Raw genomic sequence first — 57671 nt, forward strand, 5'->3', positions numbered from 1 at the left:
GTGGCCACGCGCGAAGACGTTGAAGCGATCATCCGACCCACGGGGTTCTTCCGGTCTAAAGCGGCCAACATCATCGCATTGGCCGTACAACTGGTGGATCTGTATGACGGTGAGGTGCCGCGCACACAAAAGGAGCTGGTCAAGCTTCCCGGAGTGGGTGTGAAGACTGCGAATGTGGTGTTGGGCAACGCGTTTGACACCCCGGGGCTCACCGTTGACACGCACGTGGGTCGCTTGGCGCGGCGCATGGGTTTCACCAAACACACCGACCCGCTCAAAGTCGAAGTTGATCTGCAAGACCTCTACGACCCGCGGGATCTCACCTTGGTGTCGCACAGGCTGATTTTCATGGGGCGTCGGATCTGTCATGCGCGCAGGCCCGCGTGTGGCGCGTGCCCAATAGCCCGCCTGTGCCCTAGTTACGGTGAGGGTGAGCTTGACGAGCAGACGGCCGCGTCGCTGTTTGCTTACGGGCTGGAGTACCCCGAAGGCGGGTGGAACTTTGACTGACGACACGCATTTGCGTTCGCTGCTGAGTGCGTTGCCCACCACCATTACTGAACCGCACTGGTTGGGCGCCCGCCTGGCCCGAGGTGGGTCCGAGTTGCGCGACGCCGCGGTCCTCATGCTGTTCGCACGCGGGCAGAAACCCAGAACGCTGGCAGGCAAGCGGGAGGTCGCCAGGTTGGACGACCTCAGCGTGGGGGATGTGGACGTGCTGATCTTGCAACGCGCGGCGACCTTGCGTCAGCACGCGGGACAGCCGGCGTTTCCCGGCGGACGGAAGGATCCCGAGGATGTGTCAGCTGTCGCTGCCGCTCTGCGGGAGGCGCAGGAAGAAGTGGGTGTGGAACCTGGGTCGGTGGATGTGCTGACGCAGATCGACCCGATTGCGGTGCCTGTGAGTCGTCACAACGTCACGCCTGTGGTGGGTGTGTGGACTGAGCCGGGGCCGGTCAAGGTAGTTGATACGGCGGAGTCGACGCGGGTGTACAGGGTGTCGGTCGCGGATCTGGTGGCGCCTGCCAACCGTGGGGTTTTTTATCCAGAAAACCGGGCGTACACCTCGCCGGTATTCGATGTGGGCGTGCTGAAGGTCTGGGGTTTCACGGCCGGGTTACTGGACTTTGCGTTTACGGAGCTGGGTTGGGCTACCGACTGGGACGACCGCACCTACATGCACATCGACGTGTAAAACGGCAAAAGCGAGCGTGACGACGCGATTTAACGCGCCGTCACGCTCGCTTTGCGCTGTTTGATGATCAGTAACGCGGGCCGGTGGGGTTCTTCAAGGCGCGCACAATGGCGTCCTTGACAGACTTTCCACGGTCAATTGCGGCGGTAGGCGTGGGGTTGCCCTTCTTGAAGAGCGGGATTGCCACGCCCACCAGGATTCCGGCAATGACCACCAGGATCCCGAACACGATCAGGAAGCTAGCCCACCAAGGCAGGTTAGCGACCTCGTGGAAAACAGCGGACAGAGCAAAAATTGCCATGAAGCTCGACAGGAACAGAAGGAACAGGGCCGCAACGGCCAGCCCACCACCGATTCCCAGGTTCTTGGCACCGGCCTGTGCTTCGGTCTTCGCTAGAGCGATTTCCTCTTGCGCCAGGGCTTGACTGTCATCCTTGATGTCCTGGATGAGCTGAGACAGGGACCGTTCGGTCATGGAGCGTCCTCCTGCAGACGGCTTCTAGAGAGTTTCTTTTTCAAGGATAGGCGCTATTTACGCCTGAGGTGAAACCGCGCTTGATTTTGTGTTGAAACCAACGTGAATGGTCGGTTTACTTTCTGCCACGGTTAACCGAGGCTGCGATCGCGTCCATGACCGAGGCGTCGGCCAGGGTGGAAGCGTCTCCGGCCTCGCGGTTTTCGGCGAGGTTCTTCAGGAGTCGGCGCACGATCTTACCCGAACGGGTCTTGGGGAGTTCGTCCACAATGTACACGCGCTTGGGTTTGGCGATAGGGCCGATTTCCTGGCCTACATGCGCGCGGAGTTCCTGTTCGATCGAGTCGGTGTCCTGAACGTTTCCACGCAGAATCACGAATCCAATGACAGCCTGACCGGTGGTTTCGTCGGTTGCCCCCACAACTGCGGCTTCGGCAACTGACGGGTGGCTGACGAGTGCTGATTCGATTTCTGTGGTGGACAAGCGGTGTCCGGATACGTTCATGACATCGTCGACGCGGCCCAGGAACCAGATGTCGCCGTCGTCGTCATAGCGGGCGCCGTCGCCGGCGAAGTACATGCCTTCGAAACGGGACCAGTAGGTTTCCTTGAACCGTTCAGGATCGCCGTAGACGGTGCGCGCCATGGAAGGCCACGGTTCTTTGATGACCAGCAGACCCACCTGGTTGGGGCCGATCTTCTGGCCGTTGTCATCCACGACTTCCACGGTGATTCCGGGAAGCGGGGTTTGTGCGGAACCGGGCTTAAGTGAGGTCACACCTGGCAGAGGCGCGATCATGTGCGCACCGGTTTCGGTCTGCCACCACGTGTCCATGATGGGCAGTTCGTCGCGGCCAATCACGCGGCGGTACCACATCCACGCTTCTGGGTTGATGGGTTCGCCCACGGAGCCCAGCAAACGCAGGCTGGACAGGTCGTACTTCTTCGGGATCTCTTCGCCCCACTTCATGAACGTGCGGATGGCGGTAGGCGCGGCGTACAGGATTGTGGCCTTGTACTTCTCCACGATTTCCCACCAACGGCCCTGGTGTGGGGTGTCCGGGGTGCCTTCGTAGATCACCTGTGTGGCACCTGCGGCCAGAGGACCGTAGGTGACGTAGGTGTGGCCCGTGATCCACCCAATGTCGGCGGTACACCAGTAGACGTCGGTTTCAGGTTTGATGTCGAACACGGCGCGCATGGTGTACACGGCCTGCGTGAGGTATCCACCTGACGTGTGCAGGATTCCCTTGGGCTTGCCGGTGGTGCCCGAGGTGTAAAGGACAAACAGCGGATTTTCAGCTTCGAAAAATTCGGGGGTGTGCGTGGTGGGCTGGTCGCCCACGACGTCGTGGAACCACTGGTCGCGGCCGTCGACCATGTTGGTGTCTTCGCCTGTGCGCTTGACGACCAGGACGTGCTTGACGGAAGTTTCCGACTTGCTCAAAGCGGCATCGACCGTGCCTTTGAGGTCCGAAGGCTTTCCGCGACGGAACCCGCCGTCAGCGGTGACAACCACCTCGGCCTGGGCATCCTCAATGCGGGAGTGCAGAGCGTCAGCCGAGAACCCACCAAACACCACAGAGTGTGCGGCACCCAGGCGGGCACAGGCAAGCATGGTGATGACAGCCTCGGGAATCATGGGAAGGTAAACCGCAACCCGGTCACCTTTTTTGACACCCAGGGAGGCGAGCGCGTTGGCGGTCTTGCAGACTTCCTCTGTGAGCTGGGCGTAGGTGTAGGAGCGGGAGTCGCCGGGCTCGCCCTCAAAGTGGATGGCCACCCGGTCGCCGTTGCCGGCCTCGACGTGACGGTCAAGGCAGTTGTATGCGACATTCAGGGTGCCGTCGGCAAACCACTTGGCAAAAGGCGGGTTGGACCAGTCGAGGACTTCTGTGAATGGCTTATCCCACGACACGAGTTCGCGCGCGTTGTCCTCCCAGAACTTGAGGCGGTCATCAGCTGCGCGTTGGTATTCGTCTTGGGTGACATTCGCGACCGAGGTGGTCTGTTGCGAGGGCGGGAAGGTTCGGGTTTCGTCCATCAAGCTGGAGGTGTTCTGCTTAACGTCGTCGTTCGCTGCCACTGGTTTCTCCTTCGTCATTGAGGTGAATGGGGGCTTCGTAGTTACCCTACACGCGGACAAATGCGGGTGTCCGTAGTCACCATATAACGAAACTTTTGAAACATTTCTTAGTGCGACCGCTGAAATTCTGACAGTATGAGACTGAAGTCCGATTAAGGAGTATCCCTGTATGAGTCATCCAAACTCTCCATCCCCGTGGGGCGCACCCGGTCAAGGACAGCAGCCGGGCGTACCACAGCCAGGCGGGCAACCTGGTGGTCCGCAGCCAGGTGGGCCACAGTATCCCGGCGCAGGACAGCCGAACGGGCAGTACGGTCAGCCTGGCGGGCAGCCTCCAGGTGCGGGGCAATACGGTCAGCACGGTCAGCCGGGTGGGCAGGTGCCGGGTCAGGTTCCTCATCAGCACGGGCAGTACGGTCAGTCGGCGCCGGGTCAGGGCCAGCCGGTTCCTGGGCAGCAGGTGCCAGGGCAGAGCCAGCAGGACGGCGGAAGTCCGTGGGGCGCCTCGGGATCAGGGCCACAGCACGGTGGGGCATGGCAGGCCCAAGGGTCAGCTCCCCAGCAGCCGGGTTACGGCAGTGCGCCTACACACCCGGGTCAGCAAAACCAGGGCCCCGGTGGTCAGGGGCAGTTCAACCAGGGGGCCGGCGGTCAACCATGGTACGGCTCAGCGCCCGGGCAGCCTAGCTACGGGAGCGCGACACAGCAACCTGGCTATGGGAGCGCACCACAACAGGCCGGTGGCTTCGGCGGTGCGAATGCAGGCGTGCCCATGCCGGAAAATGTGGGCAAGAAAGCTAAGAAACCAAAACAGCCAAAGGCTCCGGGTGCGGGACTGATCGGTCCGCTGACCCTGCGAGACATCTTGCTTTTGGTGGCCGGTTTGTTTGCGCTTGTAGCGCTGGCCACGCCGGGGTACGCCATTCGTGTGCAGGGAGTTTCGGCTGGTGCCGAATGGTTCGTGCAACGGTGGTCGGCCGCCACGATTGGTTATGTGGTGCTGGGTGTCCTGCCTATTTTGGCGGCCGCTGTACTCACTTTGGTTAACAAGCTCACGGGAAGCATTCGGTTGATCGGATCGCTGAGTGTGGATCAGCTGATTTCGGTGCTGTGCGCGGTAGCGCTCGCGATGAACATGGTGTGGCTGGCCACAATGGTGACGTATTTCCATGTGGGTGCCGTGTTTGGTGTTCTGGCCTCGATCATTGGTTTCCTTGTAGGAACGCTGACCGTCATTCCTGTGTTTGGCGAAGAGTTTGCGCACCGCCCAGCCGCTGATGCACACCCCAAGGCTCGCCCGTACACCAAGGGCGGTGTTGTGCCGGCCGCACAGTTGGCACAGGGAGCCCAGGCGCCCGTTGTTGAGATTCACGGTGGGCAGGGCTCGCAGCCGGGTTCACAGTTTGCGCCGGGACAGGGTTCGCAGCCTGGTTCGCAGTTCGCACCGGGACAGGGGTCGCAACCTTGGGCCCCTGGTCAAGCGCAGGCAGGATCGCAGCCTGCTGGTAGATACGGCTCGCAGCCAGGGGCACACGCGGGGCCCGGTTCACAGCCTGGTTCTGCACAGGGTCAGCCGTGGGCTACACCTAGTGGTCAGTCGATGACCGCGGGCGGCAACGCGGGGCACGGCGCGAGTGCGCCGCAGAATGAGCAGCAGGGCCAGCATGGCAAACATGGTGCTCAGGACCACCAGGACCCGGGTCAGCAGGGACCGACCGGTGGAAGCCAGCATGGTGAGGCCCAGAAGAACGACGACACCTTCCACACGTCTGATGACGAACAGACGTACCTGGGACGTCACAGCGCACAGGAACCTCGCTACGCCCAGAACCAGCCCACCCAGGCGTTCGTGACTGGTGGTAAGGAAAACCAGGCAAGCGAACAACCAGGCGGGCCGTGGGCGCAGAACTCTTCCGCGTCAGGTAGCACAGCGGGAGAACCGCAGAACGCCGGTACGTCGCAGAAATCTGACGAGACGAAGAAATCTGACGAACTACAGACGGCTGAATCTGCACCGGAACCCAACTGGGCGCACGGCGCTGGTGATGTGAATGGTTCGGGGCAGACGACCTCGGCGGCGGGCCCCAACCGGGCGGACGAAAGCCACGGTAACAGCGGCGTTGGTGCGACCGGAGTAGCGGCAGGCGCCGGTGTAGCTGCAGGAGCAGCTGGGGCAGGCGCGGCCAACGATGCGGGAACAACTGGCGCGGGAACAGCGCAGTCGCAGAACCCGTGGGCAAAGCCAGACGCGTCGGCCGATGCCGGCAGTGGGAGCGTGGTGAAGGACACCTCGGAGGCGGGTTCGAGCGCCCAGGGTGACTCGCGCCGTGAGCCCGATGCGCGTGGTGACGCGGAAACCGGAGTGGTCGATGACAACGAGCCCACGCAGTACTTCCGGCCGTACGAATACTCGGAACAGGGCTTCGAACCGGTGAATGAGTCAGCAAACGGGGCGGCAGGTGAGCAGGTGGCGTCCGCGGACCAGGAGACGCAACTGTCACCGGCCGTGCAGCCACAGCAGGAAGCCGAAGAGCAGGCTCAGCCGCCGGCGCCTGAAGCGTTCTGGTTCGCGGTGCCGGATCCTCGCCCGGCGGTGGATGAGGTCACGGGGAATACCGTATTTATGGTCACGCCAGGTGAATGGTTCCTGGCGGTTCAGAACCGTGGCACGTCTTTTGTTGTGCACAACAGTGAACAAGAGGAAGGCGTTTTGCACAATGTGTCCGATGTGATCCTCCCGTAGACACGCACTAATAGCACCCGCACTGTGGATAACTCCCTGTGCGGGTGCTTTTGTGTGTGCGCGTGTGAGGGGGTGACCCGCTACGGGGCGGGGCACGCGTAACTCTGCGACACAGATTGACCACCTTTGTACACAGCCGGGGAAGCCGCCTCGGTTTTCCACAGATGCGTGACCGGCTCTGGAACGCGGGTGTGTGGCGCTACACAGTGAAGCTATGCAAATAGTTTTATTCACGCACGTGCAAAGTCTGATCGAACACTGTTCCGCGCTGGCCGACGGGGTGGGGGTGACTCTGGAAGTCCGCAGCCCCGACAGTGGCGGCTGGCAAAACGCCGTCCTCATTCTGGTAGGCGAGGACGTCACCCACGCGTCCGCAACCCCCGGGATACCCAGTGTGCTGGTGGGAGCCGAAGGGGCCGGTGACGACGTGTGGCGGGCAGCTGCCAAGCTGGGAGTGGACAACGTGGTGGTGTTGCCTGCCGGTGCCGAATGGTTATCACAGAGGATGATTCAGGCGGTCGAACCACCTCGGGCGCCTGCGTTGACCCACGGGGTGATTGGGGGAACGGGAGGGGCCGGCGCCTCGGTGCTCGCGTGCGCGGTGGCCCGGCAGAGCGCGGAGTCCGGGGTGTCCACGGTGCTGGTCGACGCCGACGCGTTGGGTGGCGGGCTCGATGTGGTGCTGGGGTGCGAAAACATCGAGGGACTGCGGTGGCCCGCGTTGGCGAGTTCACGTGGGCGTTTGCGGCCGTCGACGCTGCAGGACGCGTTGCCCAGACAGGGGAACTTGTCGGTGCTGTCGTGGGATCGCACGTTGGATGAGGACACGTCGAAGATCACGGAGGGCGTGTTCGATGCGGTGATCGCGGCGTCGCAGCAGGCGTTCGACTTCGTGGTGATTGACCTGCCCCGGCACGCGCCGATCGAGTGGGCGGCCACGTGTCACAGCATGACTGTGGTGACGCCGGGCCGGGTGCGGGCCGCGGTAGCCACGGCCGCGGTGGCAAACAGACTCACGCAGGTGCACTCCTCGATCCGGGTGGCGGTGCGGGAAAGCGGGCGCGGCGGGGTGGACGCGGACCTGCTGGCCAAAGCGGTGGGCGTGGACTTGGCGGGCACCTTCCGGGATGATGCGGCGCTGGGGGAGAAGCTGGACCGAGGTGAAGGGCTGCCCCGCGGGCGCACGAACCTGGCGAAGTTCGCGAGTTACCTGTTTGATGACGTGTTCGCGGAGGAACGGTGAGTGGTCATGAAGGAGTGGCTTGATGACGATCTCGTAGCCGAGGTCCGCGACTACTTGCTGGAAAATCCGGGGCCGGTAACGACCTCGGCGGTGGCGAGCGCGCTTGCGCGATCCGGGAGGGTTTTGGGGTCCGCGGCGGTGCTGGAACTGGTGGCGAAGATTTCCGCACAGTTGGCGGGGGCGGGGCCGTTGCAGCCGTTGTTGGACGACGCGTCGACGACGGACGTGTTTGTGAACGGGCCGCGCGACGTGTGGGCGGACCACGGTGACGGGTTGTGCCGGGTGCCGGTGTCGTTGGGGACTGAGGCGGATGTGCGGGCGTTGGCGGTGCGGTTGGCGGCGTTGGGCGGGCGGCGGTTGGATGACTCGCAGCCGCTGGTGGACGTGCGGTTGCCCGATGGGGTGCGGTTGAACGCGGTGATCCCGCCGTTGTCGGGGGATGTGACGGTGTTGTCGTTTAGGATTCCGCGGCATCGGGGGTTCACGTTGAGTGAGTTGGTGGAGGCGGGGACGGTGGTGCCGGATGTGGCTGATTTGTTGTTGCACGTGTTGGAGCGGCGGAAGAATTTCTTGATTTCTGGTGGGACGGGGTCGGGGAAGACGGCGTTGTTGGGGGCGTTGTTGGCCGAGGTGGATCCGGGCCAGAGGTTGTTGGTTGTGGAGGATTCGCGGGAGTTGAGTGTGGCGCATCCGCATGTGGTGCAGTTGTCGGCGCGGCAGGCGAATGTGGAGGGCATGGGTGAGGTGTCCATGGCTGATTTGGTGAAGAACGCGTTGCGGATGCGGCCGGACAGGTTGGTGGTGGGGGAGTGTCGTGGGGCCGAGGTGCGCGACATGCTCACCGCGCTGAACACGGGGCACGAGGGTGGGTGCGCCACGATTCACGCGAATGCGGCCAGTGCGGTGCCTGCCCGGTTGGAGGCGCTTGGGGCGCTGGCTGGGATGACGCCGGAGTCGGTGACGTCGCAGGTGAGCACGGCGTTGGACGTGATTGTGCACGTGACGCGAGGGCCCAGGGGTCGGGTGGTGTCGCAGGTAGCGGTGCCGGTGTTGGACAGTGGTGTGATTTCGACGGTTCCGGCGTGGGAATTGGGCAGTGGCCGAGGTCCCGGCTGGTCGGATTTGGCCGCGCGGTTGCGGAGATAGTGGGTTCTGGCGGTAGGGGCTTGTTGTGTTTGTTTTAGTGGCGTTTGGTGCGGGGCTGTGCGCGGCGGCTGCAGTGTGGCTGTTTATGGGGCCCGGCGCGGGTGCGCGGGTGCGCAAGATTTTTGGTGGGAGTGTTGATGGGGCTCTGAGCGGGGGCTTCGGTGGGAGCGGGGCCGGCCGGGGCGGTGGGGCTCTGAGCGGTGCTGGCCGGGGCGGTGGGGATCTTGAAGGAGGCCGAGGTCGTTTCCGGGACCGCGTGCGCGCGTTCGTGATGCGGGTGCGTGGTAGGGGCGATGGTGCGGTTGCGGTCGATGGGAGCGAGGATTCGCCCATGATCGCGGTGATTGACTGGGCGGTGCAGTTGTTGAAGGTGGGGATTGAGCCGGCACGGGCGATGACGCTGGTGGCGGACCTGCCGGATAACGAGGTGGTGGAGCGGGTGCTACGCAAGGTGGCGCGGGCCATGGAGTTGGGTGAGAAGCCGGATCAGGCGTTGCGCATGTACGCCGGTGAGCTGGGCGATGAGGACGCGCGGATTCTTACTGGAATGGCGTCGGTGTGGTTTGTGTCGGAACAGGCGGGTGCGCCGGCGGCCGAGATGCTGGCGTCGTATGCGTCGACGTGTAGGGACCGGGCGGATGCGATGCGGGAGCGCGATGTGGCGTTGGCAGGGCCGATTTCGACGGTAATGGTGTTGAGCTGGTTACCGATCATGTCGTTGGGGTTGGCGGTGCTGGTGGGGGCTGACTTGGTGGAGTTGGTGACGTCGGTACCGGGTGCGCTGAGTATTTGTGGTGGTTTGGTGCTTTTAGTGGCGGGGCGGATTTGGATGCGTTCCATGCTGGCGAGTGCGAGGTAGAGGTGAGCACTGTGGCTGTGCTGATTGTGGGGGTCTGCGCGGGGTGCGTGGTGTGGCTGTTGTGGCCCAGGTCGTCTGGGAGGTTGAGCCAGCTGTCGCAGCCGAGGCGGGTACGCCGGGGCAGTGTGCTTAAGCGGGTGTGGAAGTGGGCGTTTGGGCAGCTCACGCTGGGTGAGAGCCAGGTGGAGCAGTTGGCGTTCGACTTGGACTTGGTGGCGATTTGTCTGCGGGCGGGGTTGCCGATTCCGCGGGCGTTCGAGTTGGCGGCGAGGGCTACGCAAGACCGGTCGGGGTTGGGGCGGTTAGGTCGTTCTTTGGCACTTGGATCTGTGGATAACGCGTTTGCGGGAGTGCAGGATCCGGTTGGTGAGCACCGCACGGTGGTTTCGCTGGTGGAATTTTCGAGGTCCACGGGTGTGGCGTTGGCGCCGCTGTTGTCTGGGCTGGCGTCCGATATGCGTAGGGCGGAGCGTAGGCGTCGACAGATGGCGGCGGCAAAACTAGGCGTTCACCTGGTGATTCCTTTAGGCGTGTGTGTTTTGCCGTCGGTGATTCTCACGGGTGTGGTGCCGGTGGTGATCACGTTGGTGGGCGACATGTCGGCGATTTTTGTGCGGTGAGGTTTGGGTTGTTGCTGAGGCGCGGAGCCTGTGGACAGTGAATGTGTTGGAGTGGCCCGTGGCATGTGGAAGAAATGGCGTTTTCCACAGTTGCGATTGGGGCTCTTTCGGTGGGTGCGTGCGGTGCGAGACGCTCAAAGTCCATCGCACACAAAGAGAAAGGAAAGACGATGGAGTCGAAAGAAATTACTCGTATTGATCTGCGTGATGAGACCGGGGCGACCACGGCAGAGTACGCGATTACAACTCTGGCGGCGTGCGGTTTTGCTGCGCTGTTGGTGGTGTTGCTTAAGAGCGATCCGATCAACGCCATTCTGCTGGATCTCATGCAAGTCGCTTTGAGAATGGGGCAGTAATGCGTTGGCTCGCTCCACTGCGGGGATCGGTGAAGGATTGGGTTAAGCATACTGGGTGCTGTGCTGGGTTCGGCGGGCATGGGACTGTGACGTCGGGCAGTATGCTTGGCGATCGCAGGGGTGTGTCGGGTGAGCGCCGAACAGGCTCTGGCCAACGCAGGGTAAGGGGGCGGAGCAGTGAACGTGGCACGGTGACTGCTGAGTTTGCTGTGGTGCTTCCTGCATTGGTGTTGGTGCTGATCCTCGTGGTGGGTGCGGGCGTTATTGGGATTGCGCAGGTGCGAGTGTATGAAGCGGCCAGGGCAGGTGCCAGGGAAGCTGCCCGAGGCGAGCCCGTGCATGACATTGAGAAGGCGGCTAAGCGTAAAGCGGGGCCTGGCTCGACCGTGACGGTGTCGCAGGGTGGAGCGTTTGCGAAGGTGCATGTGAAGACGACGTTGCCAAAAGCGTTGCATCCGATCATGAAGGATGTGGAGGCGTCGGCGGAAGCGCGGACGGAGGGTCAAAGTGATGGTTCGATCGTTGGGCGCTGAGGCCGAGGTGTGTAGCGCGGGCTCTGTGACGCGAGTGTGTGGGGTTTGCGAACAGGGGCGTGGCGCAGGTGAGCGGGACTATGGCATGCGTGAGCGGGGGACTGCGACGGTGATGGCGGTTGCGTTGACGGCGGTTGCGTTGGTGCTGATGGGCGCGGTGGGGTTCGCTGGGCGAAGTGCGTTGATCAAGGCACATGCCGAGGGGACTGCGGACTTGGCGGCGTTGGGTGCGGCTGATGCGGTGCGCGGCAAGGTGCCTGGTGAACCGTGCAAGGTGGCCAAGGAGATGGTGGAGCGTGAGGGGCTCGACCTGGCCGACTGTGTTGCGCGCACGGATCTGGGCACGGTGAAGGTGGAAGTGAAAGCCAAGATGCCCAAACCTCTGAAAGCGATCAAAGTGACCGCGGTGGCCGGTAACCCGCAAGGGTATTGAGGGTGTGGGCGCGATGTAAAGTGCGGTGGCCTACTTCGTGTAGGGGAGCGGTGAAGGCGGTTCGGCCTCCGACTGTGAAGCGCGAGTGCGCGCCCATGTGAGCGCAGACTCGACGAGGTGGCTATGTAAGTGCAGGATTGATTCGCGAGCAGCTTGGGCGTCTCGTTTAACAACCGCTTCGAGCGACGGGACGTAGAGGACGCGCGCTTGACTGAAATCTTCGTCCAAGTCACGCGTGCTGATCAGCCAGAAGCGTCGAGAGAGGCCCTGTAGAGGTACGAGTGCGCTAGCTAGGTACGTGTTGTTGGAAAGTTGACCGATGAGCTCGTGGCATTGCCTCAACGCAATTTGGTACGCACTCTGATCGGGCACCTGCTTGAGTGTGGAAACGAGAAGAGATACTTCCGCGAGCTGGTCGTCGCTGGCGCGTACTGTTGCAAGCTCAACTGCCAACGTTTCTAAGTTTCGCCGAACTTCCAAGCGCGCTAGTTGATCATCAACTGAAATGTCTGGGACGCGCACGCCACGGCTACGACCTGTTTCGAGCCAGCAATCACGAGTGAGGCGAAGTACGGCTTCGCGCATTGGCGTGCGACCGGTTCCTGCGATTTCGATGAGGGTAGATTCGGTCAGCTCAGCACCGGGCTGCAATTTACAGCTTTCAATGTGTTCAGAGATCCTTGCGTATGCGTCATTCGCCATGCTCATGGCAATAGGTTATGCAACTTTTACGGAAGAAAACTCCATGCACCCTCTTGATATATTGCAAATATACGAACTAGTATGACGTAGATCACGGACTCAAGTCATATGGAGGAAATCATGAAGTGGCGCCCGCAAGTTGAAAAGAACCCTCTTCCGTACTCACCATTTAAGAGCTCGACCGTTCCTAGGCCAATCGGCTGGCTGTCCTCAGTGAGTTCTGAAGGGGGCGAGAATATCGCTCCTTACAGTCAGTGGCAGAACCTCACGTTTGACCCGCCGATGGTGATGTTTTCTGCTAACCGTTACCCCGACGGGCGACGCAAAGACACAGTGAAGAACGCTGAAGAAACGGGTTGGTTTGTGTGGAACATGGCGACCTACGAACTGCGCGAGGCGGTGAACACTTCCGCGATGGCATTGGCAGAGCATGAATCCGAGTGGGACCACTTAGCCGAGTTTGGGGTCACCAAGGTTTACGCAGATAACCATCCAATCCCGATGGTTGCTGAGTCGCCGGTGCGTTTTGAGTGCAAGTATCACTCAACCCACAGCATCCCTGGCAATTCGAACGTGGGAACGATTGACGTGGTGTTTGCTCATGTAGACACAATTCACATTGACGACTCGATTATTACGCCTGAAGGCCGCTTGGACATACCGAAAATTCAGCCGATAGCACGCCTGGGATACTTCGACTACACCGTGGTGAAAGAAGTGTTTGAAATGCGAGTGCCGGGTTCAGACAGTGATGCTCAGGCGGGGCTCGAAGGTAGATCATGAGTTTCACGGCGAGCGGTTCGACGCGGCACTCCCGTCGCAAGATCAAGGACATGATTGCAGTCAACTTTGGCAATGCGCTTGAGTGGTACGACTGGAACATATACACGATCTTCGCCGTGGTATTTGCGTCGCAAATATTTAAGGCGGGCAATCCAACTTCGGCACTGCTGTCTACCCTGGCTGTCTTTGCTGTTGGCTTTATCGCGAGGCCGATTGGCGGTTTCATTTTTGGCGCTGTCGCCGACAAGGTTGGTCGTAAACGGAGCCTGTTTATTGCCATGGTGGTTACCGCTGTGGGTAGCTTGATCATTGCGGTAACTCCAACGTATGCCGCGGCGGGTATCCTGGCTCCCATTGTCTTGACCGTGGCGCGGTTGCTTCAGGGGCTCGCACATGGTGGCGAAATGGGCACTTCTGTCACGTATCTTGTCGAGCGCGCGCCGGATAACCGGCGTGGTTTTTTCGGGGCTACCTCTTGGATTTCGGTAGTCATCGGAACCATTCTCGCGACGCTCGTTGGACTGGGAATCAATACTTTTCTTAGCCCGGACCAAGTTGCCACATGGGGCTGGCGCATGGCTTTTGCCTTGGGTGGGATCTTGGGCTTGTATGCGCTTGTGTTGCGTCGGACTATTGAAGAGTCGGAACACTACACAGCGACTCAGGAAATAAATGAAGTAACTCAGTCGCCAGCGGGGCAGGGTGATGCGTCTGAGTCGTCTGCGTCGTCGATTATGCGCGGACTGTGGATTATTTTCGTGGTGTCAGCAAGCGGTTCACTCATGTTCTACACTTGGCTGATCTACCTGCCAACGCATGCGCAGCAAGTGCATCAGTTACCACCAACTCAGACCCTTTCCGCTTCACTCATAGCGCAAGTGATTTTCATGGCTGCAATTTTTGGAGCCGGCATGCTTGGGGATCGGGTTGGGCGCAAGCCAATGGTTATCGTCTTTAGTCTGTTGTTCGTGATTCTGCCTTACCCGCTTTTTGGTATTTTGGGAAGCTCTTTCGTCTCGTTCCTGGCAGTGCAGACGGTTGCACTTTTGGGTGTCGCAGTACTTTTCGGTGTGAATGGAGCCCTGTGGTCTGAAGTGCTGCCGACCGAGGTGCGGGCAAAGGGGGTGGCCACCGTGCTATCACTTGCAACGGCAATATTCGGTGGGACGGCCCCGTATGTCATTACCTGGTTGAACGCGAACAACCTCCCGAATGTCTTTCCGGGATACCTCATGGTTATGGCTGCGCTGACAGGGATTACGGCCCTATTCATGAAGGAAACTAAAGGCATCAGTCTTTCAAGGTGACTGAGGCTATCGGCAGAGCTCAATGACTGTGTCAACGAAAGAGGTCCGAACTTCCAGTTCGGGCCTCTTTCGTTGTTTGTTCAAGTGGTGGGTCAGAACGTGCGCGGCTCAGGCGAGAGGGGGACGGTGTGGGGTTTGCCCTGAGCGCTACGGCGGCCCAGTGGAGCGCGGGAGTTTGATGTGGCTCAGTGACCTTCCTCCACGCTGAAAGATCGAACATATATCGAAGGTAAGCAAATAAAAACTTCAAGTGATATTGAATGTGTGTTCGAATGATGGTAGGCTAGAACCACAAAGGAGGTGAGCAACGATGCTTAATCCAGGCTTAGAAGAAGACGTGGACCTTTACCGCGAACCCAGTGACGCGGTGTTTGAGGCTTTCGGGACAGTTGAGCGTGAGGTCAATGATGTGACGATTAAGCGTGCGGAAGCCTTGGCTTCTGTGGTCGTTGCTCATCTCGACCCAATGACGGATGACTCATCGGAGCTGCGCACAGTTTTCAACGCCGAGGCGGGAGCAGCGCCGACTGTTGTCGGGCAAGTCCCCAGTTTCGCTGGTGAAACTCGGGTTGATGCGTTTGGTCAAGTGCGCGAACAAGCGCCCAAAGTGTCGATTGATGACACTGTCGTATGCGTGCTCACGCCAAACGGTGGTGTGGTTTCAGTAAAAGACGTAGAACGGTTGCTGGACTCTTTGCCTTCCCCAACGGTGGGGATGCTTTCGCAGTTCATGGACTGCACCGGACCGCAGGTGATTACTGAGACCCGTCGGGTGGTGACGGGGGCGCTGTTCATGCCCAAGCTGTGGGCGTTAGCGAAAACCGGTGTCGTTGGATATGACCGGGTGGCATATGTCTCCCGAAGGCTGTCGCACTTGGGGATCTGTGTTCCACTATTCGATGAACTTCTTACGTCGCGACGACTGGACGTGACCTTCAAAACGTTCAGAAAACACGTCAATGAGATCATTGCGATGCTGACCACCCCAAAGAGCCGAAACGAAGACGCGGTGCGAAACCGGTGCGTGCGGTACTGGGACAACGGCGACGGTACGTCCACGGTAGCGATGACCGGCCCAACCTTGGTTATGCACGCGTACTTCGCGCGTTTAAGTGGTTGCGCGCGGGCGGTTAAGAAAAACGATATCGACCCGTTCATCGCCACGCTTTCGGATAAAGACCGCGAAATTCTTGTCCCCGGCGAATCTGGTGAAAAGGTTAAACTCCGGGTCGGTGACCTGGGTGACGTGGAAATCGACGACGACCGGTTGATGGACCAACTCTTATTCGACATGGCTGTCGGCGCTATTCCCAGTACTGAAGTACACGCAAAAGTCGTACCCACAGGGCAACGGAAACCGGGCAGTGTGGAGTATGGAGAAAGCGTTGACTCTGCAGGTGAAGGTGCCAATGAGCTGAGCAGCGTTCCCGTGTTTAATGACAAGTGGGAAGCCAATAACGCGCAGCGCGTGTATGAAATGGAACTGTGCATCTCCATGCCAATCAACGAGGAATGGTTAAAAGCTCAGACCAACATTAACGTCACGGTCCCCGTGCTTCACTTCCTCAAGGACCAAATGCCGGGACTCATTGAGCTGGATCTGGCAGCAAACGGTGTGAACGTGCCTAGTGGTGACGGTCAGGCAACGGAAGATCGGCCCCCGGGAGGAACGGATCCGGGTGGTGAACCGCCGGGCGTGCAGCAATCAGCCGGAATGAATGCAGACGGTAAACCACAAGGCGAAGATCCTCCGGATAGAAGCGGTTTAAGTGGAGTCACTCAAGTTGGAGATCCGCCACGTGAAGGTGCGCGAACTGAAGGTGCGCAAGGTGACGAGGCGCTTAATGAAAGTGAGCAAGGTGCGGGACTGCCAGAAGAAGATGGCTCGCACGAGACCGCGACGCGCGAAAACGACGGGAATACGGCTCGCCCAGTTTTGGTGCGGGAACGCCTGAACGTGCCCGCGATGTTGAATAACCGGACTCCGATTGATGACCAGACTGCTGATGAACTGATCTCCCGAGCAACGTGGGTGTATCGGATGTTTACTGACCCAGACACTGGTGTCGTGGTTCAATCAACCCCCACAAAGTACCGCGTGACAGCGCCACTCAAGCGCGTGATTGAAGCTCGGTCAGTGATGTGCTCGGTGCCATGGTGTCCGGTGCCGGCTCGGGTATGTGAAAAAGACCATATAGAGCCGTTCAACCACGCGGACCCTAAGCGTGGCGGGCAAACCGTGCTGGAGAACCTGCACTCGTTGTGTAAGAAGCACCACCAGGAGAAAACCAACAGACGCATCAGCATCACCACACGTGACGACGGAGGACTGGCGGTTGGGTTCCCGCGCATCGGCACGACGCTGGTGTATCCGCCGGAGTCCAGAATTAATCAGGAGCAGTTCGAGCAGTTGGTCCAGTTCTTCGACGCGGGGAAGTTGGATGTGAGTCGCTCGGTGGGTGGCTTTCTGGACGCTGAACATGCAAAAGCGGGGGTTGCGGCTTCGAGGCAGTTCGTGACGCAGAAAGAAATCACCAAGCCAGTTGCGGCAGAAGAGGCAGAAGAGGCAGAAGAGTCGGCTGACGCTGGGTCAAACCCTGGGGTAGGAAGATCTGCTGAGGGTGAAACTGCGCGCGGCGGGCGGTCCGTCTGGGAGTATGCGCCGGCGCCGGGAGAGTTGGTCGGCGATGCGCCACCGTTCTGAGAAGACAGTTTTCCTTAGGAAAGTGTTTGCCTTGGTGGGGCGTAGCTAGCTGTACTGACCGGGGACGTTGGTCAATCGGGAGATGGGCGGCTGGTAGTCGCAGGCCGTGTGCGGCCGGTGGTGGTTGTAGTGGTGGAGCCAGTCAGCGAGTGCGTCGCGACGCTCCTGCTCGCTGGTGTAGCAGCGAGCGTAAGCCCATCCGTCGGCCATTGTGCGATGGAAGCGTTCGACCTTGCCGTTGGTTTGCGGCCGGTAGGGGCGGGTCCGCTTTGGGGTGATGGACAGCTCCTCGCAGGTGCCGCGCCACAGGTGCGAGCGGTAGGCACCGCCATTGTCTGATAAGACTCGTTCGACAGTGACGCCACGATCGGTGAACCACTCGACCGCACGGTGCAGCACAGCGACCGCAGTGGTGGCGGTCTCGTCGTGGGCCTCGGAGTACGCCACTCGTGAGTGATCGTCGATCACGGTGTGGATGAAGGCGTACCCGAGCTTGGGATCGCGCCACTTGTTCTTCGGCTTGTCGGGGGTGGCGGAACGGTTCTTCTCTCCTTGGCGGCGGCCCACGTAGCGCCAGCCACCGCCATCGGGGATGTTCCCGAACTTCTTCACGTCTACATGGACGAGGGAGCCAAGGTAGCGGTGTTCGTACCGGCGAACTAGCTCGCCAGTGGCGCGGTCGAGGTAAGCAAGTCGGTTCAATCGAGCCGAGCGCAGGATGCGGTGCACGGTCGATGGAGCGACACCGACGCGCACGGCGAGCTGAACCGGTCCTTCTCGCAGCCTCATTCGCAGGCTGATACAGCGCTTCGTGACCGCGAGCGATGTCTTGGTCGGTGAGTTCTTCGGGCGCGAGGACCTGTCCTGCATGGACTCGCCGGACAGATAGCGGTCGACCCAACGCTTCACGGTGGGCCACGACACCTGGAACCGGGCTGCGATCTCGCTGATCGGCCATCCTTCGTCGACGACGAGGCGGGCGACCTTGAGTCGGTGGCGAGGTGTGAGAGCGGCGTTCGCGTGCGTCGTCATCGGACCGGCTCCCACTGGAAGCGCCACCGGCCAACGAGAGCAGCGACGGCGAGTACAACGCACAGAAGAAACACCGGCATGATCATGGCGGCTAGTGGGTCGCCGTCCCACGCTTGTTGAGCGGCTTCGACGAACCAACGGACGGGTGAATACTTAACGATCTGCTGAATCGCCGACGGCATCGCCGCCAATGGCGTAAAGGCTCCGGATGTGAGCATGAGCAGGATCATGAGCACGTTCCCTATGCCCGTAGCGGCAGTGGCGGACGGATAGAGCGCAGCAAGCGCGCAACCCACTGCGAGGAAGGTGCTGAGTCCGATGAGGCACACGGCCAGGACACCTGGGACGTGGCTAGGCATGGGCACCCCGAAAACCCCGATCCCAATCGCCAAAGCGGTGAGCATGCCCGCAATACCTACGACGAAGTGCACGGTGAGGCTCGCTGCGATGAAGGTGGAACGACGCAGGGGCGTAAGACTCAGGCGTCGGAGTGCGCCCGTGTCACGAAGGGTCAGCATCGCCACGGGCACCTGGAGGACCCCGGTCATGGCGAGAACAAGAGAGGCGAAGGCGGGAAGGGTCGCATCAAGGAATCCCCGTCCACCGAACTCCGGTCGCGGATCGTTACCGAAGATCACACCCAAGGCCAGCACCAAAACCGGCGCGAAACCGAAAGAGAAGAACAGGCCCACAGGGTCGCGGCGCTGGGAGCGCCATAGGGCTTTGAGAAGGGCTCGATATGCGTTCATGCCGCCTGCTCCTCGGTGGTGATGTGTCGACCGGTGAGGGCCAGGAAGACGTCTTCAAGGCCGGGGGTCGTCGTGCTCATGCTCGTTACGGTGATGCGGTGTGCCGCCAGTGCAGCAAGGACGCCCTGCAGCCCGTCCGCAGTGCCGCGGATGGTCAGTTCCCGTCCCTCTGTTCGAGCGCTGGTCACGCCAGGAACTCCGTTGAGGTCGAACTCTGCGCTAGGCGACGCCGACAGGATGAGCTTCGCCGTGGTTTCGCCGGCGTGTTGCTGGATGAGGGAAGCCACTGTGTCCAAAGCAACCAACCGGCCGTGGTCGATGATGGCTACACGGTCGCATAGCCGTTCGGCCTCCTCCATGTAGTGGGTTGTGAGAACGACCGTTGCACCGCTATCGCGGACGTGCTCGACGGTGTCCCACATGTTTCGACGTGACTGAGGATCGAGAGCGGTGGTGAGCTCGTCCAAAAAGGCGAGCTTGGGACGGTTGATCAAGGCGAGGGCGACGAACACTCGTTGACGCTCCCCACCCGAGAGCCTGTCAACGCGGGCGTTGGCCTTGTCCTTGATCCCCAGATCCTTCAGCAGTTCGCGCCAAGGCCGCGGACGCTCGTAGAGGGCGGAGTAGAGCTCGAGGGCGTCCTGCACAGTGAGGCGAGGTGGCAGGGCCGCGCTTTGCAGCTGGACCCCAATTTGCTGAGCCAACGAGTGCTGGTCCTTGATGGGGTCGCAGCCGAGCACCTCGACGTGCCCAGACGAGGGGCGGTCCAGTCCTTCCAGACAGTTCAACAGGGTCGTCTTACCAGCACCATTCGGGCCCACGACCCCGAAGATCTCTCCTTCGCGGACCTTGAAGGAGACGTCTTCGAGGGCAGTGAAGCTGCCGAAGTTGCGGCTGACAGCCGCACAGCTCACGACATTCTTCATCCCTCATCACCCTCGGAGTCCACGGGGGCCCGATGGCTAGGCATCGCCTGCATGACGATCTGATCGAGCGTTTCCTGGCGCATCAAAGCGATCCCTTGGTTCGCGTCAGCGAGCAGGAGCAGGGTGTCGCCCGGGTGAATATCGAAGAGCTCCCGCGCACCCTTGGGGATGACGACCTGTCCCTTGGGGCCGACCTTGACCGTCGCGACGTACTTGCCCGGTGGGGACGTTTGATCCATGTCCATGCTGACCTCCTGGTTGGTGCCACAAGTATAACAAGTGGCACCAATCGGGGGGTGACCTCACGTCATGTAGTCGATCAACGTGTCCGGTCAGTACAGCTAGCTGGGGGACTTGAAGGACCTGGGTAGGGGAATCCGAGGTCGGGAGAACTGGTTGGTGACGCGCCACCGTTCAGACGTTCTGACCGTAGTAAAAGCCGGGCTGGTGGCCTCCCGTCGTTCTGAGAAAAGGCCAGCTGGCAACTCGAAGAACTGGGCTAGGGGAACCTAAGGCCAGGTTAGGGAACCGGCTGATGTTGCGAAGACTCGTCTGGTCTCAAAACTTACCGCAGCACCTCACGCAACAACCGCAGCGCCGCGTCCTTATCAAGAGGCTCGTTGCCGTTGCCGCACTTGGGGCTCTGCACACAGGACGGACAACCAGCAGCACATTCGCACGCGTCAATCGCATCAAGCGTCGCCTGCTGCCACTCCGCAAAAACCTCGAACCCACGCTCGGCAAACCCGGCGCCACCTGACTGCCCGTCATACACAAACACGGTCGCCTGCCCGGTGTCGACGTGCCGGGCGGTAGAAACCCCGCCAATGTCCCACCGGTCACAACCAGCAAACAATGGCAACAGCCCAATTGACGCATGCTCGGCCGCGTGGACAGCGCCGGGCAGATCACCGGGAACCACCTCGGCGTCCTCCACCACCGAATCCGGCGCCGTCCACCACACCGCATGCGTGCGCAACGTCTGCGTCGGCAAATCCAACGGCCGCTCACCCAACACCACGCCCGTGCCGTTCTGCCGCATGATGTACCCCGTCACCTGGGTCGTCACCTCAACAGCCCCATGAAACACCCGGCACCCGCTGGGCAACCCACGCGACCCCTCGGTGCCCACCACGCGAATCTCCGTCACCGACCTCGCCTGTGTCGTGTAATCCACCGTCGCGGGCGCCACCAACGCCACCCGCTCGGCCAAATCCAACTCCAACACCGAAAACGTCTCACCCTGATGCACATACACCGCACCCGGGAAACTCTGCCGGGGCGCGGCCGCATCATCCACCGTGCCCAACAACATGCCCGTCGCCTGATCCACCAACCGCACCTGCGCGCCACCAGACCCGCGAATATCCGTCAACGCCGCCGCAGACTCCGCCTTCGCCCAAAACCACCCCGTGGGCCGCGCACGCAAATACTTCGCCTCGGCCAACTCGCGCGCCACCTCAACGGCCCGCTCACCAAACCACAACCGGCCGTCATCCTCCGTCAACGGCTCCTCAGCAGCCGCCGCCAACAAATGCCCCGCCACCACATACGGGTTCTCCGGGTGAATGACTCCCGCCTCAACCGGGGCGTCAAACACATGCTCCGGGTTGTGCACCACATACGTGTCCAACGGGTCATCCCTGGCGATCAACACCGCCAACCATTCCTGCCCCGCCCGGCCCGCACGCCCGGCCTGCTGCCACAACGACGCCAACGTGCCCGGCCAGCCTGCGATCACCACCACGTCCAACCCGCTGATGTCGATCCCCAACTCCAACGCGTTCGTTGAGGCCACCGTCCGCAACTTGCCCCCGCGCAAGCCTGTCTCCAAGGCCCGGCGCTCCTCGGGCAAGTACCCGCCCCGGTAGGCCGCGACCGAGGTGGTCAACTCCGGCGCTATCCGCCCCACCTGGCTACGTACCGAGTCCGCCAACGCCTCAGCTCCCGCACGAGACGCAATGAACGCAATCGACCGCACCCCCGCGCACGTCGTATCCACCAACATGCTCGTGGCCTCACTGATCGTCGACCGGCGCTGCGCCTCCTCGCCAGCTACCAATGGCGGCTCCCACAAAAGAAACGTGCCCGCAGCCTTAGGTGACGTATCCTCCGTCACCGCATACGCCTCCCGGCCAGTAAACCGGCCAAACGCTCCCGCCGGGTCAGCCATCGTCGCAGATGCCCCCACAACGACAGGCCGCGCTCCATACAACGCCGCCACCCGCAACAACCGGCGCAACACCAACGCCACATGCGACCCAAACACACCTCGGTACCTGTGCGCCTCGTCAACAACCACAAACCGCAAGTTTTTAAACCACCGGCGAAACCGCTCATGACCAGGCAAAATGCTGCGGTGCAACATATCGGGGTTGGTGAAAATGATGTTGCCGTGCTGCCGGACCCACTGCCGGTCCGCCTCCGAGGTGTCCCCATCGAAACTGCCCGCACGCACCCCCTGTAACGGCAACGACACGAGCTTCGACAACTGATCATGCCCCAACGCCTTCGTGGGAGAAATATATAGAGTCGTCGCCACCTTGGTAGGCAACGCACCCCGACTCTCAAACGCCGCCTGCGTGACCGGCAACCAAAACCCCAGGCTCTTCCCGCTAGCGGTACCGGTGGCGATGACGACATCATCGTTCTTCCACACCCTCTGCGCCGCCTCCACCTGGTGCCGCCACGGGCGCTCAATACCCGTGACCTGCCACGCGTGAACGACCTCGGGACTTACCCACTCCGGCCAATCCGCAAACTGCGCCTCCCGCGCGGGAAAACTGCGCGCATGCGTCACACGGTCAGCCCGCTCGCCAAACGCAGTCACCAGATCAATCAGCACACCCCAACCTTAGCGGTCACGCTCAACACAACCCCGTAGAGTAGTGCCCGTGCTCACGATTGATCAGACCACCGTCAACACCCTGCGCCACGCCCTGCACCACCAGCGGTTCACCCCCGCTGGCCTGCGCGAACTGTGGGGCGCAGACATCGACGACGCCCTCACCCGCAACAACGCCGCCCCCGCCCGCTGGTTCCTGACAGGCCGCACGGACCCGCTTTCGGTAATGGCAAACCTTTTCGTGTGCGCGGCCACCATGGACGCCGAGGTCGTCCGCACCTCCCTTGGCACCCACCTTTTCGACGCGGCAACCGCAACCGGTGCTCTTCTCGAACGCGCCGGAACAGTACATGCCCCCTTCGCCCTGCGCGCCGTCGAAGTGCCTCCAGGGCTAAGCGGCCACACAGACGAACCCGCCCCTGACCCCACCCCCGACCACATTTGGCTCTTCTCCGACCACGGCACCCTGGTCCGCGACGAACCCGTCGCCGGTGACTTCGTATTAGGCGTGGGCGGTGCCGGGCGCACCCTCCTCAACATCACCCCACGCACACCCGTGCACACCGCGCTTGACCTGGGTACCGGGTGCGGCATCCAAGCCATCGCGCTAGCCCGCCACTGCGACCACGTCATCGCCACCGACATCTCAGCCCGGGCACTCGCCTTCACCCGCGCCAACGCCACCCTCAACGGGGCACACAACATCGAAACCCGCGAAGGCTCCCTCTTCGAACCCACCCCAGAACAGTTCGACCTCATCGTCTCCAACCCGCCCTTCGTCATCACCCCACAGGGCCACACGGCCACACTGGAATACCGCGATGGCGGCCACACCGGCGACCAACTCATGCGCACCCTGCTCGCCCAGCTGCCCAACCATTTGACCACCTCGGGCACGGCATGCCTGCTGGGCAACTGGGAAATCACGCACGCCACTAGCGAAGACCCCACCCAAGACCCCGAAACCCCCACAGACCCCACCCACTGGGTCCCCCACACCGTCGACATCAGCGTCATTGAACGCGAACAGCTCACCCCCGCCCACTACGCTGAAACGTGGATCCGCGACGGGGGAGTGGTGCCCGGCAGCTCCCGCTGGAACGCAGACACGGCCGCGTGGCTAGACGACTTCGCTTCCCGAGGTGTCACCCGGATCGCGTTCGGGTGGATCCAGGTGCGGGCCCGGGCTGTGGAACCCGAGGCCGCCACAGACGATCACCCGCCAGCGCCTCCCATCCGTCACTTCGAATCCCGCCCCGGCCCGCTGGGAGCCAACCCCGGCGGAATCGCACAGTTCCTTGATGTGCGCTTCGACCTCATCCAGTGGCTCAACCAGGCAGACGACAACGAACTGCTCGACACCGCGTTCATCCGCAACGAAGGAGTTGTCGAACACCGCCACTTCACCCCCGGCGACGAATCGCCCACCACCATCACAATCGAAGTGGGAATCGGGTTCGCCCGCGAAATGACCGTAGACACCGCGTTCGCCGGGTGCATCGGAGTCGCAGACGGCAGCCTCACCCTGCGGGCAGTGGCCCACGCCCTCGCCCAGTTGCTTGACGTGGAGCCTGGTATGCTCGCGTCGCAACTCGTAGCGCAGGTTCGTGACGCGGTTGTCAGTGGTATCTTGTACCCCAACTCATAAAACCGCGCACATCACAAGTGCTACATTCAAGTGGACGCGTACACACTTGCGTGAGAAAGGACTCTCGTGCCAACCACTCAGCCACGTCGCCTCGTTATTGTGGAGTCACCCACAAAGGCCCGCACAATCGTTGGATACCTGGGCGACGGCTACGATGTGGAAGCGTCCGTAGGTCACATCCGTGACCTGCCCCAGCCCTCAGAGCTCCCGGCCGACATGAAGAAGGGTCCCTACGGCAAGTTCGCCGTCGACGTGGATAACGGCTTCGACCCCTACTACCGGGTGGACCCCGGCAAGAAGAAAAAGGTCACCGAACTCAAAAAGCTCCTCAAGGACGCCGACGAACTCTACCTCGCAACCGATGAGGACCGCGAAGGGGAAGCCATCGCATGGCACCTCATCGAAGTGCTCAAACCAAAAATCCCCGTCAAACGCATGGTCTTCCACGAAATCACCCCGGAAGCCATCAACCGCGCACTGGAAAACACGCGCGAACTCGACATCAACCTCGTCGACGCCCAAGAAACCCGCCGCATCCTCGACCGTTTATACGGTTACGAAGTGTCGCCGGTTCTGTGGCGCAAGGTCCGCGCCGGGCTGTCCGCCGGTCGCGTCCAGTCGGTTGCCACCCGCCTGGTCGTCGAGCGTGAACGTGAACGCATGAAGTTCATCCCCGCCGACTACTGGGACCTCGACCTGGCACTATCCCTGCCCGACGCCGCCGACGGTGAAGAATTCGCCGCCAAACTCACCACCTACCTGAGCCAAAAAGTGGCCACCGGCCGCGACTTCGACGACGCCGGTCAACTGAAAAAGGCCAGCTCTGAGGTCGTGGTCCTGGGTAAGGACGACGCCACCAAACTCGCCTCCGTGCTCAACGTCGGAGCGCCCTTAAGCGTCTCCGGGCTTGAAACCAAGCCGTACTCACGCCGGCCCGCCGCCCCGTTTACCACCTCAACCCTGCAGCAGGAAGCCGGCCGCAAACTGCGCATGAGCTCCCGCCAGGCCATGCGCGTTGCCCAGTCGCTGTACGAAAACGGGTACATCACATATATGCGTACGGACTCCTCGGCCCTGTCCGCCGAGGCCGTTGCCGCCGCCCGCAAGCAAGTCACCGAACTCTATGGGCCCGAATACGTCCCCGGCTCTCCGCGGGTTTACGCGAAGAAGCAGAAGGGTGCGCAGGAAGCACACGAAGCGATCCGTCCCGCAGGTGACTCGTTCCGCACGCCCGCCCAAGTGCAAGGCAAACTGTCTAGCGACGAGTTCAAACTCTACGACCTGATCTGGAAGCGCACTGTCGCCTCCCAGATGGCCGACGCAAAAGGCTCCACCGCCACCATGAAGATCAGCGCCGACCTCAGCACCCACCTCGGGGACGGGGCAACGGCAGGCATGACCGCCTCGGGAACGGTCATCACCTTCCGCGGATTCCTCGCCGCCTACGAAGAAGGCCGCGACGCAAGCCGCTACGACTCCGGTGACGCCGGTTCACGCCTCCCGCAAGTCACGGAAGGCCAAGAACTCGCCGTCCACTCCGCAGAAGCCGCGGGGCACACAACCGCGCCACCGCCTCGGTACACGGAAGCCAGCCTGGTCAAGCGGTTGGAAGAACTGGGAATCGGGCGCCCATCCACCTACGCGGCCATCATCTCCACCATCCAAGACCGTGGGTACGTGCGCCCTCGCGGGAACGCGCTGGTGCCCAGCTGGCTCGCATTCTCCGTGGTCAGATTGCTTGAAGAGCACTTCGGCGGACTCGTGGACTACCAGTTCACTGCTGACCTGGAAACGGAACTTGACCACATCGCAGCTGGTGAACTCGACCGCACGCAGTGGCTTTCCGACTTCTACTTTGGAACCGGTGCCGCCGGAGCTACAGTCACCGACGGCCCAGACGGTGACCAACCCGCCAGCGACCACCCGGGACTCAAACCAACCGTGGATGATCTGGGCGACATTGACGCCCGCGAAGTCAACACCGTGCAGATCGCGGATGACGTGACCCTGCGCGTGGGCCGGTACGGGCCATACCTGGAAGTCCCCACCGACGACCCCGAAAAACCCAAGCGCGTATCAGTGCCAGACGACCTGGCCCCAGACGAACTCACGGCCGAAAAAGCCCGCGAACTCATCGAAACCCAGGGCGACGGCGACCGCGAACTCGGCGTGGACCCGGAAACCGGGCACACGATCGTTGCCAAGAACGGGCGCTTCGGCCCCTACGTCACCGAGGTGCTACCCGAATCCGACGCGCCTGCCAAACGCGGCACCAAGAAGCCCAAGCCACGCACCGCCTCGCTGTTTAAGTCCATGGACCTGCAGACCGTTAGGCTGGAAGAAGCGCTGAAACTTCTGAGCCTGCCCAGGGTCGTTGGCCAAGACCAAGAAGGCGTGGACATTACCGCGCAAAACGGACGCTACGGGCCCTACCTGAAGAAGGGAACCGACTCGCGATCACTGGAATCCGAAGAACAGATTTTCAGCATCACAGTCGAAGAAGCATTGGCGATCTACGCGCAACCCAAGACGCGCGGCGGGCGCAAAGCGGCGGCTCCGCTCAAGGAATTCGGCGAGGACCCCGAAACCAAGAAGCCCGTCGTTGTGAAGGACGGTCGCTTTGGCCCCTACGTCACCGACGGCACCACCAACGCGACCCTGCGTAAAGACGACTCGGTGGAGACCATCACCGCAGAACGCGCGTTCCAGCTCCTGGCCGAAAAACGTGCCAAGGGACCCGCCAAGAAGCGCACCACCGCGAAGAAGACGACCACCCGGAAGACGACTGCTTCGAAGACCACGGCGAAGAAATCCACCGCCAAGAAGAGCTAACTAGGCTAGCCGGTGCCTCTCGTCATATGCGCGAGAGGCTTCGATAACCTCACTGGTGAGCGCGGTTTCGCACAGGTCCCATTCCGTGGCGTACGCGGTCAAAAACGCGTCTTTGACGTCCTCAACCGTGATCCCCGGGTGGAGCTCACTCAACGCTCCACCCGTTTGCGGATCCCACTCCACACCTAGGGCGGCTTCGACATCGGTCAGGCACGCGCGAATGGGCTGCGGGTCCGTCACAATCACTGAGGACGAAAACAACCACCCCTTATTGGTCACCCGTTGCGCTGTCCCAATGATCTTGATGCGCCCGGCCGCGTTGACTGAGAACTCGCCCGGGCAGTACTCGCCAGGAATCTCGCCAACGCGCGCATCCACACCCAGTGTGCGCAAAGCTGAGGCGTACAGCTCACCAAACTGGGTGAACCGCTCCTGCGTCTTGCCGTACAGCGTGCTGGCCGGTTCCATGTGGTCAAGCACCAAACTCCCGAGGTGGTACGCCGCCGCGCGTCCCCCAAGGGTCCGCAGTGCTGGAGTAAAACCGTGAGCGCGGGCCGCCTGGGTTGCCTGTGGGAAACCCTCTGCGAACCGGTCGCGGGCACCAAACGCCACCGTGGGTTGTGGCTGGTATATCCGCAGGGTAGGTCCGCGGGTTCCGTTGCGGACGTCGTCAAGAAGGGCCCGGGCAACGCCGAGGTCGCGAACAGCTCCCTTGCTGGTGTCCGCTATGTATTCCAAGTGGTGTGACATCACGGCTTAACCTTACGCGGTAACGAGGGCTGGGCGAGTAGGCTTAGCCATGTGGATACTCAAACTGTTCTCTCTAAGCCACACGCCGGAACCATTGGCCACGCTGCGCTCGAAGTAGGGGCGTGGCTCGTCGCGCTGAGCTCAGCGGCGATTTCCTTCGCCATTGTGGGTATCCACGGCTTCGGCGGGGCCATGGACATCAGCCGCTACGGCGAACTCACCCAGATCCAACGCGACGGCGGGTTCAACTCATCTTTCGCGGTTCCAGGACTACTCGCGTTCTTTGCGCTCGCGGTGGCGGGTGTCCTCATTCCACCTAAAAAGCTGACACAGCTCAAAGAGTCGGTCCGTTCCCAGCTCCTCACACTTTTTGCAGCCGCGACTGCGTGCGTGTCAGTCGTCGTTGTGTTCATTCCTACTTTCTGGCTCACCCTGATCGTGGCCGCTCTGCTGGGCATGTTGGTGGGCGTACTTGCTGCCCACGCGCCTGAACTTCACACCAAACCGTGGCGCACAGGTGGCCTGGCGGTTGGAATCTTCCTGCTGGTCACGTACTACTTTGAGCTGGAACACGGGGTTCCGGCCGGTGCTCACGCGTTACGTTGGCTCCTGTTTGTCGGGGCGATCCTCCTCATTGTGGCAGCACTGATGGTACTGGTGTTCCCGCTGTCGTCTGACCGCGACATCGACGACCTTCACACGTTCCCTCACACCCTGGCCATCAAACGCTCCCGCGGTCACATGTCGATCGCTTTTCCGTGGGCCTGCTACGCACTGTTCGCAGTACTGGGCGCACTGTTCTTACTTCCTCTTCCCGCCACCGTGGACGGGGGATACGGTCAGGGTGCAATTGGACTCATGACTGCGGCGGTTCTTTTGGGTTGGGCTGCCGGATACGAGTCCGGTCCCACCTTCGCTCCCGGCATGACCCGTCCACGCCTTACCGCGTTCGCGTTGGTCGCAGCGGGGCTGTTGATGATCTGCGCTGGCTTGATTGACGAGCTTTCTGGAAAAGCCGTACTCATGGCACTCACCGCGTTCTGCGTGGGCGTGGGTGTGCGCGCTCAAAAGTATGAATTCTCACGCCGCGTGGGCCTCGCTGTAGGTGCGCTGTTGGCTACTCTGCTCTGTGGTCTTGACCTCACGTTCGACATCCATCTGTCAGCAGTAACCACGTGGGTGCTGTCCGCATCCGGCGTGGCCTTCAGTGCGATCGGTCTTCTGGCCTTTGCAACCGGAATCTTGGCAATCTTCTTTTTCTCACCCATGGGTGTGCGCGGAATGGGCGTCGACCTCATGAACGCGTTCCAAGTTTCCGGTGACAGCTCGCCTAGAGCCACAGCACCAGCCTTCGCAGTCGCTGAAGATCAGGAAACACGCGTGCTGCCAGCGGCGACCACCTCGGCGGACGAACCCCAGGACGCCGGCGCCAACTACCTTGCGGTTCCAGAACCCGTAACGCCTTCCACCGGTCTGTTTATCGCGATCGAAGGCGGGGACGGGGCCGGGAAGACCACCCAGATTCGCAAACTGGTCGAACACCTAGAATCCCGCGGCTTTGACCCCGTTATTGCGACCCGCGAACCCGGTGGCACGCCTGTGGGGAAGTCCATTCGCAGTGTGTTGCTTGACGGTGAAGCGGTGTCAAAGAAATCAGAAGCGCTCCTGTACGCAGCTGACCGTGCACACCACGTTGCGACCCTCGTGGCACCGAGCTTGGAACAGGACGGTGCGGTTGTCACTGACCGGTACATTGACTCTTCGCTTGCCTACCAGGCCGGAGGCCGTGAGCTGTCTGAGGACGATGTGCTGGCCTTGTCGAGGTGGGCGACCTCGGGGCTGGTTCCCAACCTCACCTTGGTTCTGGACATTGACCCACGCGTGGCCGCCGAACGCATGGGGAACCGTGAGGACGCTAACCATCTAGACAAACAGAGCCTTGAGTTTAAGGACCGCGTGCGCGCCGGTTTCCTCCGGCTGGCAGAAGCTGAGCCTGACCGGTACGCAGTGATTCCAGCGGGACGCTCAGTCAACGAGGTCGCAGAACACATTCAGCGCGTGGTTGACGCCATAATCGACGGTGAAGAGTCAGCAGACGTCGCCGACACATTTGAACCGATCGCACCCCGAGGTGTGTTCGTAGGCGTGCCCACAGAACGGATGTCTCCTGAAGACGCTCAGAAAGCGGTTGACGAACACCGTTACGCTGAGTCGCCACAGTTCTTAACCGAACCAATCAAAGCTGATGGTGCTGAAGACGCTGACAGCGCGGCAAGCGCTGAAAGCACAGAAGACACAGAAAACGCTGCAACCACAGTACTGCCACAACGTCCCAAAGCTGAAGGCGCGCCAAAACCTGGGGGACCAACTCGTGCGCAGGCAGAGCCAGAAACTCCAGAGACTCAAGAGAAGCCCACAGACACGGCAGAGCCCGACCCTGAAACCTACCGCGCCAAGTTGCAGCGGCAGTCCATGATCGAACAGCAGGCGCGTCAACGTCTGCGTGATGCGCGACGGAATTCATGACGGCTGAGACAAGCTCCGGAATGTCCGGGACCGTGTGGGCAGACCTCGTTGGTCAGGACGCAGCGATCGCAACCTTGGCGCGCGCGGCCAGTGACCCGCAGTCCATGACGCACGCGTGGTTGCTCACAGGGCCGCCTGGGTCGGGCAGGTCGAACGCTGCCAAAGCGTTTGCTGCCGCACTTCTCACCCCCGATCACGGTGCAACGCTGAGCGCGCAGGCCAAGCGAGCGCTGGCAGGCACCCACGAATCCATGACGGTGATCTCCACCCAAAAGTCGGTCATCTCAATCGACGAAGTCCGCGACATTGTGGGCAAAGCCCAAGCCGCACCCGTGAACGCCGACTGGCGTGTGGTCATTATTGAAGACGCCGACCGCATGACAGAACGCACATCGAACGTGCTGCTCAAAGCAATCGAAGAACCCCCACCGGCGACCGTGTGGATCCTGTGCGCCCCCAGCCCCCAAGACGTTCTGATGACCATCCGCTCACGGTGCCGTAACGTCAACCTGCGCATCCCGCCGGTCAAAGCGATCGCACAACTGCTCAACACTCGCAACGGTATCGACCCAGAAGTTGCGACGTGGGCGGCCTCAGCTGCCCAGAACCACATTGGGCGCGCCAAATACTTAGCTACCAACGCTGACGCACGTCAGGTACGTGAACAGATTCTGCGCATCCCACTCAAGTTCGACTCCCTGGGTGCCACCGTTCGGCTCGCTGGCGAAACGCTCGACCAAGCTACAACACGTGCCAGTGACCGCACCAAGGACCGCAACGCGCAAGAAAAAGAAGAACTCTTGCGCACGCTTGGAGTTGAACCAGGCAAGAACCCGCCGCCGGCCGTGCGATCCCAAATCAAACGGCTCGAAGACGAACAAAAGCGCCGCGATTCACGAGCCCGCAACGACGAACTCGACGCCGTCTTCCTCGAGCTACTCGCGCTCTACCGGGATGTCCTCATGTGGGGGATGGGTGAAAAAGAAAACGTCATCAACGTGGGGGATGAACAGCTAATCTCGAGCATTGCTGACTCTTCAGACCCCGTGACCACGCTCAAACAGATCGAGGTTCTACAACTGGCCCGGACCCGCCTGCAAACAAACACGGCCCCACTCCTCATCGTGGAGGCCGCGTTCATTGGATTGTCTCGCCCGTGGAGTCCTGCCGCTCAGGCTACTGGTCGCTAGTCAGCAGGTCTACCACCAGGCCTGCGGTGAGGTCGACGCGGGGCAGAATCGAAGCGATGCGGGCGTGTTCGTCCACCGCGTGCGATCCGCCGCCCACAGTGCCTAAACCGTCCAGGGTGGGTGTGCCCAAGGCCGCCGTGAAGTTTCCGTCGGAACCGCCACCCACCATGATGGGTTTGAGTTCGTCGTGTCCCAGTTCCTGCGCTACTTTGCGGGCTCGGGCGAACAGGTGCGCTGATACTTTGCGTTCCCACGGTGGGCGATTGATCCCGCCGTCTAAGTGGAGTTGAGCGCCCGGAATGACGGGGCGTAGTCTGCGCAACGCTTGGTCTACGCGTTGTTGTTCGCGGGCCGAGGTGGCCCGTGAGTCGATCGACAAGGTAGCGTTCGCTGGCACCGTGTTGGTGGTGGTTCCGGAGTGCATAAAGGAAGGGACCACGGACGTCCCGGCTTCAGGTTTGTGTAACCCTGCGATTTTGACGACTTGCGAGGCCACTTCGACGGTGGCGTTGATGCCTTTTTCTGGTTCAACGCCAGCGTGGGCGGCGCGCCCGGTGACGTTGAGGTGGTAGATGGCCACACCCTTGCGGGCTACCTTGACCTCACCGTTGGGGCCACCGGATTCAAAAACCAGGGATGCGCGTGCGTGAGCAGATTCGTGTTCGATGAGGTCCCGGGAGGTCAGGGACCCCAGCTCTTCATCAGCAGTGACTAAAAGCGTGACACCGTCCAGAGTGCCCAGCTGCTCTTTGACTTTTTTGAGTGCGTGCATCGCGATGAGCACGCCACCTTTCATGTCATCGGTACCGGGTCCGCGAATGATCCCACCAGAGATGGTGAAAGGCATATCGTCGATGGTTCCCAGTGGCCACACAGTGTCGTGGTGGCCAATGAGCACTACGCGCCGGGGGCCGTTTCCAAAGCGCCACACCAGGTGGGGGAAGCCGTCGATGACATCTATCTGTGCGGGCTCGCCCATTAAACCTTCGCCCAACGCACTAAAAAGGCGCGCGGAACGGTGAAGCGCGGCCTTGTCGTTTGAAGGGGACTCGGTTTCCACTGCTTGGTGGAACTGGTGAATGAATAGTTCCAGGTCAGTGGTCGTAGAGAGGTTCGGATGAGCAGACATTAATCATTACTGTACCTAATGTGACACATTCGCCTGCGGGTGAGTCACGAAGCAACAGAGTAAATTGGTTGTGAAACAGCCAGCCACAAACAGGATCGGGCCAGCCATGAAATTCCTCGCGTTCATTTTCCTTATTGCGCTCATCATCGGCGCAGTGATTTACATCATCGCCACGGTGAAAAAGGCTAGGAACCGCGGGGAGACATACGGGGAAACTCAACGGACACCTCGGGACCCCTTTGCCACCGAGCAAGACACAACCGGCGACCCGTTCAAAATCCGGGCCGGGGACATGCTCCAGTTTGGTGATGACAAGTACTTTGTTCGCGGTTCCATCCACTTCACAGAAGGCGTGTACACCTGGCATGAACACTTCTTTCAGGCGGATGCAAACGCTACACGGCGGTGGCTGTCGGTCGAAGCTGACCCCGATCTTCAAATGGCGCTGTGGCAGGACGCGCCTGGTCTAAGCGCACAAGCTGGTGCGTCAGTGGTGACGTACAACAATATGCAGTTCCGGCTCGACGAATCGGGGCAGGCGAACTTCAGAACAGAAGGAACCACGGGTCTGCCAGAGTCGGGAGTCGCCTACTATGCCGACTACGAATCGGACGACGGGACGCTTTTGAGCTTTGAGCGGTTTGGCAACGGGGCGTGGGAAGCGAGCATTGGACGGCCGTTGCCACGCGGAAGCTTCACTATTTACCCGGGGTCCTGATATGACAGTGACAGGTTTGGTGACGGGCAGTGTGACGGGCAAAGCGACGGGCATACACACGGCGCCTGCCCATATCGACTTCGTTGACACTAGGGCTGATCAGCTCGTTTATTCACTCGACGAGCTCCGGATCATGCCCGTGCTGGCACGCGACTTTACGTTTACCCACGCGGGGGTACCACTGGAGGTTGAACTCGCCGTGCTGGGGTGTTCACACCAGGTGACGGTGCGGAGTGCTGGGCATGACTGGGTGCGCGAAACCCTGGCATGTCTGCCTGGCCGGGAGCCATGGGTGCCAGCAACCGATTCCTGCGCGGTTGCCCATGGTGGCCAGCTCACTTTCGACTCCACTGTTGTGAAGTCGGCAGACTTCCTGCGCGAGGTCGACCGGATCGAAAGTCAACTCGCGGACGCTCCCGCCCAGTGCAGTGTGCAGTTTCCCGGCCAGCCTGGCGCAGTTACGGCTCTGACATGCGCCACGAACCGCAACGGGGTCGTATGGCGCACGTGGCACTGCTACCCGCAAAGTGGCGAAGTAGTGAAAACACGGTCCGTGCTAAGCCTTGACACGCAGCTGTTCCGGGACCGCGATCAGGGAAGCGGGCACATGCGATGAACGTTCTTTACCGTCTGCTACCCGATTACCTCAACCGGAATGAAAAGAAGGGCATCTGGATTTCTGTCCTCGTGATCGTGGTGGCCACATATGTTGCCGTTGGAGTCATTTTTACGCCTGGAACCGACCCAAACCAGTGCGGCGACTACACGTTGAAAAACGGAAGCTACATCTACACCGAAGGCCGAGGCGACTACGACAGAGAAGGCACCAGCTACTTTTACGTCGGGTGTAAGAAGGCGCGTGGCGGGTGGTTCTTTGGGTTCCCAGGTTCGGGATCCGGGTCCGGTTCCGGGTACCGAGGTGGCGGCCCGGGGACTGGTAAATAAGGGGAGAAGGACCAGCCCGAGGTTACAAGGACTGCAACTAAAGAGATTGAGGAACTATGGTAATTGACTTACTCCGCGACAGCGCGGGCGTGGCGATGTACGCGGTGATTGGGTTGCTACTGATGATGGCGGGATTCTTCATCGTTGATCTGCTGACTCCGGGCAAGTTGCGAACACTGCTGTGGGAAGAGCGCTCGAAGAACGCAGCCCTGCTTGTGGGGTCAAAAGCGCTAGGCGTGTCCATCATTGTGTGTGCAGCGATTTACGCAAGCGCCCACGACTTACTTGCGGGCCTGGTCTCAACGCTGGTGTACGGGGTTATGGGCATCATCGTGATGGCAGTGAGCTTCCTGTTGATCGACCTGTTCACGCCGGGCAAATTGGGTGACCTTGTGCACGACCCTGAACTTCACCCTGCCACGTGGGTGTCAGCTGCGACCCACCTCGGGGTGGCTCTCATCATTAGCGTGGCGCTTTTGTGACTACTGAACGGCCGCAGTCTCCCGAACCTACTTTCCCACCCATCGTAGTAAAGCCAGGCTGGGCGCGGTTCACGGTTCTCTTTGCGGTGTTTCTATGTGCCGCGTGCGGCATGGTGTACAAGCTTGCGCTCATCGCGTTAGGTTCGTACCTGTTGGGTAACACCATTGTTCAAGCGTCCATTGTCCTTTCCGTGATGGTGTTCGCCATGGGTGTGGGTTCGGTTGCTACCAAACGCCTGGTCAGGTGGGCGGCAATGTCGTTTGCTCTCATCGAGGTCCTGCTCAGCGTCATTGGTGGGCTGAGCGTGCTCCTGCTGTACATGGCGTTCGCCTACATGGACCTGTACATGGTGGCGCTGGTGGTGTGTGCGTTCATTATTGGTGCGCTGATTGGCGCAGAAATCCCGTTGCTTATGGAGTTGGTCCAGTCCATTCGCAAACAACGCGCATCGAGTGCCGTTGCGGACCTGTTTGCGGCGGACTACGTAGGCGGTTTGCTGGGTGGATTAGCGTTTCCGTTCCTGCTTTTGCCGCTGCTGGGGTTGGTGCGGGGCACCATTGTGACTGGTGCGATTAATGCGCTGACGGGTGTGGTGGTCGTCCTGTGGCTGTTCAGGCGTAGCCTGGTGCGGCGCGCCAAAGTCGCGGTCTCAATCTGCCTGGTGGTGGCGTTAGGTTTTCTGGCGGTTGCGTGGGCATTGGCGGACACGATCGAGGTGTCTGCACGGCAAAGGCTCTACCGGGACCCGATCGTGGCGGCGGAGCGAAGCGACTATCAAGAGATCGTACTGACGAAGGACCCGCGCACATCCGACACGCGCCTGTTTCTCAACGGTGATCTGCAGTTCGCATCCTTGGATGAACACCGGTACCACGAATCTCTGGTGCACCCGGTGATGAACGGGAAACACGCAAAGGTGCTTATCTTGGGTGGTGGCGATGGACTCGCTGCCCGGGAAGTGCTCAAGTATCCCGAGGTGGATTCGGTGACGCTGGTTGATCTAGACCCTGCTGTCACAGACTTGGCTAAGAACGATGAGCGTCTGCGCGCGTTCAACAAGGACGCGCTCAACGATCCGCGGATGAAGGTGACCAATGCGGACGCGTTTTCGTGGGTGCGCAGAGGGCCATCCCAAGAGTTTGACGTGGTGATCGTGGACTTGCCCGACCCGGATGATGTGCCCACCGCCAAGCTGTACACGATCGAGTTTTACGACCTGGTTTCGCACGTGATGGCGCCTGGAGCTCGAATGGTGGTGCAGGCCGGGTCCCCGTATTTCGCGCCTGAAGCGTACTGGGGGATAGGGGAGTCTGTTGCCCAGGCTGGGTTCGCGACGACGCCGTACCACGTGGATGTGCCCAGTTTTGGGGACTGGGGGTATTTCTTGGCTGCTAAGGGTGCCGCCCCGGAAGTGAAGGTCAGTGACGCGGTTGCCCCGCGGCTTTCGTTCATGACGCCCGAGGTGGCCCGCGCTTCCGTTGTGTTTCCACCTGACCGTGATCGTGGGGCGGTGAAGAGCGTGAAAGCGTCTACTCTTCTTCACCCAAGGGTGCTGGATGCGGAGCGCCGAGGCTGGGTTGGGTACTGAAGTTTGACGAGCCGAAGCCACCCCACTAGAATCTGTCTGGTTGCCTCCTTAGCTCAGTCGGCAGAGCGTTTCACTCGTAATGAAAAGGTCGTCGGTTCGATTCCGACAGGGGGCTCTCCTTGACTCCACACAGCGTGATCGATACCACTCGGCTAAGCTGAGCATAATCTTGTATTTCGACTTCGAGGTGGATCATGAAACTGTCGCGCGACAGCGTAGTAGTGGGTATTGATGACTCAGAATCCGCACGTGAAGCGGCCCATTTTGCCGTAGCCCACTTCGCAGACGCACGCGAAATCGTGTTAGTCGCGGTGATCCCAGACGGAACGCGCCCCGTGTTGCCCGCACCTGGTGACGTGACCACCCCATACACCGGATCCCTGCCTGCAGTGCAGCCAGCAATACCCAGCGAAGAAGACCGCAAAAAATGCGAAGCCATGCTGGACGACCTGCGCACGCAACTCGAATCCACGCACAAGGACTCAGAAACCACCTCGGCGCCCATTAAAACCCGCGTCATGGCAGGTGACCCTGCAGAACAACTCGCCACGCTGGGAGACGACGCAGGCTTGCTCGTCATCGGCCACCACGGCGCTGACCAGAAATTCGCCGGCCGAATCGGACGCACCAGCCGCGGACTCCCCGGCCACTCCCTATGCCCCGTGCTCATCTACCGTCCAGGCGACGCCGGCAATTCCGTGGTCGTAGGCATGGACACGTCCGAATACTCCAGCGTGGCCGCCCTGGACGCCGCCGACTTCGCCGTCAACGCAGGCCTGCCCCTGCGCGTAGTCGTGGGCGTAGATCCATTGGGTGACAGCGAACGCACCCACACGCAAACTGAACTTGACCTCACCTGGTTGCGTTCGGAAGTACCCGGTCTGGATGTGTCCGTTGAGTACGCTCAGGGCCCCGCCGCCGAGGTGCTCGTCGCCGCGTCTGAAAACGCCCGTCTCCTTGTCATGGGTAAGCGTGGGCTTGGTCTGTTCGCCGGAATGGCAGTTCAACTGGGTCGTACGGCCAGCCAAGTGATCGACAAAGTGAACACCTCACTCATGCTGGTGTCCTTCCGAGACGATCCGCGCCTGGCCAACCGTCGCATCGTCGACTAAAAGCTAGCCCCTCACTCATCCGGGTCGATCTCAAGCGACGCCAACGCTGCACGTCTTAACTGTTCGCGAATCACTTCTTCTGGTTTGCGTCGCACCACGTACGGCGTGGAGTTGAGCATCCCGAAAATCGCGTGGACCCGAACAGTAGCTTCGTCGCGGGTCAGATCGGACATGGACGTCAGCACGCTCACCCACCGGTTGACATAAGCCCTCTGTAACGCCCGCACCCGGTTTTGCCCGTCCAGGGGCAGGCTTCCCAAGTCACGGTCGTGAATGCGAATCAGCTCAGACTCCGTGACCGCGAACGTTAAGTGGAAGTCGATCAGCTTAATCAAGATGTCTTTGGACGAGGGAGCCTTCCAGTTCTCAACAATGTGCCCACCACCTGCTTTGAGGTAGTTGGAGATCCCCACCAGCAGCTCCGACAGGATTGCTTCCTTGGACGGGAAGTGCCGGTAGACCGCAGGCCCAGACACGCCAGCACCGTGTCCAATGTCGTCGATGCTCACCGCCAGGAAGCCGTGCCTGGCGAACAGCACCTTCGCCGATTCCATGATCGCCTCTCGTCGCTGCGCCTTTGCAAGCTGGCGGGAAATTCCCTTGTCTGAAGTGGCCATGCCAGCTAGTATATCTTTCAGTTAATGGTCACTCACTGAGTGGTCGAATGCTGAACACCGCCGGACTGAGCGCCGGCACAAGAACACAGGAGTTCACAATGCGCGCCATTGGTACACCTCCGGACCCCAGCACAGCGGAAGAATTCGCGCACGCGCACAGCCAGCTCATCGAAGAGCTACGCGCTCGCACAGCCCAGACCGCTCTGGGTGGTTCGGAACGATCCAGGCAAAAGCACCTGGACCGCGGAAAGCTTCTTCCCCGCGACCGCGTGGAACGTCTTCTGGACCCGGGCAGCCCTTTCCTCGAGTTCTCCGCGCTGGCAGCCAATGGCATGTACAACGACGACTCGCCAGGTGCGGGCATCATCACCGGAATGGGCCTGGTCAACGGGCGCATCTGCGTGATTGTGGCCAACGACGCCACGGTCAAGGGTGGAACGTACTACCCCATGACCGTCAAGAAGCACCTGCGCGCACAAGAAATCGCACGTGAAAACAAACTCCCGTGCATTTACCTCGTGGACTCCGGGGGAGCGAACCTCCCCAACCAAGACGACGTGTTCCCCGACCGTGAACACTTTGGTCGTATCTTCTACAACCAGGCCACCATGTCGGCAGCTGGGATCCCGCAGCTCGCCGCAGTCATGGGGTCGTGTACCGCCGGTGGTGCATACGTGCCTGCCATGGCTGACGAGTCGATCATCGTCAACGAACAAGGAACCATCTTCCTCGGTGGCCCGCCCTTGGTGAAAGCCGCCACCGGTGAAGTTGTCACAGCAGAAGAACTGGGCGGGGGAGCGCTCCACGCGCGCACCTCGGGTGTTGCTGACCACCTCGCCGCCAACGACGACCACGCACTCGAAATCATGCGCGATATCGTCGCCACCCTGCCGGCGGCACCTGCTCCCGCATGGGAACGAGCTGAGCCGCAAGAACCTAAATACACCTCGGACGAACTCACTCAGGTGGTGCCCGCGGACCTCAAAACCCCGTACGACGTCCGCCAGGTCATTGCCCGCATCGTCGACGGATCCGAATTCCACGAATTCAAAGCCGAATACGGCAACACCCTCATCACCGGGTTCGCCCGCATCGACGGCCACCCGGTAGGAATCATCGCCAACAACGGCGTGTTGTTCGGGGAATCCGCACAGAAGGGTGCACACTTCATCGAACTGTGCGACCAGCGCGATACCCCACTGGTGTTCCTCCAGAACATCACCGGATTCATGGTGGGACGCGACTACGAGGCCGGCGGAATCGCCAAACACGGCGCCAAAATGGTCAACGCCGTAGCCACCGCGCGCGTGCCTAAGTTCACCGTCATCATCGGCGGGTCTTACGGTGCTGGTAACTACTCCATGTGCGGGCGCGCCTACTCACCTCGGTTCCTGTGGATGTGGCCCAACACGCGCATCTCGGTCATGGGTGGTGAGCAGGCCGCCAGCGTTCTGGCAACCGTCAAACGCGACCAGATGGAAGCCCGTGGCGAAGACTGGCCGGTCGAAGAAGAGAATGCGTTCAAGGCCCCCGTGCTTCAACAGTACGAAGACCAAGGAAACCCCTACTACTCAACCGCTCGCTTGTGGGATGACGGGATCATCGAACCGTCGCAGACCCGCCAAGTGCTAGCGCTGGCCCTCGAAGCCGCACGCTACGCCCCACTCGAGCGTCCGCTTAACTCTGCTGGCTACGGCGTTTTCAGGATGTGACATCGATATGTTTACCAAAATTCTTATCGCCAACCGCGGTGAAATTGCGTTGCGCGTCATCCGCACGTGCCAGCGCTTGGGCGTGCAAACCGTGGCCGTGTACTCCGACGCCGACGCTCACGCCCCGCACGTCAAACTCGCCGACCAGGCCGTGCGCTTGGGCCCAGCGGCAGCCAGCGAGTCGTATCTGAAGATCGACCGCGTGATCGAAGCCGCCCAGTCCACCGACGCGCAAGCAATCCACCCCGGCTACGGCTTTTTGAGCGAAAATGCGCAGTTCGCCGCGGCCTGTGAGGACGCCGGCATCGTGTTCCTGGGCCCCACCGCCAGCGCCATTCGCACCATGGGTGACAAGATCACGGCCAAACAGGCCGTAGCGTCCCGAGGTGTCCCACTGGTTCCCGGTGTCGCAGAGTCCGGCTTGAGTAACGACCAGCTGGAAAAGGCGGCACTCGACGTGGGCATGCCGGTGCTGATCAAGCCATCTGCCGGTGGTGGTGGAAAAGGTATGCACGCGGTGTTCAAGCAGGAGGACCTGCGCGAATCACTCGAAGCTGCACGCCGCGAAGCTGCCAGCTCCTTTGGTGACGACACCTTGTTCCTCGAGCGCCTGATCTCCACCCCGCGTCACATTGAGGTGCAGGTGCTGGCCGATGAACACGGAAACGTCATCCACTTAGGCGAACGCGAATGTTCACTCCAGCGCCGCCACCAGAAGGTCATCGAAGAAGCCCCAAGTGCGCTTCTCGATGAAGAAACCCGCGCCCGGATCGGCCAAGCTGCAGTCGAAACCGCACGTTCCGTTGGGTACCGGGGAGCGGGAACCGTTGAGTTCATCGCATCTGCTGACAACCCCGACGAATTCTTCTTCATGGAGATGAACACGCGCCTGCAGGTCGAACACCCCGTGACCGAACAAGTTACCGGGGTCGACCTCGTGGAATGGCAGCTGCGGATCGGAGCTGGTGAGGAACTCACTCTGAAGCAGGAGGACATCACCCTCACCGGGCACTCCATCGAAGCGCGTATCTACGCCGAAGACCCCGCCCGCGGCTTCCTCCCCACCGGTGGTACCGCGCTCGACGTGGTGTTCGGCAACGACAATGACCCGGGTCTACGCGTCGACGCCGGTCTGGAGCCAGGCCAGACGATCGTGAGCGACTACGACCCCATGATCGCCAAGGTCATCACCACCGCGCCCACTCGTGAAGAAGCGCTCGCCAAGTTAGACGACGTGCTCGCCCACTCCGCAGTGCCGGGAATTGTGACCAACATCGATTTCCTGCGCATGCTCATCACCCGCGACGACGTCATCGCAGGTGACCTGGACACAGGGCTGATCGACCGCCTCACGGAAGACGACCTGGCCCACGCGCCACAACCCGTCGACGCCCTGCTCGCAGCGGTCGCGGTCACCCGCGGCGTAGGGCAGCGGCAGCGGGCAACCACCTCGGCCCCTTCAGCCTGGAACGCCACCGGCTGGCGCAACGCCGCCCCCATCAACGAACGCGTGGACCTCATCTACCAGGGTGAGCCCGTGGACGCTGTGTATGCGGGGGAGCCCGCTCGGGTGCGTCCAGTAGGCACCGGCGCCGAGGTCGTCGTCACCTGCTGCGGGGCCGACCACCGGGCGCTCGTGTGGGTGACGCCGGCAAACGTGTGGGTGGCGAGCACGCGCGGTGTGTTCATGTTCGGACGCCCGCAGGCCGACACCACCCTGGGTGTGGCAGGTGCAGGCGCCTCGATTACAGCACCTATGCCGGGGGCAGTAACCTCGGTGCGGGTCGCTGATGGAGACCCCGTGGAAGAAGGCCAGCCAGTGCTGGTACTCGAAGCCATGAAGATGGAGCACGTCCTGCGTGCACCGGTCACCGGCGTAGTGCAACTGTCAACGGTTGCAGGCGCGCAAGTGGCCCTAGACGAAGTTTTAGCAACGGTAGTTGAAGAGGAAGAACAATGATCACATTTATGCCCGGCCAGTTGCCGGAAGAATACGAATCCCTACGTCAGCAGGTTGCGAAGTTCTCAGACGAAGAAGTCGCACCCGTCAGCGCCGAACTCGACGCCAAGCACGAATTCCCGTACAAGCTGGTCGCGAAAATGGGCCAGATGGGGCTGTTCGGTCTGCCTTTTGATGAAAAGTACGGCGGAATGGGCGGCGACTACTTCGCCCTGTGCTTGGCTATTGAAGAGCTGGCCCGCAACAACCAGTCGCTGGCCATCACGCTGGAGGCCGGGGTTTCGCTGGGTGCTATGCCCATCTACCGTTTTGGAACCGAAGAGCAGAAGCAGGAATGGCTGCCTAAGCTCACCGACGGTTCCGGGCTGGCCGCGTTCGGGTTGACCGAGGCCGAGGCCGGTTCCGACGCTGGTGGCACCAAGACGAAGGCTGTTTTGGAAAACGGCGAATGGGTCATCAACGGATCCAAGCAGTTCATCACGAACTCCGGAACCGACATCACCCGCCTGGTCACCGCTACCGCCGTCACCGGAACCCGCACGGGCCGCGACGGTAAGGAAAAGCCAGAGATTTCGACCATCATGATCCCTACCGGAACCCCTGGTTTCACTGCTGAACCTGCCTACGACAAGGTGGGCTGGAACTCCTCCGACACCCACCCGCTGACCTTCGACAACGTGCGTGTTCCAGAAGAGAACCTGCTGGGTGAACGTGGCCGAGGTTACGCCAACTTCCTGCGCATCCTCGACGAAGGTCGTATCGCAGTGGCCGCCCTGTCCGTGGGTGCCGCACAAGGGTGCGTGGATGAGTCGGTGCGGTACGCGAAGGAACGTGTGACCTTCGGCAAGCCGATCGCCAACTACCAGGGCATCCAGTTCAAGATCGCGCGCATGGAAGCCCGCGTCGTGGCTGCCCGCGCTGCGTACTACCTGGCGGCCTCCCGCATGGAGTCCGGCCTTCCGTTCAAGAAGGAAGCCGCTGTCGCCAAGCTGATCGCAGGTGACGCTGCAATGGACAACGCGCGTGACGCCACCCAGATCTTCGGTGGCTACGGATTCATGAACGAATACCTGGTTGCCCGCCACTACCGCGACTCCAAGATCCTGGAAGTGGGCGAAGGAACCACTGAGGTCCAGTACATGCTCATTGCTCGCGAACTGGGACTGGCATAAGCGTTTGAAAGCACGTTCCGGTTTGGAAACAATAGGAGCGTGAAGCGCGCAATTTTTTCAAGTGTAGTTGTCGGAGCCTTGGTCCTGTCAGGGTGCGGGACCAACGGCTCCGAATCCACCTCGGGAAGCGGGCAGGGAGCCCCAACCACCTCGGCGAGCTCCGAAAGCACGCCCACCCCAACCCCAACGCCCACGCCCGACCCCACCGAGCTGAAGCCGGGAACCAACCATTCGTACGAGGCGGCGGAATACGCATACGAAGCCAAAGACGTACACAACTGGTTGCACGAGGAGAAAACCGAGGCGGCCAACTACCCTAAGAAGAAGATCGCCTTCCTCACGTTCGACGACGGTCCCACGAACATCACGCCCAAGGTGCTTAAGGAACTCAAAAAAGCCGGCGCGCCTGCCACGTTCTTCGTGATTGCCGGTGAACTGGGGGTCGAAGGGCCTGACGGTGATAAACACCTCAAGCAGACCATTGAGGACGGGAACTCGGTGTGCATCCACACCTATTCGCACAAGTACTCGTACCTGTACCCGGGTCGCCAGGCTAACGCTGAGAACATCTCAAAGGACTACGACAAGGCCCTCACATCTGTGCGCAACGTGCTGGGTGAGGACTATGAGGTACACGGTCACCGGTACCCAGGTGGGCACGGGTGGCGCAAAATGGGTGCTGCAGATAAAGCCCTTGAAAAGAAGGGTTCGTACTGGATCGACTGGAACTCCGAAAATGGTGACGGTACCGATTCGGCGAGTTCCACGGGTGAAGGTCGAGCCAAACAAGCCTTGTCGACCTTGACCGACTCCCCGAACGTCGCCGTCATCCTCATGCACGACTTCCAAGACAACGACGCGACTGCCGAAGGGATCGCTCCGCTGGTCAAGGAGCTGAAGAAGCGGGGCTACGAATTCGGGGTCATCAATTAAGCACAGGTAATGTGAAGATATGACGCGCAACACACATGAAGAACACGGGTCGGCAGTGGTCCAGCAACGTGGACTGTGGTTCGACGAAATGGAAGTGGGCACGATTTACAAGCACGCCCCGGGCCGCACGATCACGGAAGCAGACAACACGTGGTTCACCGCGGTCACCATGAACACGCAAGCGTTGCACTTAGACGCAGCTTTTGCTGAATCGGAACCTTTTGGTGAGCGGTTGGTGAACTCCATGTTCACGCTGGCCACGCTGGTGGGGCTGTCTGTCAGCCAGCTGACCCAGGGCACCATCGTGGGGAACCTAGGGTTCTCCGAGGTCGCATTCCCCAAACCGCTGTTCCACGGGGACACGCTGTATGCGGAAACCAAGATCCTGGACAAGCGTTTGTCGCGGTCACGTCCAGGGCAGGGGATTGTCACCCTTGAACACATTGGGCGTAACCAGGACGGCGCGATCGTAGCGAAAGCCGTGCGTCAGACCATGGTTTTTACATCAGACCACGCAGAAAAGAACGAAGGGTAAGTGACATGGCCACGACAGTGAAACCCGCATGGTTGTTTGTTCCCGGCGACCGTAAGGACCGTTACACCAAGGCGGCGGAACGCTCGGATGTGGTGATAGTGGACCTCGAAGACGCTGTCTCACCTGCCCACAAAGCTGACGCGCGTAAGGCATTTCTGGAGTTTCAGAATAGCGATCAAGCGCTCGACCCCACGAAAACCGTGGTGCGCATCAACCCAGTGGGATCGGAATGGTTCCACTCGGACCTCAAGCTACTTTCTGAGCTGCCGGGCAGTGGCTATTCGGTCATGCTGCCAAAAGTCGAGGACACGGAAGCCCTGGAACACATCCGTGGACTCAAGGTGTACGCGCTGATCGAAACCGTCAGAGGCGTCGTCAATGTGGACACCATTGCTGCGCACGAAGGCGTGACCGGCCTCATGTGGGGTGCTGAAGACCTGTTCGCTTCCCTGGGTGGCGGCCACTCCCGCACGGCGGCCGGGGACTACCGGGCACCCGCGGTCTACACCCGCGCCAGGGTGCTCATGGCTGCTAAAGCGCACGGAAAACTTGCTATCGACTCGGTGTGGACGGACATCGACAACTTGGACGACCTCGGCGTGGAAGCCGATGACGCAGTCAACTGCGGTTTCGATGCCAAGGCGCTCATCCACCCCAAACATGTGGAAGTTGTGCGGAACGCGTTTAGGCCCTCCGGTGAACAACTCGAATGGGCACATGGTGTGATCCAGGCGGCTTCGAGTACGGATGCCGGTGCGTGGACGTACCAGGGTCAGATGATTGACGAGCCGCTCCTCCAGCAGGCGCGGAACATTCTGGCACGTGCGTAAGAAAGTGGTGTAGACCACTCGCGGGAGCTGAAGTTACAATAATCGAAGAATTGTTGTTAGGTGATGAGTGACAGGAAGTTTCACCTATGCCATCTTCGCTCCCGCGCATTCTTACGTCCGTAGCTCTGACTATTGGTCTTGTCGTTGCACCGTTGCCCACCTTGGGGACTCAAGCCAAAGCGCCTGAGACAAAAACCCGTGAAATCAGCGTTTCACGTGGGCAAATCAAAAAGGTGGAAACGCCTAAAGCCAAAGTGTCTGTAGTAGGCGCTACGTGGCAAGGTACCACCAGGATTGAAAAAGCCGAATACCGTTCCAAAGACCACAACGGTCAGTGGAGTCCTTGGAAAGAGTTGCCAGCTGACGACGCAGACGGGCCTGACGCTGGAACGGGTGAAGCCGGGAAAGCGCTACAAGGTACTGAACCACTAGTCGTGCCAGCGGGCACGTCTGTTGAGATTCGCACGGAACAAAAATCTGATCTGTACGTTGCAGAAACTGGAGTGACGGGCAACGTTCGCCCAGGTGGGGCCGTAGCGGGTGCTGCGCCGGCTCATGCTGCAGGTGGATCCCAGATTGGCGGATTCACCTACACGTCTCGCAAAGACTGGGGAGCGAAAGGGCCACGCAAAGGTTGCCCAGTGGAAGAAACCAAAGTTAACAAGGCAGTGGTCATCCACCACACCGCGGGATCCAATTCCTACACCCAAGCCCAGGTGCCATCCATTCTGCGCGGTATCCAGGGGTACCACCAGAACGGTCGCAAATGGTGCGACATCGGGTACAACATGGTCGTCGACAAATGGGGCAATATCTACGAAGCACGTTCCGGCGGGCTCACTGATGCGGTGATTGGTGCACACGCTGGTGGGTTTAACACCAGTACGTTTGGTGTTTCCGTGCTGGGTACGTACAACAAGCCGGCGAGCTCAGCGGTGCTGAACTCGTTGAAGAAAATTGTGAGTTGGCAGGGTCAGCTGTGGGGATACGACCCTAGCACCACGGTGAAACTCACGTCCAAAGGTGGCACGTCGAAGTTCAAAGAAGGAACTGTGCGGACACTGCCTCGGGTGTTTGGACACCGGGACGTGGGGAACACAGACTGCCCGGGTGCGGGGCTCTACGGGCAGTTGGCACAGTTGCGGATTTCTCAGCCGGTAAAACCTGCGGCGCCTATCGAATCGAAGGGGATTCAGGAGTACTACAACAAGCACAAAGATGAAACCGGGCCACCGCAGAACCCGCAACGAAAGACCGGTAAAGGTGTTTTGCAGAACTTCAAGAACGGTGTGGTGTACCAATCAAAGCAGGGCGTGTACTTCACGGCGTACTCAGCGCCCACGCGTAAAGTCTGGTCACAACACGGATGGGAACGTGGCCGGTTGGGCTTCCCCAAGTCGGACCGTTACAAGTTTGGACACGGGTGGCGTCAGAGCTTTGAAGGTGGCGCGATCATTGAACACTCGCGTGGCACCTACCCCGTGTGGGGCGGGATCCAGTCAAACTGGGAGCGAAGCAAGGGTGCCGTGAAGTACCCGGTGAGCGTTGAAACGAAGATCAGTGGGAAGAAGCCCGGCTCTTTCCAGCACTTTGAGAACGGCAGTATTCACTGGTCAAAGAATTCCGGTGCGCACTACACGAACGGCGGGATCCGTAACACCTGGAGTAAACACAGGTGGGAGCAGGGACGGTTAGGTTATCCCAGCTCGGACCCATTCAAGAGCGGGGACCGCGTGCGTCAGAACTTTGAAGGTGGCGCCATTATTCACTCCAAGCGGGGAACGCACCCGCTGTGGGGAGGCATGAAGTCTAACTGGGAGCGCAACAAGGCGACGCTGCGGAACCCGGTGAGTACTGAGAAACAGATCAGTGGCAAGAAGCCCGGTGCGTTCCAGCACTTTGAACACGGAAGCGTCCACTGGTCCAAGAAGACCGGTGCGCACTACACGAGTGGTGCGATTCGAAACACCTGGAGCAAACAAGGATGGGAACAGGGACGCCTGGGCTACCCCAAAACGGACCCATACAAATCAGGTGACGAAGTGCGCCAAAAGTTCCAAGGCGGCACGGTTGTGTACCACAAGAAGCGGGGCACCCGCGTGATGTGGGGCAAGTAAGTACCCTGCCTCACACTCACGTGGTCGTTACACGGCGTCAACTCCGCGTTCGCCGGTGCGCACACGGATGACTTCTTCAACGGGGGTGACCCACACTTTCCCGTCGCCGATTTCTCCGGTGCGGGCGGTGTTCACAATGGCTTCGAGGGCTCCTTGAAGCTGGGGGTTATCAACGAGGACCTCGATTCGGACCTTGTCGACGAAATCCACGGCGTATTCCGCGCCACGATAGATCTCGACGTGGCCTTGTTGTTGCCCGTAACCGCGGACTTCCCACGCGGTCATTCCATGAATACCTAGTTGTTCTAGTGCGGTTTTGATTTCAGTGACCGTGAACGGTTTCACAACGGCAGTGATGAGTTTCATGTGAGCTCCTTAATGAAGGTGGGGGTGTAGCGGGCGGCCTATAAGATGCTTCGGTCGTAGGCGGACTCGCCGTGGGTGGTGATGTCGATGCCGGTGAACTCTTGTTTGGGGTCGACTCGCCAGCCGGATGTTGATTTGAGGAGCAACGCGATTAGTGCGGTGAAAAGACCCGAAACGAGCATCGCGATGACTGCAATCAGTACCTGGATGATGAAGAGTTTGAGCCCTTCCATACCACCGCCGGTCAGCAGGCCACGGTCGTTGGCGAAGAGTCCCACGCCGATTGTTCCCCAGAGGGCTGCGACCAGGTGGACGCCTACAACATCAAGCGAATCGTCGTAGTGGAACTTGTATTTGAGGCCAACTCCCCACGCGCCTAGTACGCCACCGATGACACCCAGAATGATCGAGGTGAGTGGGGTGAGGTCTCCGGCTGCCGGAGTGATGGTGACAAGTCCGGCGATAACGCCCGAGGCGGCACCCAGTGAGGTTGGCTGGCCTTCAGTGATGCGTTCGTAGGCTAGCCAGCCCAACATGGCGGCACCGGTAGCTACGGTTGTGTTGAGCCAGGCGAGTCCAGCGGCTCCGTCGGCGGCAAATGCAGAACCGCCGTTGAAGCCGAACCAGCCGAACCACAGTAGGGCTGCACCCAGCATGACGAATGGAACGTTGTGTGGGCGGTGTGGGGATTTCATGAAGTTGGCGCGTTTGCCAACGATGAGGGCGAGTGCCAGGGCGGCGGTGCCGGCTGAAATGTGGACGACTGTGCCTCCCGCGAAGTCGATAGGGGCGACGTTTGCTTCTTCGCCGGTAGAGCCGAACAGCATCGCAGAAAGTCCGGTTGCGCTGTGTGACAGTAGACCGCCACCCCACACCATGTGTGCAAGCGGGAAGTACACGAAGGTCACCCACAGTGCGACGAAGCCTAGCCAGGTGCCGAACTTGACGCGTTCGGCTAGTGCTCCTGAGATGAGTGCAACGGAAATGGATGCGAAGGTCAGCTGGAAGCCAATGTCAATGATGTTGGCGTAACCGCTGGCTCCCGCGATGAAGTTGCCGTTGGTATCTGTGATTAAGTTCCGCAGTCCAAAGAACTCAAAGGGGTTTGCAAACAGGCCCAGGATGGATTGTGAGCCGTAGGACATTGACCAGCCCCACAGCACGTAGACGATGCTGACTACGGCGATTGCTCCAAAGCTCATCAGCATCATGTTCAAAACGGATTTCTGGCGTGACATGCCGCCGTAAAACAGTGCCAGGGCGGGTGTCATTAGAAGCACAAGTGAAGCTGAGATGAGCATCCAGCTCGCGTTTCCCGACGCCGCTGCAACCTGATCCGGTGTCATAGTTGTTCCTCCAGTCTCGTCGGTTCTTTTCATTCTTTTTATCGACGTTGTCGATGGATTAAAACTACAGTACTAAATCGTTATTTGTATATAGTTTTGCAAATAAAAACTGAGAAAAACATTTGGGTTGTGTGGCTTGTGACCAGGGGAAATGTTTGTGAAACGTTTGAAACATTCTGGAAATGTGCATTGTGGAATAATTGTGTATAGCGTCACCTCGGATGCATTTATTGTGCAATTATTTGCGGGTTTAATGTTTATTGTTTATAGATGCGGGTGATTTGAGAGTGATTCCGTGCCAAGGGTCGTCCCCATAGTTGTGGAAAGCGAACCAAGTAGAGTTACACCCGTGAACACTTCCACGACTCAGCCACTCTCCAATGACGGATGCCAGGACAACGAGATCTCGGCGCAAACGATCCGCGAACAAGTCGACCGGGCCCTGACCGCGGCCACGAATAACGACGGCGTCATTCCTATCGTCACCGCAGGTGACCCCGTTCTGCGCACTACTACCGCGCGCTTCGACGGCCAGATCGACGACTCCACCCTGCTGGAACTGCTCACCGCCATGCGCACCACCATGCTCGCCGCCCCCGGCGTGGGCCTAGCCGCCCCGCAAGTCGGCATCAGCCTCAGGCTGGCCGTGTGCGAAGACCCGGGCACCACCTCGGCCGAACATGCGGCAGCCCGCGAACGCACACCCCTGCCGTTCACCGCACTCATCAACCCCACCTACCAGCCCGCCACCGACCAACTCGTCGCCTTCTACGAAGGGTGCCTCTCCATCCCCGGCTACCAAGCCGTCGTGGCCCGCCCGCGCACCGTCACCCTCACCGCACACGACCACCAAGGCGCCACAATCACCAAAGACATCACCGGCTGGGCCGGGCGCATCATCGCCCACGAAACCGACCATCTCGACGGCATCCTCTACCTAGACAAAGCCGAAATGCGCTCCCTGGCCACCCACGAACAAGTCGCCCGCTGGTGGAACCAACCCACCACGCAACAGGCAGCCGCCGCTCTGGGCTTCGAGCTGCCCGCCCCGCCAGCCTTATAAACCGAAAGACACTCCATGACCACATACATTCCCGACGACGTACCGCCATCGCACGCACTCTGTCGCGTCCTCGATATCGCCAACGCGGGGCTGTCCGCGGTCCGCTCCCATCACGTGCCCGCCAAGTACCAGCCTGCGCTGCGGCTGGGCACGTCACTGGCTACAGGTCTCGTGGCAGCCGGTTACGCGCTCAACACCCGGGATATCTGTCGCACCTCCGCTGGCACCATCGCAGGCCTTGGCACAGCCACGGCCGCCCTCACCTACGCCACCTGGGGGCTCTCCGACCGCCTCTACAAGGCTGTAGACGGACGCCTGCGCGCGTGGGGTATCCCCGCTCCCGAGGTGGCAACCGGCCTGGCAGCGTTCATCGCCTTGCGAGCGTTTTCGGCGTGGGAAGAGCGGCAAGAGAGCGACTTCGAATGGATGGCAGTCGCTGGCGAGGGCTACGAACGTGACTTGCCCAGTGACCTCCACGACTTTCTCACCGGTTTTGCCCACCCTGAACTCAACCTCACACCGGGCGCAGCCCAGGCGCTTGCTACACAGATCCCGGTCTTGCGTGCGACCATCTACGCCCCGCCGGACCAGGACCCGTTAAAGTTCCTCGACGACTGCTATCTTGAACTCACACTTCCATCAGCTGCAGACGTCAGTGTGATTACCCCGCGCACACAGACCTACCCCGTCTACGCCCGCGCCAGCTTCAGCGGTGTTGAACACCGTCTGAACCTTGAGGTGCACGAAGGCCACGCATCCGCCTTGTCACTCGCCGAATTTGACGAAGAATCGCCCACGCTGTCCGAATGGATAAGCGCATACCGTGCTGGCGTAGTTGAGTTCATCAGCGAATTCGATGAGGAGCGCACCCAATGACCCAAGCTCAACCGCAGAACCAACAGAAGTCCCAGCCACACACCCACCACCGCACCATCACCTTGGCGAACGGGTGCTTCTGGTGCTTCGACGCCGTGGTGCGCCGCGCCCGTGGCGTCATCGATGCGGTATCCGGATACATTGGCGGTCACGTGGACAACCCCACCTACCACCAGGTCTGTTCTGGCACCACGGGCCACGCGGAGGCCGTCGCAGTCACCTACGACCCAGACATGATTCCCGAACACGTCATCTTGGGCATGTTTTTCACCACCCACGACCCCACCAGCCTCAACCGGCAGGGCCACGACGTGGGCACCCAGTACAGGTCTGCCATGTTCTACCAGGACCAGGACCAAAAGGAGCGCTTCCAGCGCGCCATCGACCAGGCCCAACAGTTCTACGATCGCCCAATCGTCACCACGCTTGAACCACTGAGCACGTTCTTCCCTGCAGACAACGTTCACCAGGACTTCTACACCCGTAACCCCGGTAACGGGTACTGCTCATTCGTCATCGACCCCAAACTGGCGCAGGCGCGCAGACAGTGGGCAGACTGGATCCAATGACACCCAAGCAACCCAAAACCGCCATCCCAGCCGACATCTGGGTCATGGTCATCGCCGCGTTCATCGTGGCTATTGGTTACGGAATCATCGCACCGGTCTTGCCGCAGTTTGCAAGCTCGTTCAACGTGGGCGAAACCGCCGCCGCCGTTGTTGTCAGCGCGTTCGCATTCTTCCGCTTAGTGTCCGCCCCAGCTGGTGGCTCCCTGGTAAACCGCTTGGGCGAACGCCCCATCTACGTCACCGGCCTGCTCATTGTGGCCGCCTCAACCTACGCCGTAGCATTCGCGCAGACCTACTGGCAACTCCTCATCTTCCGCGGCCTGGGTGGGTTAGGCTCCACCATGTTCACGGTGTCGGCCATGGCCATCATCGTGAAACTCGCCCCACCTCACGCCCGCGCCCGAGCCACCGGTCTCTACGCCACTTCGTTCCTTATCGGCAACATCGCAGGTCCCATTGTGGGCGGTCTGTTGGCCGGTTTTGGGCTCAAGGTTCCCTTCATCATTTATGGCACCGGGCTCGTGATTGCCGCCGCCGTGGTGCATGTGAAGCTGGCGAGTTCTACCCGGGTTGCCCGCGCCGAGGTGCGCGCCACTGTGTCCCCAGACGACACCTCCCCGCGTGCCACCTCTAGCCCCACCTTGGCACCCATGCGTGTACGCGAAGCGTGGCAGGTGCCGGCCTACCGCGCCGCCCTCCTCGGTGCCACTGTCTCCGGGTGGTCAGCTATGGGGATCCGCGTTGCGATCTACCCGCTGTTCGCCCTGAGCGTTCTCAAAGTGGGCCCAGAAGCTGCCGGGCTGGCTCTCACGTTCTTCGCGCTGGGCAACGCAATCGCCATCAACGCCTCATCCCGATTCGCCGACACCTACGGTCGCGTTCCATTCGTATCTGCCGGTTTCGCCGTCATGGGAATCGCCACCCTGCTACTAGGTGTCTGGCCCAACCTGCCCATGTTCCTGGCCCTGTCCACGGTTGCCGGTATGGGTGCAGGACTCATCATGCCTGCCCAGCAAGCCGCAATCGCCGATGTCGTCGGCAGTGAACGCCCGTCCGGCAAAGTGCTTTCACGTTTCCAAATGGCCATGGACTTCGGTTCAATCGTGGGCCCAATCGCCACCGCTGCTCTTGCCCAAAACGTGTCTTACGCGGTGGCTTTCGCCGTGGCTGGCGCGTTCTGCCTACTGGCAAGCATCGTGTGGCTGTTCACGCCAGAACCCATGAACAAACCGCCAGCTCGCAGCCAGCAAAAGAACTAAACATACGTACGGGTTTTCTTCACGCACACTGTAGGGAAACCGCACCATGTTACGCCCGTCCCAAAAGTAGGATTGAGCTGTAGCCCAGACCTGAAAGAGGAACTTGTGAAACATCTTGTGAGACTGAGCCTGCGAAACCGCTCACTCATCGCACTTGTGACCGTCGTCGCCATCATCTTTGGGACCATAGCCACGTTCAGTCTCAAGAAGGAGCTCTTTCCTTCTTTTGACGTTCCTCAGGCCATTGTGATCAGCCAGTACCCAGGGGCCGCCCCCGAGGCGGTCGAACGGGAAGTGACAGACCCCCTTGAGTCCGCGCTGGCTGGCGTGCAGTCAGTGGACGAGGTGTCTTCGTCCTCGTCAACGGGAAACAGCCAGATCACTGTCACAACGAAGTACGGCACCTCTTCGGACGACGTTGTTCGCGAACTTCAACGCGCCGTGTCACAAGTTGAAAGCCAGCTCCCTGACGGTGTGACCCCAACGGTGGTTGCAGGGTCCGTTGACGACTTCCCAGTCCTCGTGATGTCCGTATCCGGTGACGACATCGAAAAGCTGTCAAAGGACCTCGAAGACATCGCGGTCCCTGAAATGAAGAAGATCGACGGCGTTCGCGACGCGTCTGTTTCAGGCCAAACACAAAAACAAATTGAGATCCGGGTCAAGAAAAAGCGCATGGAAGACAAGGGTGTGCAACTTGACGAACTTGCCCAGATCCTCAAGACCAATGGTGTCCCGGTTTCCGCGGGTGAACTTAAAGCATCGAACGGCGCAGCCCCCGTTGAAGTAGGAAAACGCCTCACCAGTGTCGACGACATTAAGAACCTTTACGTCACAGGTGAAGAAGACGGCGAACCAGAACCGGTCAAGGTGAGTGACGTCGCCGACATTGAGCTCAAAGACGAACCCATCACATCGATTTCACGGTCGAACGGCAAAGATGCCCTGACTATCCAAGTCCTTAAGAAACCTGATTCCAACACGGTGGATGTGGCGGAAGGCGTCAAAGACGTATTGCCTGAACTGGAAAAGAAAATCGGCAACAATGCCGAGTTCACCACGGTCTTCGACCAGTCGCCTTACATCAACCAGTCCATCGAAGACCTGGTGCGTGAAGGTGGCTTGGGTCTGATCTTCGCTGTCTTGGTCATCCTGGTGTTCTTGCTGTCATTCCGCGCAACGGCAATCACCGCGATCTCTATCCCACTGTCCTTGCTGGTCACCATGCTTGCGATCTGGCGCACCGGCTATTCGCTGAACATGCTCACCTTGGCGGCGTTGACCATGTCTATTGGGCGCGTTGTGGACGACTCGATCGTGGTCATCGAATCGATCCGCCGTCGCCAAACCTTGGGTGGCACCAAGTTCGCGAACATCTTCGCCGCCGTATCGGAAGTCGCCGGGGCTATCACCTCGTCCACTCTGACCACGGTTGCGGTGTTCACTCCGCTCGCGTTCATCACGGGACAGACGGGTGAACTATTCCGCCCATTTGCGCTCACCACCTCGATCGCGCTTTTGTCCTCGCTGCTGGTGTCGCTCACGATCGTTCCGGTATTGGCGTACTGGTTCCTGCGTGCACGTGAATCGCGTGTCAAGCTCACTCGATCGGACAAGCAGGAAATCCGATCCCTGCGCAAGGAAAACCTCAAGCAGTGGAAGAAGGAACGCAAGGAAAGTCGCAAGCGTGCGCGCGCCGGAGGAACCGGGCCACGCAGGGCCACCTCGGAAATGCCTATGGTTGGCAAGACCGCAGCCTCTGTGCTGGGTGAGGATGAAGGTTCCGTGGCCGAGGTCGACGAACTTGCCAGCCTCAAGTCACCTGAGACTCGCTTGCAAAAGACCTACACCCCCGTAGTGCGGTGGGCTACGCGTCACCCTGTTATCACGATTGTGGTCAGTGTGGTCTTGCTCGTGGGAACCTTGGCCATGACTCCGTTGCTCAAGACTGAATTCTTGGGTGACACCGGCGAAGAGACTGTTCAGGCTCAACAGACCTTCGAACCTGGGGTTGGTCTAGAAGAAGCCGGAAAACAAGCTGAAAAGGTCGAAGAAGTGCTTTCGAAGACCCCCGGTGTGGAGTCCTACCAGTTCTCCATCGGCGACGCAGGTCTCTCATTCGGAAGTGACGGAGGCGGACTTTCTGGCGACTACTTCATCAACCTCGAAACGGGGGCAAGCACCTCGGAGGTGTCTGCCGACATCCAAAAACGCTTTGACGAACTTGATGGTGTAGGCGAACTTGAAGTGATGTCAGCAACTTCAAGCCCCGGTGGTGACTCCATCGATCTGACACTCACCTCTAACGACACCAAGGCCTTGGAAGATGGTGTCAAGAAACTGACGGAAGAGCTGAAGGACGTCGACGGCGTGCAAACCGTTACCAATGACCTGCAGGCCGTGCAACCGATTGTTCAAGTTTCGGTTGACGCAAAGAAAGCCAAAGAAAAGGGCCTGACTGAAGCTCAAGTCAGTGAGTATGTGCAACGCGCGATCGAAGGTCAGGACATCGGTGACCTCATCGTTGACTCCTCTACACGCAGCGTGAAACTGTTCGACGGCTCTGCCGATACCGTCAAGAAGCTGGAAGATCTCAAGATCCCGTACACGGAACAGATTGTTCAGGCTTCTCCAATTCCGGGAATGCCCGGCACGCCAACGACGGAAGAGAAAACTGTTCGCCTGTCCAAGATCGCGAAGGTTGAGGAAATCAAAACCGCGCCCGTTATTCGTCACTCGGGAGGTCTCCGCTCCGCACAGATCAGCGTGACACCTTCAGGGGACAACCTAGGCCAAGTGGTACAAGCGGTGAACAACAAGGTTGACGAAACCGAACTGCCAAGCGGCGTGACTCAGGACACGTCTGGTGTGGGTGCCGAACAGGCCGATGCGTTCAAGCAGATGGGTCTGGCCATGCTTGCCGCGATCCTGATCGTATTCGTGATCCTGGTGGCCACGTTTAAGAGTCTGATCCAGCCACTCATTCTCCTGGTGTCGATCCCATTCGCTGCCACCGGGTCGATTGGGCTTCTGCTACTGACCGACACCCCGCTGGGACTGGCCTCGTTGATTGGTCTTCTCATGCTGATCGGTGTTGTAGTCACTAACGCGATCGTGCTGATTGACCTCATCAACCACTTCCGTGCTCACGGTGTGGACCTGCGTACCGCGGTGGTCAACGGCGCTCGTTTGAGGTTCCGACCCATCATCATGACCGCAGCTGCCACGATCTTCGCGCTGATTCCGATGGCACTTGGCCTCACTGGTGGAGGCGGTGTGTTCATCTCCAAACCGCTGGCCATTGTGGTGATCGGTGGACTTGTGAGCTCAACCCTGCTGACCCTGATCCTGGTGCCCGTTCTGTACCAGCTGATCGAAGGCTTCAAGGAACGTCGCCGCGAAAAGAAGATCATCAAGGAAATGGCACGGTCAAGCGTGATCGACAAGGCCGAAGCACGCAGTGAAAGCTGACCGTTCCCGCTGGGGAACTGAACTCGCACTGATCGCGGCTGTCTCACTGGGACAGTCCGCGATCTACGCGATTGTGCGCCTCGTTGACATTTCTACCCGCGGCCCCATCTCTGACGCACAGGCCAAACTCAACACCTCGGAGTCCATCCGTCCGCTCTTTGACTTGCTGTACCAGCTGTTAGGGATTGGGTTTGCGGTGGTCCCGGTGGCCCTTGCTCTGTGGCTCATGGCCCGTGACAAGGACACCGCCCCATCCGCCCCGTCACTGCGCACACGCATGGGGTGGCCCGGCAACCTGCGTGGCTGGCTGGTTCACATTTTGTGGGGTGCGGGCCTATTCGCGGTGATCGGTGTAGGCACTTTGGGGGTCTACTTCCTGGGGCGCACGCTGGGGATCACAGCACAGATCACGCCCAATAACCTAAACGCCTACTGGTGGACCGTTCCCGTGCTCATCCTGCACGCCATCAAGAACGGGGTTTTAGAGGAAGTCTTGCTTCTGGGCTACGCCACCGACCGGTTACACAAAATGCGCATCAGCCCATGGGTGGCAATCATCAGCCTGGCGCTATTTCGTGGCTCTTACCACTTGTACCAGGGGATCGGGCCGTTTGTGGGCAATGTGCTCATGGGCCTGCTCTTTGGCTACCTATACTTCTTTGGCCCGCGTTCTATCCGCGGTTCAGTCATGCCGTTTGTGTGGGCGCACACGTTCATTGACGTGGTGGGGTTTACCGCACCTGGAATCCTGCAGGCTGTAGACGCATAAGACGTGTCGCTGTAAAAAGCGCTGGCTTAAAACAGTGCCAGGCTTAAATCACAACCTCGCCCTGAGGTGTGGTGAATGTGGCCGAAATGAGGCCGGGCGCCGCATTGGGTGCCGTCCAGTCGATCCCAATCTCTGGAATCGGCTTAGGGTCGTCAGTTCCCAGCCATTCGCGCACCCTGTCGCGGTTACCTGCTATCTGCAAGGACTTGATCGCAACGTCACTACTTGGTGACTTCCAGTGCCCCGGCTGATCGGCAACGGGTGACAGCCAGTGAATGAAGTACGGCAACTGAGGGTCTGCCATGAGCCCCTTGACGCCGATCTGCTTCCATTCGAGTTCCGGGCCATCAACGGCTTGACGGTTACCGTCAACAGCCTTGCGCCCCAGACGCTCCTCTACGCTAGTCAGATCGTCGGT

The 57671-nt window shown here is 60.4% G+C and carries 50 protein-coding genes and 1 tRNA gene (1 of these 51 running past the window's edge); 37 read left to right on the plus strand and 14 right to left on the minus strand.

The features are described from left to right. Together HMPREF0183_RS05850 and HMPREF0183_RS05855 are read left to right on the plus strand one after the other, a co-directional pair. Positions 1 to 510: endonuclease III domain-containing protein (locus HMPREF0183_RS05850; RefSeq protein WP_040348295.1), on the plus strand; the 510-nt coding region annotated here is incomplete at its 5' end. Continuing rightward, positions 503 to 1195 (plus strand): NUDIX hydrolase, encoded by a 693-nt coding sequence (locus HMPREF0183_RS05855; protein WP_005883889.1) that lies wholly within the window; start codon positions 503 to 505, stop codon positions 1193 to 1195. The genes HMPREF0183_RS05850 and HMPREF0183_RS05855, both read left to right, overlap by 8 nt. 67 nt (positions 1196 to 1262) lie before the next feature. On the opposite strand, the gene HMPREF0183_RS05860 is transcribed toward HMPREF0183_RS05855, so the two are convergent. Together HMPREF0183_RS05860 and acs are read right to left on the minus strand one after the other, a co-directional pair. Next, positions 1263 to 1670, minus strand: a complete 408-nt coding sequence (locus HMPREF0183_RS05860) for a phage holin family protein (protein ID WP_005883891.1) — start codon at positions 1668 to 1670, stop codon at positions 1263 to 1265. Positions 1671 to 1785: 115 nt separating this feature from the next. After that, on the minus strand, positions 1786 to 3714 hold the full coding sequence (gene acs, locus HMPREF0183_RS05865) for an acetate--CoA ligase (protein WP_040348317.1): 1929 nt from the start codon (positions 3712 to 3714) through the stop codon (positions 1786 to 1788). A gap of 211 nt (positions 3715 to 3925) precedes the next feature. Here acs and HMPREF0183_RS05875 point away from each other — a divergent pair, with 211 nt between their 5' ends. The 8 genes from HMPREF0183_RS05875 to HMPREF0183_RS05915 all read left to right on the plus strand — a co-directional run bounded on the left by HMPREF0183_RS05875 (position 3926) and on the right by HMPREF0183_RS05915 (position 11689). Further along, the gene (locus tag HMPREF0183_RS05875) at positions 3926 to 6499 is read left to right on the plus strand and encodes a hypothetical protein (RefSeq protein ID WP_156798177.1); all 2574 of its coding nucleotides are present in this window, start codon (positions 3926 to 3928) and stop codon (positions 6497 to 6499) included. Positions 6500 to 6713: 214 nt separating this feature from the next. Beyond that, positions 6714 to 7742: a septum site-determining protein Ssd gene (ssd, locus tag HMPREF0183_RS05880; RefSeq protein ID WP_040348301.1), complete on the plus strand. Its 1029-nt coding sequence runs from the start codon at positions 6714 to 6716 to the stop codon at positions 7740 to 7742. Between the two features lie 6 nt (positions 7743 to 7748). Further along, positions 7749 to 8888, plus strand: coding sequence for a TadA family conjugal transfer-associated ATPase (locus HMPREF0183_RS05885; RefSeq protein WP_005883899.1), 1140 nt, complete (start codon positions 7749 to 7751; stop codon positions 8886 to 8888). A 25-nt stretch (positions 8889 to 8913) separates the two neighbouring features. Then, positions 8914 to 9747 carry a type II secretion system F family protein gene (locus HMPREF0183_RS12085; protein WP_005883901.1) on the plus strand — a complete coding sequence of 278 codons (834 nt, stop codon included), beginning with the start codon at positions 8914 to 8916 and terminating at the stop codon, positions 9745 to 9747. An 11-nt stretch (positions 9748 to 9758) separates the two neighbouring features. Beyond that, the gene (locus HMPREF0183_RS05900; protein ID WP_040348323.1) at positions 9759 to 10367 is read left to right on the plus strand and encodes a type II secretion system F family protein; all 609 of its coding nucleotides are present in this window, start codon (positions 9759 to 9761) and stop codon (positions 10365 to 10367) included. A gap of 170 nt (positions 10368 to 10537) precedes the next feature. Further along, positions 10538 to 10723 (plus strand): DUF4244 domain-containing protein, encoded by a 186-nt coding sequence (locus HMPREF0183_RS05905; RefSeq protein ID WP_040348325.1) that lies wholly within the window; start codon positions 10538 to 10540, stop codon positions 10721 to 10723. Between the two features lie 191 nt (positions 10724 to 10914). Further along, positions 10915 to 11256 carry a TadE family type IV pilus minor pilin gene (locus tag HMPREF0183_RS05910; RefSeq protein ID WP_005883908.1) on the plus strand — a complete coding sequence of 114 codons (342 nt, stop codon included), beginning with the start codon at positions 10915 to 10917 and terminating at the stop codon, positions 11254 to 11256. Further along, on the plus strand, positions 11234 to 11689 hold the full coding sequence (locus HMPREF0183_RS05915; protein ID WP_245527124.1) for an Rv3654c family TadE-like protein: 456 nt from the start codon (positions 11234 to 11236) through the stop codon (positions 11687 to 11689). The genes HMPREF0183_RS05910 and HMPREF0183_RS05915 overlap by 23 nt, the downstream gene beginning before the upstream one ends. 30 nt (positions 11690 to 11719) lie before the next feature. Here the strand turns inward: HMPREF0183_RS05915 and HMPREF0183_RS05920 are convergent, their stop codons facing one another. Next, on the minus strand, positions 11720 to 12397 hold the full coding sequence (locus HMPREF0183_RS05920) for a GntR family transcriptional regulator (RefSeq protein WP_005883912.1): 678 nt from the start codon (positions 12395 to 12397) through the stop codon (positions 11720 to 11722). 114 nt (positions 12398 to 12511) lie between these two features. Here HMPREF0183_RS05920 and HMPREF0183_RS05925 point away from each other — a divergent pair, with 114 nt between their 5' ends. The 3 genes from HMPREF0183_RS05925 to HMPREF0183_RS12810 all read left to right on the plus strand — a co-directional run bounded on the left by HMPREF0183_RS05925 (position 12512) and on the right by HMPREF0183_RS12810 (position 17185). After that, the gene (locus tag HMPREF0183_RS05925; protein ID WP_040348304.1) at positions 12512 to 13174 is read left to right on the plus strand and encodes a flavin reductase family protein; all 663 of its coding nucleotides are present in this window, start codon (positions 12512 to 12514) and stop codon (positions 13172 to 13174) included. A 50-nt stretch (positions 13175 to 13224) separates the two neighbouring features. Continuing rightward, positions 13225 to 14481 carry an MFS transporter gene (locus HMPREF0183_RS05930; protein ID WP_245527120.1) on the plus strand — a complete coding sequence of 419 codons (1257 nt, stop codon included), beginning with the start codon at positions 13225 to 13227 and terminating at the stop codon, positions 14479 to 14481. A gap of 310 nt (positions 14482 to 14791) precedes the next feature. Then, the gene (locus HMPREF0183_RS12810; protein WP_005883918.1) at positions 14792 to 17185 is read left to right on the plus strand and encodes an HNH endonuclease signature motif containing protein; all 2394 of its coding nucleotides are present in this window, start codon (positions 14792 to 14794) and stop codon (positions 17183 to 17185) included. Between the two features lie 45 nt (positions 17186 to 17230). On the opposite strand, the gene HMPREF0183_RS05940 is transcribed toward HMPREF0183_RS12810, so the two are convergent. From HMPREF0183_RS05940 to HMPREF0183_RS05960, 5 genes are all read right to left on the minus strand, one after another. After that, entirely contained in the window at positions 17231 to 18217 is a 987-nt protein-coding gene (locus tag HMPREF0183_RS05940; protein WP_005883920.1) for an IS481 family transposase, read from the minus strand. After that, positions 18214 to 18966, minus strand: coding sequence for an ABC transporter permease (locus HMPREF0183_RS05945; protein WP_005883923.1), 753 nt, complete (start codon positions 18964 to 18966; stop codon positions 18214 to 18216). Before HMPREF0183_RS05945 ends, HMPREF0183_RS05940 begins: the two co-directional genes overlap by 4 nt. After that, entirely contained in the window at positions 18963 to 19892 is a 930-nt protein-coding gene (locus HMPREF0183_RS05950) for an ABC transporter ATP-binding protein (protein WP_005883925.1), read from the minus strand. Before HMPREF0183_RS05950 ends, HMPREF0183_RS05945 begins: the two co-directional genes overlap by 4 nt. Beyond that, positions 19889 to 20137, minus strand: coding sequence for an AbrB/MazE/SpoVT family DNA-binding domain-containing protein (locus HMPREF0183_RS05955; protein ID WP_005883927.1), 249 nt, complete (start codon positions 20135 to 20137; stop codon positions 19889 to 19891). Before HMPREF0183_RS05955 ends, HMPREF0183_RS05950 begins: the two co-directional genes overlap by 4 nt. Positions 20138 to 20457: 320 nt before the next feature. After that, positions 20458 to 22737: a DEAD/DEAH box helicase gene (locus HMPREF0183_RS05960; RefSeq protein WP_005883929.1), complete on the minus strand. Its 2280-nt coding sequence runs from the start codon at positions 22735 to 22737 to the stop codon at positions 20458 to 20460. Between the two features lie 49 nt (positions 22738 to 22786). Here HMPREF0183_RS05960 and HMPREF0183_RS05965 point away from each other — a divergent pair, with 49 nt between their 5' ends. Further along, positions 22787 to 24385 (plus strand): DUF7059 domain-containing protein, encoded by a 1599-nt coding sequence (locus HMPREF0183_RS05965; protein ID WP_050775362.1) that lies wholly within the window; start codon positions 22787 to 22789, stop codon positions 24383 to 24385. 66 nt (positions 24386 to 24451) lie between these two features. Next, positions 24452 to 27217, plus strand: a complete 2766-nt coding sequence (gene topA, locus HMPREF0183_RS05970) for a type I DNA topoisomerase (protein ID WP_005883933.1) — start codon at positions 24452 to 24454, stop codon at positions 27215 to 27217. On the opposite strand, the gene HMPREF0183_RS05975 is transcribed toward topA, so the two are convergent. Continuing rightward, positions 27218 to 27967: a lipoate--protein ligase family protein gene (locus HMPREF0183_RS05975; protein ID WP_005883935.1), complete on the minus strand. Its 750-nt coding sequence runs from the start codon at positions 27965 to 27967 to the stop codon at positions 27218 to 27220. A 51-nt stretch (positions 27968 to 28018) separates the two neighbouring features. On the opposite strand from HMPREF0183_RS05975, the gene tmk reads away from it, so the two are divergent. Together tmk and HMPREF0183_RS05985 are read left to right on the plus strand one after the other, a co-directional pair. Then, entirely contained in the window at positions 28019 to 30493 is a 2475-nt protein-coding gene (gene tmk, locus HMPREF0183_RS13250) for a dTMP kinase (RefSeq protein ID WP_005883937.1), read from the plus strand. After that, positions 30490 to 31683 (plus strand): DNA polymerase III subunit delta', encoded by a 1194-nt coding sequence (locus HMPREF0183_RS05985; RefSeq protein ID WP_005883939.1) that lies wholly within the window; start codon positions 30490 to 30492, stop codon positions 31681 to 31683. Before tmk ends, HMPREF0183_RS05985 begins: the two co-directional genes overlap by 4 nt. Here the strand turns inward: HMPREF0183_RS05985 and HMPREF0183_RS05990 are convergent. Further along, complete coding sequence (locus HMPREF0183_RS05990) at positions 31670 to 32812, minus strand: M20 family metallopeptidase (protein WP_005883941.1); 1143 nt, start codon at positions 32810 to 32812, stop codon at positions 31670 to 31672. The genes HMPREF0183_RS05985 and HMPREF0183_RS05990 overlap by 14 nt on opposite strands. A 106-nt stretch (positions 32813 to 32918) precedes the next feature. On the opposite strand from HMPREF0183_RS05990, the gene HMPREF0183_RS05995 reads away from it, so the two are divergent. The 7 genes from HMPREF0183_RS05995 to HMPREF0183_RS06025 all read left to right on the plus strand — a co-directional run bounded on the left by HMPREF0183_RS05995 (position 32919) and on the right by HMPREF0183_RS06025 (position 37658). Continuing rightward, positions 32919 to 33530: a DUF4178 domain-containing protein gene (locus HMPREF0183_RS05995; protein WP_005883943.1), complete on the plus strand. Its 612-nt coding sequence runs from the start codon at positions 32919 to 32921 to the stop codon at positions 33528 to 33530. 1 nt (position 33531) lies between these two features. Continuing rightward, positions 33532 to 34146: a DUF2617 family protein gene (locus tag HMPREF0183_RS06000; protein ID WP_005883945.1), complete on the plus strand. Its 615-nt coding sequence runs from the start codon at positions 33532 to 33534 to the stop codon at positions 34144 to 34146. Beyond that, entirely contained in the window at positions 34143 to 34475 is a 333-nt protein-coding gene (locus HMPREF0183_RS06005) for a hypothetical protein (RefSeq protein ID WP_005883946.1), read from the plus strand. Before HMPREF0183_RS06000 ends, HMPREF0183_RS06005 begins: the two co-directional genes overlap by 4 nt. Before the next feature lie 56 nt (positions 34476 to 34531). Further along, a complete protein-coding gene (locus HMPREF0183_RS06010; RefSeq protein ID WP_005883949.1) occupies positions 34532 to 34957 on the plus strand; it encodes a DUF350 domain-containing protein in 426 nt (141 codons plus the stop codon). Next, the gene (locus HMPREF0183_RS06015; RefSeq protein WP_083801457.1) at positions 34954 to 36546 is read left to right on the plus strand and encodes a polyamine aminopropyltransferase; all 1593 of its coding nucleotides are present in this window, start codon (positions 34954 to 34956) and stop codon (positions 36544 to 36546) included. Before HMPREF0183_RS06010 ends, HMPREF0183_RS06015 begins: the two co-directional genes overlap by 4 nt. Positions 36547 to 36588: 42 nt before the next feature. Further along, positions 36589 to 36661: transfer RNA gene (locus HMPREF0183_RS06020), tRNA-Thr, on the plus strand. Positions 36662 to 36740: 79 nt separating this feature from the next. Next, complete coding sequence (locus HMPREF0183_RS06025; protein ID WP_005883953.1) at positions 36741 to 37658, plus strand: universal stress protein; 918 nt, start codon at positions 36741 to 36743, stop codon at positions 37656 to 37658. A gap of 11 nt (positions 37659 to 37669) precedes the next feature. Here HMPREF0183_RS06025 and HMPREF0183_RS06030 read toward each other — a convergent pair whose 3' ends face one another. Then, entirely contained in the window at positions 37670 to 38275 is a 606-nt protein-coding gene (locus tag HMPREF0183_RS06030) for a TetR/AcrR family transcriptional regulator (RefSeq protein WP_005883954.1), read from the minus strand. Positions 38276 to 38373: 98 nt separating this feature from the next. On the opposite strand from HMPREF0183_RS06030, the gene HMPREF0183_RS06035 reads away from it, so the two are divergent. The 7 genes from HMPREF0183_RS06035 to HMPREF0183_RS06065 all read left to right on the plus strand — a co-directional run bounded on the left by HMPREF0183_RS06035 (position 38374) and on the right by HMPREF0183_RS06065 (position 47534). Then, complete coding sequence (locus tag HMPREF0183_RS06035; protein ID WP_040348342.1) at positions 38374 to 39987, plus strand: carboxyl transferase domain-containing protein; 1614 nt, start codon at positions 38374 to 38376, stop codon at positions 39985 to 39987. A gap of 7 nt (positions 39988 to 39994) precedes the next feature. Beyond that, positions 39995 to 41947: an acetyl/propionyl/methylcrotonyl-CoA carboxylase subunit alpha gene (locus HMPREF0183_RS06040; RefSeq protein WP_005883958.1), complete on the plus strand. Its 1953-nt coding sequence runs from the start codon at positions 39995 to 39997 to the stop codon at positions 41945 to 41947. After that, positions 41944 to 43119: an acyl-CoA dehydrogenase family protein gene (locus HMPREF0183_RS06045; protein ID WP_005883960.1), complete on the plus strand. Its 1176-nt coding sequence runs from the start codon at positions 41944 to 41946 to the stop codon at positions 43117 to 43119. Before HMPREF0183_RS06040 ends, HMPREF0183_RS06045 begins: the two co-directional genes overlap by 4 nt. A 39-nt stretch (positions 43120 to 43158) precedes the next feature. Beyond that, positions 43159 to 44052, plus strand: a complete 894-nt coding sequence (locus HMPREF0183_RS06050) for a polysaccharide deacetylase family protein (protein ID WP_050775363.1) — start codon at positions 43159 to 43161, stop codon at positions 44050 to 44052. A gap of 19 nt (positions 44053 to 44071) precedes the next feature. Beyond that, on the plus strand, positions 44072 to 44587 hold the full coding sequence (locus tag HMPREF0183_RS06055) for a MaoC family dehydratase (protein ID WP_005883965.1): 516 nt from the start codon (positions 44072 to 44074) through the stop codon (positions 44585 to 44587). Positions 44588 to 44592: 5 nt separating this feature from the next. Beyond that, positions 44593 to 45417, plus strand: coding sequence for an HpcH/HpaI aldolase/citrate lyase family protein (locus tag HMPREF0183_RS06060; RefSeq protein WP_005883967.1), 825 nt, complete (start codon positions 44593 to 44595; stop codon positions 45415 to 45417). 86 nt (positions 45418 to 45503) lie between these two features. Continuing rightward, positions 45504 to 47534, plus strand: coding sequence for an N-acetylmuramoyl-L-alanine amidase (locus HMPREF0183_RS06065; protein ID WP_005883969.1), 2031 nt, complete (start codon positions 45504 to 45506; stop codon positions 47532 to 47534). Between the two features lie 27 nt (positions 47535 to 47561). On the opposite strand, the gene HMPREF0183_RS06070 is transcribed toward HMPREF0183_RS06065, so the two are convergent. Together HMPREF0183_RS06070 and HMPREF0183_RS06075 are read right to left on the minus strand one after the other, a co-directional pair. Further along, complete coding sequence (locus HMPREF0183_RS06070) at positions 47562 to 47900, minus strand: P-II family nitrogen regulator (RefSeq protein ID WP_005883971.1); 339 nt, start codon at positions 47898 to 47900, stop codon at positions 47562 to 47564. Positions 47901 to 47938: 38 nt separating this feature from the next. After that, positions 47939 to 49246 (minus strand): ammonium transporter, encoded by a 1308-nt coding sequence (locus HMPREF0183_RS06075; protein WP_040348307.1) that lies wholly within the window; start codon positions 49244 to 49246, stop codon positions 47939 to 47941. Between the two features lie 349 nt (positions 49247 to 49595). Here HMPREF0183_RS06075 and HMPREF0183_RS06080 point away from each other — a divergent pair, with 349 nt between their 5' ends. From HMPREF0183_RS06080 to HMPREF0183_RS06105, 6 genes are all read left to right on the plus strand, one after another. Next, positions 49596 to 50309, plus strand: coding sequence for a peptide deformylase (locus tag HMPREF0183_RS06080; RefSeq protein ID WP_005883976.1), 714 nt, complete (start codon positions 49596 to 49598; stop codon positions 50307 to 50309). Positions 50310 to 50324: 15 nt separating this feature from the next. After that, a complete protein-coding gene (locus HMPREF0183_RS06085) occupies positions 50325 to 51185 on the plus strand; it encodes a hypothetical protein (RefSeq protein WP_005883978.1) in 861 nt (286 codons plus the stop codon). Beyond that, positions 51182 to 51754, plus strand: a complete 573-nt coding sequence (msrA, locus tag HMPREF0183_RS06090) for a peptide-methionine (S)-S-oxide reductase MsrA (protein WP_005883980.1) — start codon at positions 51182 to 51184, stop codon at positions 51752 to 51754. Before HMPREF0183_RS06085 ends, msrA begins: the two co-directional genes overlap by 4 nt. Beyond that, entirely contained in the window at positions 51751 to 53013 is a 1263-nt protein-coding gene (locus tag HMPREF0183_RS06095; RefSeq protein WP_005883982.1) for an MFS transporter, read from the plus strand. The genes msrA and HMPREF0183_RS06095 overlap by 4 nt, the downstream gene beginning before the upstream one ends. Before the next feature lie 105 nt (positions 53014 to 53118). Then, positions 53119 to 56484 carry an efflux RND transporter permease subunit gene (locus tag HMPREF0183_RS06100; RefSeq protein ID WP_005883984.1) on the plus strand — a complete coding sequence of 1122 codons (3366 nt, stop codon included), beginning with the start codon at positions 53119 to 53121 and terminating at the stop codon, positions 56482 to 56484. Further along, on the plus strand, positions 56474 to 57253 hold the full coding sequence (locus HMPREF0183_RS06105) for a CPBP family intramembrane glutamic endopeptidase (RefSeq protein ID WP_005883985.1): 780 nt from the start codon (positions 56474 to 56476) through the stop codon (positions 57251 to 57253). The genes HMPREF0183_RS06100 and HMPREF0183_RS06105 overlap by 11 nt, the downstream gene beginning before the upstream one ends. A 43-nt stretch (positions 57254 to 57296) precedes the next feature. On the opposite strand, the gene HMPREF0183_RS06110 is transcribed toward HMPREF0183_RS06105, so the two are convergent. Then, positions 57297 to 57671, minus strand: partial view of a VOC family protein gene (locus HMPREF0183_RS06110; RefSeq protein WP_005883988.1) — the 3' portion only. The gene runs 270 nt beyond the window's last position; 375 of the gene's 645 nt are visible here — the last part of the coding sequence; its start codon lies off the right edge, out of view; the stop codon is at positions 57297 to 57299.

It is taken from the genome of Brevibacterium mcbrellneri ATCC 49030 (assembly GCF_000178455.1).
GTDB classification, from domain to species: Bacteria; Actinomycetota; Actinomycetes; order Actinomycetales; family Brevibacteriaceae; genus Brevibacterium; species Brevibacterium mcbrellneri.

Bases quoted from the DNA above. Each gene is read 5' to 3' on its own strand.
- HMPREF0183_RS05860 (WP_005883891.1), bottom strand. From the start codon at position 1,670: ATGACCGAACGGTCCCTGTCTCAGCTCATCCAGGACATCAAGGATGAC.
- acs (WP_040348317.1), bottom strand. From the start codon at position 3,714: ATGGACGAAACCCGAACCTTCCCGCCCTCGCAACAGACCACCTCGGTC.
- HMPREF0183_RS05875 (WP_156798177.1), top strand. From the start codon at position 3,926: ATGAGTCATCCAAACTCTCCATCCCCGTGGGGCGCACCCGGTCAAGGA.
- ssd (WP_040348301.1), top strand. From the start codon at position 6,714: ATGCAAATAGTTTTATTCACGCACGTGCAAAGTCTGATCGAACACTGT.
- HMPREF0183_RS05885 (WP_005883899.1), top strand. From the start codon at position 7,749: ATGAAGGAGTGGCTTGATGACGATCTCGTAGCCGAGGTCCGCGACTAC.
- HMPREF0183_RS05905 (WP_040348325.1), top strand. From the start codon at position 10,538: ATGGAGTCGAAAGAAATTACTCGTATTGATCTGCGTGATGAGACCGGG.
- HMPREF0183_RS05915 (WP_245527124.1), top strand. From the start codon at position 11,234: ATGGTTCGATCGTTGGGCGCTGAGGCCGAGGTGTGTAGCGCGGGCTCT.
- HMPREF0183_RS05920 (WP_005883912.1), bottom strand. From the start codon at position 12,397: ATGAGCATGGCGAATGACGCATACGCAAGGATCTCTGAACACATTGAA.
- HMPREF0183_RS05925 (WP_040348304.1), top strand. From the start codon at position 12,512: ATGAAGTGGCGCCCGCAAGTTGAAAAGAACCCTCTTCCGTACTCACCA.
- HMPREF0183_RS05930 (WP_245527120.1), top strand. From the start codon at position 13,225: ATGATTGCAGTCAACTTTGGCAATGCGCTTGAGTGGTACGACTGGAAC.
- HMPREF0183_RS12810 (WP_005883918.1), top strand. From the start codon at position 14,792: ATGCTTAATCCAGGCTTAGAAGAAGACGTGGACCTTTACCGCGAACCC.
- HMPREF0183_RS05940 (WP_005883920.1), bottom strand. From the start codon at position 18,217: ATGACGACGCACGCGAACGCCGCTCTCACACCTCGCCACCGACTCAAG.
- HMPREF0183_RS05945 (WP_005883923.1), bottom strand. From the start codon at position 18,966: ATGAACGCATATCGAGCCCTTCTCAAAGCCCTATGGCGCTCCCAGCGC.
- HMPREF0183_RS05950 (WP_005883925.1), bottom strand. From the start codon at position 19,892: ATGAAGAATGTCGTGAGCTGTGCGGCTGTCAGCCGCAACTTCGGCAGC.
- HMPREF0183_RS05955 (WP_005883927.1), bottom strand. From the start codon at position 20,137: ATGGACATGGATCAAACGTCCCCACCGGGCAAGTACGTCGCGACGGTC.
- HMPREF0183_RS05975 (WP_005883935.1), bottom strand. From the start codon at position 27,967: ATGTCACACCACTTGGAATACATAGCGGACACCAGCAAGGGAGCTGTT.
- HMPREF0183_RS05985 (WP_005883939.1), top strand. From the start codon at position 30,490: ATGACGGCTGAGACAAGCTCCGGAATGTCCGGGACCGTGTGGGCAGAC.
- HMPREF0183_RS05990 (WP_005883941.1), bottom strand. From the start codon at position 32,812: ATGTCTGCTCATCCGAACCTCTCTACGACCACTGACCTGGAACTATTC.
- HMPREF0183_RS05995 (WP_005883943.1), top strand. From the start codon at position 32,919: ATGAAATTCCTCGCGTTCATTTTCCTTATTGCGCTCATCATCGGCGCA.
- HMPREF0183_RS06000 (WP_005883945.1), top strand. From the start codon at position 33,532: ATGACAGTGACAGGTTTGGTGACGGGCAGTGTGACGGGCAAAGCGACG.
- HMPREF0183_RS06005 (WP_005883946.1), top strand. From the start codon at position 34,143: ATGAACGTTCTTTACCGTCTGCTACCCGATTACCTCAACCGGAATGAA.
- HMPREF0183_RS06010 (WP_005883949.1), top strand. From the start codon at position 34,532: ATGGTAATTGACTTACTCCGCGACAGCGCGGGCGTGGCGATGTACGCG.
- HMPREF0183_RS06025 (WP_005883953.1), top strand. From the start codon at position 36,741: ATGAAACTGTCGCGCGACAGCGTAGTAGTGGGTATTGATGACTCAGAA.
- HMPREF0183_RS06030 (WP_005883954.1), bottom strand. From the start codon at position 38,275: ATGGCCACTTCAGACAAGGGAATTTCCCGCCAGCTTGCAAAGGCGCAG.
- HMPREF0183_RS06035 (WP_040348342.1), top strand. From the start codon at position 38,374: ATGCGCGCCATTGGTACACCTCCGGACCCCAGCACAGCGGAAGAATTC.
- HMPREF0183_RS06040 (WP_005883958.1), top strand. From the start codon at position 39,995: ATGTTTACCAAAATTCTTATCGCCAACCGCGGTGAAATTGCGTTGCGC.
- HMPREF0183_RS06045 (WP_005883960.1), top strand. From the start codon at position 41,944: ATGATCACATTTATGCCCGGCCAGTTGCCGGAAGAATACGAATCCCTA.
- HMPREF0183_RS06055 (WP_005883965.1), top strand. From the start codon at position 44,072: ATGACGCGCAACACACATGAAGAACACGGGTCGGCAGTGGTCCAGCAA.
- HMPREF0183_RS06060 (WP_005883967.1), top strand. From the start codon at position 44,593: ATGGCCACGACAGTGAAACCCGCATGGTTGTTTGTTCCCGGCGACCGT.
- HMPREF0183_RS06065 (WP_005883969.1), top strand. From the start codon at position 45,504: ATGCCATCTTCGCTCCCGCGCATTCTTACGTCCGTAGCTCTGACTATT.
- HMPREF0183_RS06070 (WP_005883971.1), bottom strand. From the start codon at position 47,900: ATGAAACTCATCACTGCCGTTGTGAAACCGTTCACGGTCACTGAAATC.
- HMPREF0183_RS06075 (WP_040348307.1), bottom strand. From the start codon at position 49,246: ATGACACCGGATCAGGTTGCAGCGGCGTCGGGAAACGCGAGCTGGATG.
- HMPREF0183_RS06085 (WP_005883978.1), top strand. From the start codon at position 50,325: ATGACCACATACATTCCCGACGACGTACCGCCATCGCACGCACTCTGT.
- msrA (WP_005883980.1), top strand. From the start codon at position 51,182: ATGACCCAAGCTCAACCGCAGAACCAACAGAAGTCCCAGCCACACACC.
- HMPREF0183_RS06095 (WP_005883982.1), top strand. From the start codon at position 51,751: ATGACACCCAAGCAACCCAAAACCGCCATCCCAGCCGACATCTGGGTC.